This is a genomic window from Ureibacillus massiliensis 4400831 = CIP 108448 = CCUG 49529, assembly GCF_000772965.1.
Classification (GTDB): domain Bacteria; phylum Bacillota; class Bacilli; order Bacillales_A; family Planococcaceae; genus Ureibacillus; species Ureibacillus massiliensis.
In genome coordinates this window covers 57,672-101,405 of sequence record NZ_JPVQ01000012.1, presented here as the reverse complement: position 1 = coordinate 101,405, position 43,734 = coordinate 57,672, and the positions used below count along the sequence as shown (strand labels likewise).

At 34.0% G+C, this 43,734-nt stretch carries 39 protein-coding genes (1 of these 39 cut by a window edge); 15 read left to right on the top strand and 24 right to left on the bottom strand.

Annotated features, from left to right (window positions below; translation table 11 throughout):
- Positions 1 to 180: 180 nt before the first annotated feature.
- Both CD30_RS20090 and CD30_RS08635 read left to right on the top strand, forming a co-directional pair.
- Positions 181 to 321 carry a hypothetical protein gene (locus CD30_RS20090; protein ID WP_156962302.1) on the top strand — a complete coding sequence of 47 codons (141 nt, stop codon included), beginning with the start codon at positions 181 to 183 and terminating at the stop codon, positions 319 to 321.
- A gap of 141 nt (positions 322 to 462) precedes the next feature.
- On the top strand, positions 463 to 1,044 hold the full coding sequence (locus CD30_RS08635) for a beta-class carbonic anhydrase (protein ID WP_036175332.1): 582 nt from the start codon (positions 463 to 465) through the stop codon (positions 1,042 to 1,044).
- A 250-nt stretch (positions 1,045 to 1,294) separates the two neighbouring features.
- On the opposite strand, the gene CD30_RS08630 is transcribed toward CD30_RS08635, so the two are convergent.
- Both CD30_RS08630 and CD30_RS08625 read right to left on the bottom strand, forming a co-directional pair.
- A complete protein-coding gene (locus CD30_RS08630) occupies positions 1,295 to 1,891 on the bottom strand; it encodes a GNAT family N-acetyltransferase (protein ID WP_170933648.1) in 597 nt (198 codons plus the stop codon).
- An 87-nt stretch (positions 1,892 to 1,978) separates the two neighbouring features.
- Complete coding sequence (locus CD30_RS08625) at positions 1,979 to 2,761, bottom strand: polyphosphate kinase 2 family protein (protein ID WP_170933647.1); 783 nt, start codon at positions 2,759 to 2,761, stop codon at positions 1,979 to 1,981.
- Positions 2,762 to 2,874: 113 nt separating this feature from the next.
- Between CD30_RS08625 and CD30_RS08620 the strand changes: the two genes are divergently transcribed.
- Positions 2,875 to 3,609: a hypothetical protein gene (locus CD30_RS08620; RefSeq protein ID WP_036175327.1), complete on the top strand. Its 735-nt coding sequence runs from the start codon at positions 2,875 to 2,877 to the stop codon at positions 3,607 to 3,609.
- A gap of 75 nt (positions 3,610 to 3,684) precedes the next feature.
- On the opposite strand, the gene map is transcribed toward CD30_RS08620, so the two are convergent.
- On the bottom strand, positions 3,685 to 4,434 hold the full coding sequence (map, locus tag CD30_RS08615; RefSeq protein WP_036175324.1) for a type I methionyl aminopeptidase: 750 nt from the start codon (positions 4,432 to 4,434) through the stop codon (positions 3,685 to 3,687).
- Between the two features lie 186 nt (positions 4,435 to 4,620).
- Between map and CD30_RS08610 the strand changes: the two genes are divergently transcribed.
- Positions 4,621 to 4,974, top strand: coding sequence for a hypothetical protein (locus CD30_RS08610; RefSeq protein WP_036175321.1), 354 nt, complete (start codon positions 4,621 to 4,623; stop codon positions 4,972 to 4,974).
- A gap of 31 nt (positions 4,975 to 5,005) precedes the next feature.
- Here CD30_RS08610 and CD30_RS08605 read toward each other — a convergent pair whose 3' ends face one another.
- The 6 genes from CD30_RS08605 to CD30_RS08580 form a co-directional block, all read right to left on the bottom strand.
- On the bottom strand, positions 5,006 to 8,083 hold the full coding sequence (locus tag CD30_RS08605; RefSeq protein WP_036175319.1) for an AAA family ATPase: 3,078 nt from the start codon (positions 8,081 to 8,083) through the stop codon (positions 5,006 to 5,008).
- On the bottom strand, positions 8,080 to 9,255 hold the full coding sequence (locus CD30_RS08600; protein WP_036175317.1) for an exonuclease SbcCD subunit D: 1,176 nt from the start codon (positions 9,253 to 9,255) through the stop codon (positions 8,080 to 8,082). Before CD30_RS08600 ends, CD30_RS08605 begins: the two co-directional genes overlap by 4 nt.
- A gap of 185 nt (positions 9,256 to 9,440) precedes the next feature.
- Positions 9,441 to 10,670, bottom strand: a complete 1,230-nt coding sequence (locus CD30_RS08595; RefSeq protein WP_036175367.1) for an aminopeptidase — start codon at positions 10,668 to 10,670, stop codon at positions 9,441 to 9,443.
- Between the two features lie 4 nt (positions 10,671 to 10,674).
- Positions 10,675 to 11,817: a DEAD/DEAH box helicase gene (locus CD30_RS08590; protein ID WP_036175314.1), complete on the bottom strand. Its 1,143-nt coding sequence runs from the start codon at positions 11,815 to 11,817 to the stop codon at positions 10,675 to 10,677.
- 123 nt (positions 11,818 to 11,940) lie between these two features.
- Positions 11,941 to 12,669: a cysteate racemase gene (gene cuyB / locus CD30_RS08585; RefSeq protein WP_036175310.1), complete on the bottom strand. Its 729-nt coding sequence runs from the start codon at positions 12,667 to 12,669 to the stop codon at positions 11,941 to 11,943.
- Positions 12,670 to 13,890 carry a carboxylate--amine ligase gene (locus tag CD30_RS08580; protein WP_036175307.1) on the bottom strand — a complete coding sequence of 407 codons (1,221 nt, stop codon included), beginning with the start codon at positions 13,888 to 13,890 and terminating at the stop codon, positions 12,670 to 12,672.
- A 426-nt stretch (positions 13,891 to 14,316) separates the two neighbouring features.
- Between CD30_RS08580 and CD30_RS08575 the strand changes: the two genes are divergently transcribed.
- Complete coding sequence (locus CD30_RS08575) at positions 14,317 to 15,780, top strand: IS1182 family transposase (protein ID WP_036175304.1); 1,464 nt, start codon at positions 14,317 to 14,319, stop codon at positions 15,778 to 15,780.
- A 257-nt stretch (positions 15,781 to 16,037) separates the two neighbouring features.
- Here the strand turns inward: CD30_RS08575 and CD30_RS08570 are convergent, their stop codons facing one another.
- Entirely contained in the window at positions 16,038 to 16,271 is a 234-nt protein-coding gene (locus tag CD30_RS08570; RefSeq protein WP_036175301.1) for a hypothetical protein, read from the bottom strand.
- Positions 16,272 to 16,328: 57 nt separating this feature from the next.
- Positions 16,329 to 17,024 (bottom strand): hypothetical protein, encoded by a 696-nt coding sequence (locus CD30_RS08565; RefSeq protein ID WP_036175298.1) that lies wholly within the window; start codon positions 17,022 to 17,024, stop codon positions 16,329 to 16,331.
- A 161-nt stretch (positions 17,025 to 17,185) separates the two neighbouring features.
- Here CD30_RS08565 and CD30_RS08560 point away from each other — a divergent pair, with 161 nt between their 5' ends.
- Entirely contained in the window at positions 17,186 to 17,746 is a 561-nt protein-coding gene (locus CD30_RS08560; protein WP_036175295.1) for an FAD-dependent oxidoreductase, read from the top strand.
- A gap of 94 nt (positions 17,747 to 17,840) precedes the next feature.
- Here CD30_RS08560 and CD30_RS08555 read toward each other — a convergent pair whose 3' ends face one another.
- Both CD30_RS08555 and CD30_RS08550 read right to left on the bottom strand, forming a co-directional pair.
- Positions 17,841 to 19,019: a trans-sulfuration enzyme family protein gene (locus CD30_RS08555; RefSeq protein WP_235802027.1), complete on the bottom strand. Its 1,179-nt coding sequence runs from the start codon at positions 19,017 to 19,019 to the stop codon at positions 17,841 to 17,843.
- Positions 19,020 to 19,169: 150 nt separating this feature from the next.
- Positions 19,170 to 19,667 carry a gamma-type small acid-soluble spore protein gene (locus tag CD30_RS08550; RefSeq protein WP_052126107.1) on the bottom strand — a complete coding sequence of 166 codons (498 nt, stop codon included), beginning with the start codon at positions 19,665 to 19,667 and terminating at the stop codon, positions 19,170 to 19,172.
- A 353-nt stretch (positions 19,668 to 20,020) separates the two neighbouring features.
- Between CD30_RS08550 and CD30_RS19445 the strand changes: the two genes are divergently transcribed.
- The 3 genes from CD30_RS19445 (at position 20,021) to CD30_RS08540 (ending at position 23,731) form a co-directional block, all read left to right on the top strand.
- The gene (locus CD30_RS19445; protein WP_211254625.1) at positions 20,021 to 20,611 is read left to right on the top strand and encodes a zinc ribbon domain-containing protein; all 591 of its coding nucleotides are present in this window, start codon (positions 20,021 to 20,023) and stop codon (positions 20,609 to 20,611) included.
- 7 nt (positions 20,612 to 20,618) lie between these two features.
- Complete coding sequence (locus CD30_RS08545; RefSeq protein WP_052126105.1) at positions 20,619 to 21,767, top strand: S1C family serine protease; 1,149 nt, start codon at positions 20,619 to 20,621, stop codon at positions 21,765 to 21,767.
- Between the two features lie 356 nt (positions 21,768 to 22,123).
- On the top strand, positions 22,124 to 23,731 hold the full coding sequence (locus tag CD30_RS08540) for a trypsin-like peptidase domain-containing protein (RefSeq protein WP_052126104.1): 1,608 nt from the start codon (positions 22,124 to 22,126) through the stop codon (positions 23,729 to 23,731).
- A 71-nt stretch (positions 23,732 to 23,802) separates the two neighbouring features.
- Here CD30_RS08540 and CD30_RS08535 read toward each other — a convergent pair whose 3' ends face one another.
- From CD30_RS08535 to CD30_RS08525, 3 genes are all read right to left on the bottom strand, one after another.
- A complete protein-coding gene (locus CD30_RS08535) occupies positions 23,803 to 24,696 on the bottom strand; it encodes a DMT family transporter (RefSeq protein ID WP_036175289.1) in 894 nt (297 codons plus the stop codon).
- Between the two features lie 253 nt (positions 24,697 to 24,949).
- Positions 24,950 to 25,507: a TetR-like C-terminal domain-containing protein gene (locus tag CD30_RS08530; RefSeq protein WP_036175286.1), complete on the bottom strand. Its 558-nt coding sequence runs from the start codon at positions 25,505 to 25,507 to the stop codon at positions 24,950 to 24,952.
- A 10-nt stretch (positions 25,508 to 25,517) separates the two neighbouring features.
- Positions 25,518 to 26,231 carry an MBL fold metallo-hydrolase gene (locus tag CD30_RS08525; protein ID WP_036175281.1) on the bottom strand — a complete coding sequence of 238 codons (714 nt, stop codon included), beginning with the start codon at positions 26,229 to 26,231 and terminating at the stop codon, positions 25,518 to 25,520.
- Positions 26,232 to 26,513: 282 nt separating this feature from the next.
- On the opposite strand from CD30_RS08525, the gene CD30_RS08520 reads away from it, so the two are divergent.
- A complete protein-coding gene (locus CD30_RS08520; RefSeq protein WP_036175278.1) occupies positions 26,514 to 27,092 on the top strand; it encodes a YitT family protein in 579 nt (192 codons plus the stop codon).
- A gap of 62 nt (positions 27,093 to 27,154) precedes the next feature.
- On the opposite strand, the gene CD30_RS08515 is transcribed toward CD30_RS08520, so the two are convergent.
- From CD30_RS08515 to CD30_RS08495, 5 genes are all read right to left on the bottom strand, one after another.
- On the bottom strand, positions 27,155 to 27,997 hold the full coding sequence (locus tag CD30_RS08515; protein ID WP_036175276.1) for a DegV family protein: 843 nt from the start codon (positions 27,995 to 27,997) through the stop codon (positions 27,155 to 27,157).
- Positions 27,998 to 28,078: 81 nt separating this feature from the next.
- Positions 28,079 to 30,532, bottom strand: coding sequence for a bifunctional diguanylate cyclase/phosphodiesterase (locus CD30_RS19440; protein ID WP_052126103.1), 2,454 nt, complete (start codon positions 30,530 to 30,532; stop codon positions 28,079 to 28,081).
- A 25-nt stretch (positions 30,533 to 30,557) separates the two neighbouring features.
- A complete protein-coding gene (locus CD30_RS08505; RefSeq protein WP_036175273.1) occupies positions 30,558 to 31,445 on the bottom strand; it encodes a phosphate/phosphite/phosphonate ABC transporter substrate-binding protein in 888 nt (295 codons plus the stop codon).
- Positions 31,446 to 31,753: 308 nt separating this feature from the next.
- A complete protein-coding gene (locus CD30_RS08500) occupies positions 31,754 to 32,056 on the bottom strand; it encodes a YunC family protein (RefSeq protein WP_036175270.1) in 303 nt (100 codons plus the stop codon).
- Positions 32,057 to 32,128: 72 nt separating this feature from the next.
- Entirely contained in the window at positions 32,129 to 32,692 is a 564-nt protein-coding gene (locus CD30_RS08495; protein ID WP_170215817.1) for a hypothetical protein, read from the bottom strand.
- Between the two features lie 449 nt (positions 32,693 to 33,141).
- On the opposite strand from CD30_RS08495, the gene CD30_RS08490 reads away from it, so the two are divergent.
- Positions 33,142 to 34,740, top strand: a complete 1,599-nt coding sequence (locus tag CD30_RS08490; protein WP_408056749.1) for a ribonuclease J — start codon at positions 33,142 to 33,144, stop codon at positions 34,738 to 34,740.
- Positions 34,741 to 34,899: 159 nt separating this feature from the next.
- Positions 34,900 to 36,534, top strand: a complete 1,635-nt coding sequence (locus CD30_RS08485; protein WP_036175261.1) for a catalase — start codon at positions 34,900 to 34,902, stop codon at positions 36,532 to 36,534.
- 74 nt (positions 36,535 to 36,608) lie between these two features.
- On the opposite strand, the gene CD30_RS08480 is transcribed toward CD30_RS08485, so the two are convergent.
- From CD30_RS08480 to yhbH, 3 genes are all read right to left on the bottom strand, one after another.
- On the bottom strand, positions 36,609 to 37,538 hold the full coding sequence (locus tag CD30_RS08480; RefSeq protein ID WP_235802026.1) for an SDR family oxidoreductase: 930 nt from the start codon (positions 37,536 to 37,538) through the stop codon (positions 36,609 to 36,611).
- A 401-nt stretch (positions 37,539 to 37,939) separates the two neighbouring features.
- Positions 37,940 to 39,340, bottom strand: coding sequence for a SpoVR family protein (locus CD30_RS08475; protein ID WP_036175258.1), 1,401 nt, complete (start codon positions 39,338 to 39,340; stop codon positions 37,940 to 37,942).
- Between the two features lie 46 nt (positions 39,341 to 39,386).
- The gene (gene yhbH, locus CD30_RS08470) at positions 39,387 to 40,544 is read right to left on the bottom strand and encodes a sporulation protein YhbH (protein WP_036175255.1); all 1,158 of its coding nucleotides are present in this window, start codon (positions 40,542 to 40,544) and stop codon (positions 39,387 to 39,389) included.
- Between the two features lie 315 nt (positions 40,545 to 40,859).
- Between yhbH and CD30_RS08465 the strand changes: the two genes are divergently transcribed.
- From CD30_RS08465 to CD30_RS08455, 3 genes are all read left to right on the top strand, one after another.
- Complete coding sequence (locus CD30_RS08465; RefSeq protein WP_036175252.1) at positions 40,860 to 41,120, top strand: LysR family transcriptional regulator; 261 nt, start codon at positions 40,860 to 40,862, stop codon at positions 41,118 to 41,120.
- Between the two features lie 277 nt (positions 41,121 to 41,397).
- Positions 41,398 to 42,726, top strand: coding sequence for an LLM class flavin-dependent oxidoreductase (locus CD30_RS08460; RefSeq protein WP_036175249.1), 1,329 nt, complete (start codon positions 41,398 to 41,400; stop codon positions 42,724 to 42,726).
- 79 nt (positions 42,727 to 42,805) lie between these two features.
- Positions 42,806 to 43,734 carry the 5' portion of an LLM class flavin-dependent oxidoreductase gene (locus CD30_RS08455; protein WP_036175246.1) on the top strand. The gene runs 85 nt beyond the window's last position, so the window shows 929 of its 1,014 coding nt (coding positions 1-929); its start codon is at positions 42,806 to 42,808; its stop codon lies beyond the right edge, outside the window.

The window sequence follows — 43,734 nt, the reverse complement described above, 5'->3', positions numbered from 1 at the left end:
CTACCTTGAGAAGTTGAAAAGTCATTTACACAAAAATATTGACAGTACCTTAATTTTGTCCATTCCTATTCTCCCATGCTGAATATTGGAAAGAGTTTTTTCTGATTTACCTATCTTTTTCAAAGAAATTTATAGTATACTGTTCATAGACTACTTGCTTATTAGAAAGGGGTTTGAACAGTGGGCTTATTTATTTCAACTGTACTTGGATTCTTCACAGTTTTAATGATTAGCATGTGTATGTTCATTCACTATTTACGTGTTGGACTTGATTCACATTCTTCAGTAGTAATTGATCCAAAACCAACTGAAAGACTATAATTAATAAAGTCGACAAAATTCACAAACGAGTTTTGTCGACTTTTTTTAAGTTGAACTGGTATATTATATAAAATGAAACCTAGAGTACAGGTTTCATCCCTAAATATGCGGGATAAAAAATTTTTATGGGGTGTAATGCTAATGTCTTCACTAAATGAAATCCTGAATTTCAATGAATCATTTGTTAAATTCAAGCAGTATGAGCCATATATAACATCAAAGTTTCCAGACAAAAAAATTGTCATTTTAACATGCATGGACACTCGACTTGTAGAGCTTTTGCCAAAGGCTATGAATATGCGAAATGGGGATGTTAAGATTGTCAAAAGTGCTGGAGCGATCGTCAATCATCCTTTCGGCGCTGTTATCAGAAGTATATTAGTTGCTCTCTATGAGCTTAAAGCAGAGGAAGTTTATGTAATTGGTCATCATGATTGTGGTATGAGTGCGGTAGATCCTCATAAAATGATTGATAAAATGATTGATCGAGGTGTTAATAAAGATATTATTAACATCGTGAAGTATTCTGGAATTGATTTAGTAGAATGGTTAAGAGGTTTTGGAGATGTAACTACAAGTATTCAAAAAAGCGTAGACTTAATCCGCAACCACCCATTAATGCCAAACGGAATTCCTGTCCATGGTTTAGTAATGGATCCAAATACAGGTAAACTCGACTTAATCACAAACGGCGATGAGTATTTAAAAGAATTTGATAAGTAATTAAAATCTAAGAGGGTGGGACAAAAGAAAAATTTCTTAGAACTGCTCTAAGAAAAATGATATTTTTTCACTACCTAATCCTATTTAAATTCGGTGCAAAAAAGAGCTGTGACCAAGCCCAAGACCCCGCATGAGCGAAGCGAGGAGAAGGCTCAAGTCACGCCCTGGATGCACGGAGTCTGCAATGGAAACGAACGGTACTCTATCCCAAAATTACAATCTTTTTTTAATTTATGTCCTACCCACTTTTTTAAAAATTATAATCCTCTTGTAAAATAGAATACATGTAGTGATCTTCCCATACTCCATTAATATATAGCAGCTTTCTTAATAGCCCTTCTTTGACGAATTTTGCACGTTCTAATACTTTGATAGATCCAATATTTTTAGGTGATACATAAGCTTCAATGCGGTGTAGATTTAATTCATTAAATGCAAAATGTATAAGGTGATTCACAGCTTCCGTTGCTATTCCTTTTTTCGTAAAGCGTTCGTCAATAGAATAACCTATAAATGCACTTGAATATGGCAATCTTTTAATGGCATACAGAGAAATATGCCCAATTAGTTGATTTCGTCCTTTTGTGTAAATACCAAAGGAATATTCTCTGTTTACTCGCATTAACTGCATACTTTCTAATATTTTTCGTAATTGCGCATCCTCTGTATAAAAATAATCATCATGTAATGGTTCGTATTGTGCCCAATAATACTTATTGTTTGTTAATAACTCAGAAAGACTCCTCGCATCAGACTCTATGAATGTCCTTAAATAGCATCGATCACCTTCGATTCTAACCACTTGATCACCTTTTCTCTGAAGTAAATTAAGAAATTTCCTCACCATCGTATCACCCTATCCGTGCCTTTCTTTATGTTAGAGGTTTACATTCCCCATTACTATCCAAAATTTAACGGCATTAACACAGAGTCTCTATTCTTGCTCTTGGTTTTGATCCCCATCTAGGCTTATCATGTTCTCATCGATTGGTAACCCCCGACGATTTAGCTCTTCCTTAACGAATGTAATTGTTTCCCTTAATACTTTTATGCGTGCATATTGCTTATTATTTCCTGGTATCACAACCCATGGTGCGTGTTTATGATGAGTTTTTGCGAACATTTCGTTTGCACATTTAGTATAATCATCAAATTTATCGCGATTACGCCAATCTTCTTCTGTTAGTTTCCATTGTTTATATGGATCATTTAAACGATCATGAAATCTTTTTAATTGCTCATCTTTATCGATATGAATCCAAAATTTAAGAAGAATATAACTTTCATCAGTTAATGTTTTTTCAAATGAATTGATTTCCTCATAGGCTCTTTTCCATTCATCGGTTGTTGCAAACCCTTCAATTCTTTCGACTAATACTCTACCGTACCAAGAGCGATCGAATATACCTATTTGACCGTGTTGAGGAAGCTTTCTCCAAAATCGCTGTAAATAATGATATCTTTTTTCATGTTGTTGTGGTGCAGAAATCGGATGAACGATAAGTCCTCTGGGATCCAGTCTTTGTGTCAATCTTTTTATGGCCCCACCTTTTCCAGCAGCGTCCATTCCTTCAAAAGCTAAAATGAGTCCTATTTTATTTTTAAATAGAAATTGTTGAATATTTAGCATTTCATACTGTAATTGCTTTAACTCTTTTTTATATTCTTTTTTCTCCATCGACTTTGATAAATCCAGTTCTTCAATTCTTCCCAACACTCTCACCTCTGCATATAGTATGATTTTATTTTACAAAAATTTGTATGTTATTGGAATTTGTTGTTGAATAATATTTATATGTATATAATTTCTATAGAAAGGGGTGAACAACTATGGTTCGGTTAATCATCTTATCGCTATCCATCATTGTAGGTTTATTATTTACGATTAATGCATTTTGGCTACAATGGAATGGTGTTTCTACTGTAGAAATTCTTAATCGTTTACCTGTTTTATTCGCACCTTCTAATTACGTCTTTTTATTTTGGATTGTTCTTTTTGCCTTTCTTATCATCTGGGTATTTAAATATTTCCAATTCTATAAAGGAAATCAACACCCAATTACATCTATGCAAGTGTTTTTAACGGTCTTTATTGTACTATTTCAAATTTCGTCTATTATTTTTTGGCACAATGAACAATTCATAATTTCATTAATCCTAATGGGGTTACAGCTTATTTTGCTATTTTTACTTTATTTGACTTATCCATTAAAGAAAGAGGCAATTCAATTACGTTATCCTATTGCAATGTATTTTAGTTGGACTCTCTTTTTATTCATTTTATATTTTTGTTATCTATTAGTACATATAGAATGGAATGGTTTTGGTTTAAGCAAAGCTTTATGGGCTGTATTACTAATGACGTTAGGAGTCGCTATCATGATGCATCTACGCTATCATCATCATGATATTGTTTCTCCACTTGTATTTATTTGGTGTTATGTAGGAATTGCGATTTCAAATGGTTTTGATGAACTTTTAGTATCTACTGCAGCATTGTTTTTAAGTGGTGTTATGATCGCCGGTATCATATTTATTAAAAAAAATCCTGGCCCCTCGAAATAATTTGAACCGCACCCCAATTGTTAGACATAACTAACAATTGGGGGTGCAGTTCAAATCGAGGGACAGGATTTTTTATTAATCAATTTTCGTAATAAGGATTGGTTTATCTTTAGTCACAATAACTGTATGTTCAATTTGAGCAACAAGAGACTTATCTGGAGTGATAAACGTCCAACCATCACCTAACTCTACGATATGTTCAGCTTTTTCAGAAATGAAGGGCTCTACAGCTAATACCATGCCTTCCTTCATAATTGTGTTATCCCATGCATCAAAATAATTTAAAACGTGATCTGGTGCTTCGTGAAGGGATTTTCCTATACCATGACCTGTTAAGTTCATAATAACATGTAAGCCATTATCCTTCGCTTCACGTTCAACGGCCTTACCAATTTGATTTAATTTTGAACCAGCTTTAACCTTTGTCATTGCACGATCAAAGGCGGATTTAGCTACTTTACATAGCTTCTCTTTTTCTTCGTATCCTTCTCCCACTACAAAGGAAATTCCTGTATCAGCAAAATAGCCATCTTTTGATCCGGAGACATCAATATTAACAATATCGCCTTCTTTTATCACTTTACTACCAGGAATACCGTGTGCCACTTCATGATTAACACTGATACACGTATAGCCAGGGAAGTCATATTCGCCTTTTGGTCCTGAAATTGCTCCTGCTTCTTCAAACATGCGGCCTGCAATTTCATCTAGTTCCTTTGTTGTGATACCAGGCTTTGTAGCTTCTTTTAATGCATCTCTTATCTCAGCGCAAATTCGACCGATTTTTTTTAACGCTTCTAATTCTTCTTGTGTTCTAACAATCATGTTAATGTTCCTTCCTATTTACAATCTCTCTATATAATATACCACACATGGAGTAAAGAGATTAGGCGAGTCTGCTTCGTTTTAATCATTTAAATAATATTCGGAATAGAACTTAACAAATTAACCAATAAATGTATTATGAAATACTCATTAATAAATTTAAGCTTTTCTGATTGGAGGAGTTATATGTTTAATCCAAAGACCTTATCCGCCCTTAGTTATGTAAGTATTCTATTTGCACCTTTTTTACTTCCAATCATTTTGTTCTTTGTTTCCAAAGAGAAGGAAGTAAAATATCATGCTAAGCGTGCATCTATTTCTCATCTAATTCCAACCGTTTTAGGGGCTGCTATATCAATATTCGCATTAATGAGCTTATTTACATTTAATGGAGCTGTTAACGGTGCTGTCTATACCCCATCTTACTTTACAAACTTTATGATCTGGATGTTTATTTATTTCATCATATCCTCTGCAATTGTTGTTTGGAATTTAGTCCAAGCAGTTCGAGTTTTTCGTCAAAATACTTATGTACAATAAAACGAGTCCAGAAAAGTTGGACTCGTTTTACTTATTTTAAAATAATTGACGTTTTACTATAACCTTCTTTTAATTTCTCTACTTGAAGAATGGCTGGCATAGCTGCTTTTAATTCGGCAACGTGAGAAATTACACCAATCATTCTCCCTGATTTTTGTAAATCGATTAATGTATCGATAGCTTTCATCAGCGATTCCTCATCAAGAGATCCGAACCCTTCATCTATAAACATTGTATCTATTCTTACATTTCCCTGATAGCTTTGTATAACGTCTGCTAACCCTAAAGCAAGACATAATGAAGCATTAAACTTTTCTCCACCTGATAATGATTTCACGTCCCTAGATTGACCAGTATACGTATCATAAACATCCAAGCTTAATCCGCTTTGACGTCCGTGAGATTCCTGTCTATCTGAGCACTGGAGATAAAACTGACCATTTGATAGGTTTTTTAATCGTATGTTGGCAGCTTCAGTTATTTGCTCTAAATAGCCCATCTGAACATACCGTTCAAATGAAACTTTTTTGTTGTTTTGACCGCGTAATACATTATATAAATCAACGATTTGATTCGAAGTTTCTTCAAGGTCAACAATTTCTTGTCCGATGTGTTGAAGCTTGTTTAGATAATCTAAACAAATTTGTTCAATATTTTTTGATTCATTTAGTATTTGATGTGCTCTTTCATAATCCCTTTTTAATCCGTCTAGTTCCTCTTGCGCTTCTTTTAAATCTATTTTTTCCTTACCATCTAATTGTTCTTTTTCTATTTTTACTTGTTCAGTTAATGAATGAAGTACCTTCGTAAATTTTAAGTATTGATCATATAAATGTTTCTGTTCTAATTCAGTACGTTTTGATCGAATAAAGTCATCGATACTTTCAAATCTAGCACTGTTTAAAGCGTCCCTAAATTGTGATTCGTGTTTTTTTAGATTTTCGATAGCTTCCTCTACTCGCAGTGAAGTGAGCTTTAAGTTTTCTTCAGTAGTAGCGACCTCTGTTAGGGAAGATTGGTATTGCTTTTGAGCAATTTCCCACTGTTGCTCAAGCTCAGTTTTATTTTTTAAAGCTACATGTAATGCCCGCTGTAGTTCACTAAGCGTCTTCAATTCAACAGGAATCGATAATTGTTTTAGTTCTAATATCGTTTTTTGTTGTATGTGTTGATTATTTTTTTCGTTATACTGCTGCTCCCACAATTTAAATTGTGATTCAAGCGTCTGTTCCTCTTGTAAAACATCTTTTAATTGTTTTCGTTTTGTTGAAAGAAGTTCAATTTCTTTTTGTAGCCTCTTGAGTTTTAGGGTAACTTCATTATATTTTTCAAGTAATAAAGCTTGGTCTTCAATTTTCACATTATTACTTTGTAGAGTATGTTTTATATTTTCTAATTGTGTATTAGTGGCATGGATGGTTGCTTGATATTCAAATTTACTTTGTTCAACCTTTGACAATGTAGCTTTTAACTGTTTTAGTACTTTTTCGTCTACAATTTCCGCATGGTCACGATTTACGATTTGATGTTCTACACTTCCGCAAACTGGACATGGCTCTCCAGGTGATAATTTCGCCGCTAAAATAGAGGCTTGATTATTTAACCACTTCAGTTCTTCGATTTCATAATGTTCTTTTGCATTTTCGAAATTTTTTAGCACTTGTTCATATTGTTCATTTAGTAATGTTAATTTCTTTTGAAATTCACTATATTGATTAAATAGTTGAATAATTTCTTTTAGACTATTTTGCTCATCAACAATCTCTTGAATCTTCTCTGTGTTTAACTCTAGCTGTTCAATAGTCGCATTCAGTTGCCCGCGCAGACCTTTTTTATATTGAAGCTGATTTTCTAGTTGTGATATTTTCTCTTTATGTTGAACTGTTTCCTCTTCAATCGATGCAACAAGCTTTTGTAGTTTTTCAATTTCCTCAAAGGCAGGAATTAGCTTTTCTAAATCCAGAACTTTTTTTAATGCTGCCTCTCGTTTACTATGATTATTTTGTTCACTTTCATATTTTAACTTTGAATGTGCTAGCTTTTGTTTTGCAAGCTCTAATTGTCTTGTTACTTGTTCTAGCTTTTGTTGTTGGGTATCTCTCTCACTTTCAACTATTAAAAGCTGTTGATAGATTGGCTCAATTTGGCTTGCCCTTATTGCAGCGTCATATTCAAACTTCATTCTTTCATATAAGGGATTTTGCTGTTGAAGCTCTGTTAACTTTATTACATTTTTTTCGTAGTTATCGATTCGATCGTTTAATGATTTATTTGTAACAAATAAATCATACTTTTGTTTATGCAATTCAAATGCTTTCTCGTATAATCCATAATCCTCGATGATTTTTTCTTGATAATAGGAAAGTTCTTCCCTCAAAGCATCTTGTATTTGATAGATATTCGATTGTTTATCTAGAACAGAAAAAAGATGAGAATCCCGTCTTGGTAAAGCTCCTGATATTTGTTCTATATAACTATTCTTTATGACCTGCGCTTTATTTAATTGTTGTTCAGCTTGTTGTTTTTTCACTTCTAGTTTTTGTGCCATTTCACCATAACGATTTGTTTTAAATATTTTTCTGAGGATTTCCTCTTTATTTTCAGTTTGTGATGTTAATAGTTTTCGAAATTCCCCCTGTGGAAGCATTACAATTTGGCTAAATTGGTCATAGGTTAAGCCGATAATTTCAACAATCTTTTGGTTAATATCCGTTACTTTTTGTCTTTCAACAGCAGCTACTTCCAAACCATTTTCTTGAATTTCAAATAGCTCATATTTTTCGCCTGTTGCAGCTTTTCTCCCTTTTTTTACGTGGGGTAATTGACGTAGCACCCGATAGGTTTTATCGTGTATTTCAAACACTAGCTCAACAGCCGTATGGACATCGTCTTCTGCAAAGTCACTTCTTAGCATTTTAGTATCTTTTCGATCTGATCCACTACCTTGTCCATATAAAGCAAAACAAATACCATCAAAAATTGTTGTTTTTCCTGCGCCTGTTGTTCCAGAAATGACGAATAGTCGATTATCATGCAATCTCGTAAAATCAATAATTTCTTCTCTTTTGTAAGGTCCAAAAGCACGCATCGTTAATTTTATAGGCTTCATTTACTGATCACCATCTCTTTACTTTCACGTTCATCCCTTAACATTTCAGCTAGTACTTCACGGAATAGCTTTTCCGTACTTTCAGATGGCTCCGTTCCTACAATTTCATTGTAGAAGGCTTTAAACAAACTTAAATCATCTAGCTGTGCTCTTTGTTCCGTTACATTTTCTCCGATTATTATATTTTGTTGTATCGTTTTACGCTCAACGTGCATCGCATTCGGGTATACCGTTCGTATTTGTTCCATAGCCCCCACTACTGGCGTAATATCAAGTAAACGTACAAAAACATAATCTTCGCTTACTTCATGTTTTAATATATCTTGAAGGGTGCCTTCTACTATTCGTAGATCTCTTCGTGGTTGGAATGTTCTTTTTGAAACGAGTACTTGTCCCTTTTCATCTAAGTCTACAACTAGAAAACCCTTTTCATGATTTGCTTCGGATGAAGAATATTTTAAAGGCGAACCTGAATAACGAATAGTTTCGTTTAATACGTAATGAGCCTTATGCAAATGTCCTAACGCCGTATAATGAAATGGTTTGAAATGCTCTGCACTGACATATTCCGATCCACCAATTGATAATGGTCTTTCTGAATCACTCGTATTTTCTTCCATTTCTCCATGAGGTGTCACAAAAGCATGTCCAATAAATACATGACGTTTAGACTTGTCCATATTTTGTTCTATCCGCTCAATCACTTTTTGCATCGCTTCATTAAAATTAGATATAGAGTCATCCTGATATATATTTTTTACTGTTGATGGTTCTGTATAGGGAACTAAATAGAAATGAACTTCTCCAAATTCATCATGAAGAATAATCGGCTCTATATTTTCAGTTAGTTCACCAGAAATATATAGGCCACTCCCCTTAAGTATTTGATGGCCGAATCCAACTCGGGTTGGACTATCATGATTCCCTGCGATGCTAAGTACAGGAATTTTTCTTTTTAGTATAATCTCTGCTAGTACAGAATCGAGTAAATTTACTGCTTCTACAGGAGGAACAGCACGATCGTATAAATCCCCTGCAATAATCACGACATCTGGCTGTTCTTCATCAATGGCCTGTATAAATTGATTTAATACATATTCCTGCTCTTTGGTCATATAAACACCTTGAACAAGCTTCCCTAAATGCCAATCTGCGGTATGAAAGATTTTCATCGTTTGACCTCCTATTTTTCATATAAATATTCTATCATTTTTCACCATTAAAAAACTACAAATCACGTACAAACGTTCGCTAAAATCTATTGTAAAAATATTACCAATTAATATAGATTTTTTCCAGTAAAAAGAAAAAACTGTCTAATATTTTTTGTTAGACAGTTCTACATGCTCTTTTAATTTTAAAATGCCCAGTTCCCTTTTCTAAAAATCGGTAAAATAGTTCCATCAGGTAATATACCATCAATATCCATTTCACTACTGCCAATCATAAAATCTTCATGGGTAATAGACTTATTAATACCTAACTCATCAAATTGACTTTCGTCTATGTCGCGACCACCTTCATAGCAAGTCGGATAGGCTTCTCCAATTGCTAAATGGTTGGATGCATTTTCATCAAATAATGTATTGTAATATAAAATACCTGAAGTTGAAATCGGTGATTCGTGAGGAACTAAAGCTACTTCACCTAAATAGCATGAGTTTTCATCACTGTGAATAAGCTCCTGCAATAAATCATTCCCTATTTCTGCTTCCGCTTTTACAATTTTCCCGTCTTCAAAGGTTAACTTAAATTGATCGATGATGTTTCCTTGATAAGCTAATGGCTTTGTATTGCTAACAAACCCATTTACTCCATATTTGTGAGGTAATGTAAATACTTCTTCTGTTGGCATATTCGCTATAAAGGTAACCCCTTCTGGCGTTTTACTGCTTCCACATGACCAAATATGTTTTGTAGGTAACTCAATGGTTAAGTCTGTTCCCGGAGCTTTATAATGTAGTTTAGAGAACTTTAATTCATTCAACTTTGTGGCACGATTTTCTAAATTTTTAATATGCTCACGCCATTTATCAACGGCGCTTTCTTCACCTATTCGGACAGTATTGAAAATCGCTTCCCAAAGTGCAGAAACTTGTTCATCCTCAGGAAGGTTGGGAAATACTTTTTTTGCCCATGGTTTTGACGGTACAGCGATGATAGACCAAGCAATATCATCATTCATGATTGCTTTACGATAACGAACTAAAGCTTGACCAGATGCTTTTTGATACGCAGAAATTCTTGATACTGGTATACCTGAGAGCATATCAGGATCATCTGCATCAATCCATAATAGTGCGCCTTTTCGATCGATTACTTCATCTCGTTGAGCAGTAATCCATTTTGGAAAGTGGCTAAATTCTTCTTCCCTACCCATTTCATAAAAAGAACGGGTGAAATAAGGATCCGATAAATTTACTTGAACTCTTCCTGCACCAGCTTCATAGGCTTTTTTTACAACAATGCGTGCAAATTCTAATGCTTCAGTTGATGTATTAATTAATAGGTATTGACCTTTTTGAATATTAACTCCTACTTTTACAGCCAGCTCTGCATATTGTTCTAGTTTTTCGTTAAAATTCATGCCTTTACCCTCTCTTTTCAATCGTTTTTGAATTACCTTCCTCCAGTTTTCCTTTGTACCACATCTTTTGAACTGGTTTTACATTTAATTCTCTAGTTAACTTTTTATAAATTTTCTCATCTTTATAAGAGAGTAAAGTTAAAACCTCACCATCTGCTCCCGCACGTCCTGTACGACCTGATCGATGCAAATATTGTTCAATAGTATGTGGCACATCTACGTGAATAACATGAGTCAATCCTTCAATATCAAGCCCTCGTGCAGCCAAATCCGTTGCAATAAGAATCCTTGCCTCTCCCTTACGAAAAGAATCTAACGCTTTTTTTCTTTCTTCCTTTTTCATATCTGCATGCAATGTAACGACCTTCGCATCATGATATTTTAATTTTGATTCTTTCATAATCACTTGATCCACATTGTTACTAAATGCTAATCCTCGTAAGCCCTCTATATTTGCTAGCCTTCTTAGAATATCGGTTTTATCACGTTCATCTACTTTAATAAATGAATGAATCACCTTACCGACTTTCACCATATCTTCAGGCTTGATTTGAATATGAACGGGTTCAAACATCATACGACTTGCAACAAGTTTAATTTCATCTGTAATTGTTGCAGATACAACAACTACCTGTCGCCCGTAAGCTGCACCTTCAATAAAAGACTTTACCACTACTCGATAATCGCGACTTAACAACTGGTCACATTCATCAAGAACAATCGTCTCAACTTCTTTTAGTTTTAATTTATTGGCCTTGGCTAATTCGTTTAATCGACCTGGTGTTCCAACAACAATTGTTGGTTTTTTCTTTAATTTTTCAATTTGACGAGCAGAATTTGCACCACCAATAAGCTGTTGTACTGTGATATCTGTTCCACTAATCCATTCTCGAATTACCTCTACAATTTGCATTGCCAATTCTTGTGATGGTGCAACTATTAATGCTTGTGTCTGTTTTTTTCGCCCATCCACTTTATTTAAAATAGGTAACACATAGGCTAGTGTTTTTCCTGAGCCTGTTGGAGATTCTGCAACAATATCCTTTCCTTCAATCATTGCAGGAATCATTTCATCCTGTACCTTCATTGTCGTTTCAAATTTCCATTTACTTTGTAATGTTTCATCTAATAAATTAATAACCGACATGTTTTTCCCACCTTTACTTCTTCGTGTTTAGTGTACCATATTCGACATAAAATACACGAAGGCTAATCATATTAAAAAGGTTAATTCGAAAGTATTTATCTCTCGAATTAACCTTTTCGGTTCTTATACTCGAATAGTATTCATTTGTCCTTTTTTGTTTATTTCATACCCACATGTTAGTATTGCTCGTTCTGCAAGTACGAATAAAGAATCAATATAAAAATTGCTTAATTTCAACTCTTTATTAACGATCGACAGTTCTGTACAACCTAATATCACTTTTTCGCAACCTAACTGAATCATTGCATGTTCTATTTGACTCCATTTCTCTGGTTCTACATCTAAACCAGCTTTAACAAAATCATAAATTACAGACATGACTTCTTTTTGTGTAAATGAATCAGGAATAATTGGTTGTATATCTTCCTCGATTAAGGCACGCTGATAGACACCGGCTGCTAAAGTACCATCAGTAGCTAATATCCCCACTCTTTTTGCTCCTACTTCACCAGCTCTTTTTGCTGTTTCACGTATCATATGAATAACTGGTACTGGTGATGAAGCTTGCAACTCATCATAAAATGTATGAGCTGTATTACAAGGGATACAAATGACATCCGCACCATGAGATGCTAATTTTTTTGCATCATTCACTAAATATGGTACAGGATTTTCCTCTGACTTATTTAAGATATAGGCTGTTCGATCAGGAATTGTTGTATCGTTGTCAATAATTGTGTGTACATGTTCCTGATCCTTCGATGCTTTTGTCAAACGAACAATCATTTCACCTAAAAACATGGTCGCAAGCGGACCGACGCCACCAATAATTCCTAATGTTTTTCTTTTCATTTATTCTGCCAAACCTTTTTTATTAAAGTATTTCTTATATTTACGGTAATAATTTAAATTATTTAGCGTTAATTTTATCCAACGCTTGAAATTCATATCTTCTTTAAAGAAGAGCGAATTTGTCCATTTGCCATCTCGAATCAATTTTTTTGCTTCAAGTTTCAGCTTTTCATTTGAAGCATATTTAAAAAGTACACCTTTTGGGATGATCATCCATAAATGCTTATTGTTAGCATATGTTAGTTCTTGATTAATGTTCAACATATGATCATCTGCAACGTATTTCATTAAGTTATAGCCTGCAGCTGTTACGTAATAACTAGAACGACCGTTTCGCAAGTTAATCTCAAATAATTTGTATTCGCCATCTCGAGCGTCGAATTTCATATCAAAGTTCGCAAAGCCCGTATAACCAATATCTTCTAAGAAAAAACGAACTTTATCCATTAATTTTTCATCGAATGTTGTAATGATTGCCGCATAGCTTCCGATTCCTTCAGGAGAATGTTCTTCTAAAATAGGGTTACCAAGACACATTAATTTTACTTTTCCGTCTTTTCCTACATAAGCATTCATCACTCTCATGTAAGAGTCATCACCTGGGATAAATTCTTGAACAATCATTGTATCTTGATATGTTGAACTATAAATCGCCTTTAAAATTGCAGATTTTTCTTCTTCATCATGGGCAACAAATACTTTCTTTTTCCCTGGGAAACTGCATGCCCAATACGCTACCGAGTTAGAAGCCTTTAAAATAATTGGATATTCAAATGGTGGTGTGAAATCTTTATAGTTTTCAGCAGTCACTGTTGTAGTGCCTGGGTATTTGAACTCGTACTTCTCACACATTTTGTAAAAGTTTTCTTTTAATAAAATCTTGTCCATTAATGCTTCATCTATATATGGGACTGTAAAATATTGTTGTAATGCTGGTTTATTTTTAATAATTAGCTTTGCATAATCATCGCCACATGCAAGTAGCAATAATTTTTTATCACTATATTGTTTTGCAATTTTTTCAAGAGCAGGTACAAATACATCTTGTTGATTTAAATTGGCGATTTCTTTGAAATTTAAAATACTACTATCTTGAGTTGCAGTTAAATGAGAACGCCCTAATACAAGCGGTTTAATTCCATATGCTTCATAGAAGGCTCTCGCCATTCCATATGCGTTCATATCTGAACCTAGTAATATCGGTAAAAATGGTTGCTCCATTAAATCTCAGCTCACTTTAGTTAAATTTAGTATAGAAGTTAGTTTAACACATATTTTATACGATAATAAGTATACATACATATCTACTGTCATATCAAATTCCTTCCCCTAAAAACAAGTGGTTGATAATAATATTTTTACATTACAGAAATGAAAAATGAGGCTGAGACAAAAGTAAACTACGAACAAGTAGACACAAGAAAGAATAGTAAATATTTGTTCACCACTTTTTTGAAAGTCGTTCGTTGGAGAGGTAGGCGAAGACTCCTGCGGGATGTAAGAGCAGTGGTGAGACCCCGCAGAGCAAAGCTGAGGCCACTGAAAAAGTCTAACTTTTATAAGACAGTAGAAAGTTCAATTTTTCAAACTTTCTACTGCCTTTTTAAATTATAATTGAGGTATTAATTATGTGTAGGTGATAGCCAAATGATTTCGAACCAAGAATCTCTCAATCTTAGCCCATTTTTGGCAATATACGATATAGTTGTGCCAAAAGATAATATACTTCGTCAAATTAATGAGCTCGTAGATTTTACGTTTATACTCGAAGAATTAAAAATGAAATATTGTCTTGATAACGGACGGAACGCAGTTCCTCCAATTCGTATGTTTAAATATTTATTACTTAAGTCAATTTTTGATTTGTCAGATGTCGATGTAGTTGAACGTTCTAAATACGATATGTCATTTAAATATTTCCTTAACATGGCGCCGGAAGATTCAGTAATTAATCCAAGCTCTTTAACAAAGTTCCGCAAGCTACGTCTCCCTGATGAGGGCTTATTAGATTTGCTAATTGGAAAAACAGTTGAGATTGCCTTGGAAAAAGAAATCATTAAGAGTAAAACCATTATTGTGGATGCTACACATACCAAAGCGCGTTATAATGACAAATCACCAAAAGAATTTTTACAAGAAAAATCAAAAAATCTACGTAAAGCAGCCTATCAAATCGATGAATCGATAAAAGGAAAATTCCCACCAAAAACTACTTCTAACGAAGTAAAAGATGAATTAGATTATTGTCATCAGCTCATTAGTGTAATTGAAAAAGAGTCAAAATTTACTGTAATTCCATCAGTGACTGAAAAATTAAATATGTTAAAAGAAGTAGTTACAGATTTTACAGAACATCTTAGCTATTCAACGGATTTAGATGCACGTGTTGGACATAAAACAGAGGACTCATCATTTTTTGGCTATAAATCGCATATTGCAATGTGTGATGAACGAATTATCACAGCTGCAGTAATTACAACAGGAGAAAAAAGTGATGGAAAGTATCTTCAGGACTTAATCAGAAAGAGCGAACAAGCAGGAGTAGAAATTGATACAGTAATTGGTGATACAGCGTACTCGGAAAAAGATAATATTAAATATACAAAAAATAGAAATATAGTGTTAGTTTCTAAATTACACCCCGTTACTTCAAGAGGTACTAGAAAAAAAGAGGATGAATTCGAGTTTAATAAAGATGCAGGCATGTATATATGTCCTGCTGGACATATGGCAATCAAAAAGAAATTTGAAAATAGAACAGATAAAAACCCAAGAATGAAATATTTGTTTGATATAAATAAGTGTAAGATATGTCCGTTGCGTGATGGATGTTATAAAGAAGGGGCAAAAACAAAAACTTATCATGTGACAATTAAATCAACGGAACATAAGAATCAAGAAGCATTTCAAAATTCGGAGGAATTTAAAAAAATAGCAGCTACTCGCTATAAAATAGAAGCGAAAAATAGTGAATTAAAAAATAGACACGGGCATGATGTAGCAACATCCGCGGGTCTATTTGGCATGCAAATTCAAGCAGCAACAGCGATATTTGCAGTCAATCTCAAGAGAATTCTCAAGATTATTAGCGAAAAGAGTGAAAAAGAATAAGGTAATACACTAAGAAACAGGCATTTTTTATTCAATTTATAGAATAAAAAATGCCTGTTTTTTTAGAGTAATCAAAAATTATAGAAAAACGTAAGTTTTTCAGTGGCCTCGCAAAGCTCGAGGAGGCTCACCGCTCGCCCGCGGAAAGCGAAGCCTGCCTCGGAAACGAACGGTTCTATATCAAAAAAGTACAATCCGCATTTTAAAATGGATTGTACTTTTCTCTTTATGTCCCAGCCTCAAATAAGATATATTTCCTAAGAATGTTTCTTTTCATCTGGAGATTCTTTTCTCCATACTTCTTCCAATAGTTCATCGCCTTCTGTTTTCACTCGTTTATTTAGCTCTACAATAGGAATCGCATCTACCGTCTGCATATCCTCGTGTAAATCAAAAAGGCTAATATTTTCAGAGTCAACCATGTCGGGTTTTTCTTGTGGAGGTAAATCTGCAAAAACTTTTTTTGATTCAGGGATGGAATCTTTATTCATAAAACACACTCCTTTAAAAATAGTTTGTTCTATGAATTTGAGCTTATACGAAGAAAATCAGGCTAAAAGATACTGGATTTGATCAGCGAAATTTAAATTATTTGGTTTCCATCGCCGTACAGGACAATTTATAAATTGATATTCTAATCCTAAAGCATTTAAAAATTTTACGAAGTTTTGATCATACCATGGTGGTGTCCATGCTCCAGAACGACAAATATGAATAACTGCTGTGTTTACTTTATTATGTAAATCCTGAATTTCTAAGTACTTGATGTCAAATACTCTATTATAATGCTTAAAAAATTCAGGTTTTTCTTTTGTAAAAGGACTATAAATGATGTTTGCACTTTTCACTACTTGTTCTTTCAGAAGAAAACCGAGCCAATTTGCGCAATTTACATCTAGGGATAATGAACCTCCATAGCCTAAATCAGAATGAGCATCAAAAAGGTATACATCAGTACACTGGAATTTTTTAGCAATATCATAGGACAAAACATGCGAATCTGAAACGTAAACTTTCGTATTTTTATTAAAAATGAAAATTTGTTTTATCCTATTCCAAAAGGAATCAACTTCACTTGATAAGCGAAATGAGTTTTGAATGTTTTTCCCTTGTAATTTCAATTGAAAATATTTTTTATACCATTCATCTACTATTGTTCTTTCATTTTCTAAATTAGATATAATCTCTTGATTTTCTGTGGAAATAAAGTAGTCCCAATCTATTGATAATAAACTGTTTCCCATTATATCACCTCAAAAATTCATGATTCTATCAGTCTTATATAATAATAGTAGTACTTTTATCAAGGTTGTTCAAATGTGCCGCCAATCACTTTTTTTGGGAATTTAGGATATTTTTTGATAGAATTATATTGTTTCATTTTGATATAAGGAGGAATGTTTCAATGTATGATGTAGCTATTATTGGTGGAGGCCCTGCTGGAGGTAGTGCTGCAATTTATACAGCTAAAGCGGGCAAAAAAACTATCATCATCGATAGTAATCAAGGTGTAACAAAGCGTGCAATGTTAAATAACCATTATGGTGTGGCAGAAATTACTGGACCAGATTTAGTAGAAACAGGTCTTAATCAAGCAAAAAAATTTGGAGCTGAGCTTGTTGAGACAAAAGTGACAAATATTAGAAAGCTTGAACAAGGTTTTAAATTACAAACTGAAGATGGAGAATTTGAAGCAAAATATGTAATTTTGGCTACCGGCTTTTTAATGGATTTAGCTGAACAGGTAGGCATTAAAACAAAACCTGGCACTGAACCAAGAGTAAAAACAATTTTCGATGTAGATCTTTTGGGTAAAACAAATATCGAGGGTATTTGGGCAGCAGGTACTTGTGCCGGTGTCTGCGTTCATACTATTATTACTGCTGGAGATGGGGCGAAGGTAGCCATTAATATAATAAGCGAAATGAACGGCGAACGCTACGTTGATCATGATGTATTGAAATAATAATTTCTCCCAAAATTAAACGGGCAAATATTGTTTACTTTAACAATATTTGTCCGTTCCTAGTTTCATAAAACTTACTTCCAAAGTCAAAATTTTATATCGATTTCAATGCCTGTAGTACATCCGCTTTTAAATCCTCTATATGCTCTAAACCTACAGAAAAGCGAACAAAATTCACAGGAATTCCTGCTGTTTTCATTTGCTCTTCATTTAATGCACCTTCCCACATTGAAGCGGTATGTACAGCCAATGATTCAACTCCTCCAAGACTTACAGCATTTGTTGTTAATTTTAATGATGATACGAATCGTTGAGTTGCTGCATAGTCACCTTTTATAGCAAAGGCAATAACTGCTCCAAAGCCCTTCATTTGCTTTTTTGCAATGCCATGTTGTGGGTGGCTTTCTAAACCAGGATAATATACATTTTCAATTTGAGGTAATTGTTCTAAAAATTTCGCAAGTCTAAGAGCATTCTCATTAATACGCTCCATTCTAACCGGTAACGTTCTAAGTCCTCTAAGTAGTAGCCATGCATCCATTGGTGATAATACCGAACCAAGTGATGTATGGGTGTCCCAAATTTTTTCGGCTAACTCATTGCTCGTACAAATAACCCCTGCTGTAATATCATGATGACCACCTAGATATTTTGTTGCACTATGTACGATTACATCTACACCGAAATCATGTGGACGTTGATTTATTGGTGAAGCAAAAGTATTATCAGCTACAACTAGAATGCCATGTTTTTTTGCGAATTCTACCACGGCCTCTATATCAGTCACTACTAGCGTTGGATTCACTGGTGTCTCTATCATAATTAACTTTGTATTTGGTCGAATCGCTTCCTCAAAATTTTTAACATCCGCTTGTTCAACGACTGTTGTCTCCACTCCAAACCTTGGTAGCATCTCGTCCATTATTTTTGTAGTACTCATATAATGACGAGTTTGTGCAATAACATGATCGCCCGCAGAAACAAGTGACAACAATGTAGTTGCTATAGCACCCATACCAGAACTAGAGACAAGGGCTGTTTCAGTTCCTTCAAGTTCTGCCATAATGGATATTACTCGATCATGTACTGGATTTCCGTAGCGAGTATAATAATTTCCATGGCGTGGTGTACCTGCCATTTCTGCAAATTCGGTTGGATCATTAGCCGAAAATGTAGCTGTATAGTAAATAGCTGGTGCTACTGTTCCCTCTTTCTGTTTCCATTCCCCATCTGCATGTAGAACTACTGTTTCTTTGTTTATATTTTTATCCACCATTTCACTCCCCCTTTATTTTTTATAATATTTATTGGTAGAATAAATAAATTTTAATATGTAACATTACGTACTTCAATACAATATTTAGAAATTACAGAAAATTCTATCAAAAAAAGCGCCCCATTACGGAGCGCGAAAATTTAAAATTTATTGATTTTGATTTTGATTCGATTGTGCGTTTTGGCGTTTTACTTCTTCGATATCAGTACCAGCTACTGTTTGGTTACCGAATGATTGTTTTGCAGCTGGTTTACCGAATGGACCTGCTTCTTGGGCTATTTCTTCGCGCACTTTTTGAATATTGGTACCCGAAGCTGTTTGTCCTTGTGCACCAAACGAAGGTGAACTTGCAGCTGGTTTGCTAAATGGACCTGCTTCTTGAGCTATTTCCTCACGTACTTTTTGAATATTGGTACCTGAAGCTGTTTGTCCTTGTGCACCAAACGAAGGTTGATTTGCAGCTGGCTTACCAAATGGACCTGCTTCTTGAGCTATTTCCTCACGTACTTTTTGAATATCTGTACCTGAAGCTGTTGTTCCTCCTGAGAAGCTATTTGCCCCAGCATTAGACCCAGCATTTTGACGTTTTACCTCTTCAATATCTGTACCTGCTACTGTGCGATTATTATTGTTGTTGTTATTCATCAAAAGCACCTCCATTTTTTTTGGTACGGTTTTATCATGCCAAAATCAAATGACATTATGACTAATATTTATTTTTATTTTGTGTATAAAAAATGGACTTCTTTAATCACTGCACTTTTCTAACTTTCATTTTTTCAAAACCACATGTTCATGTTTTTTCTAAAAATTGTTATGCAAAATTTTTTATTTTTGTTGCAATCTATATTCGCTATTATAATTATTAATTTGATTTACATATTTTCCCCATAGTTAATATAACTTTCTATAAGAATACCAATGACAACCATACACTCCTAATAGTAAAATGTTAATAATTAATTGAATTAATTGTTATTTTTAGGGAGGTGGAAATGGTGTTTTGCACAAAATGTGGGGAAAATAATGAAAAAGAAGCGAAGTTCTGTTCTAATTGCGGACAACCAATGAATCAGATTATACAACCCCAAACTCCTCATAATGATCCATCTTTTTCTACAAACCAAGAGCAGGATGTACATTCATTTAATGAAGAGAATAAAATTCAACGATATGAAATGCCAAAAGGTTTTGACTATGATGATATAGAAAAAAATCCTTATAAAAGCGATCAACAACCAAATAACCAATCAGAAGTCAATGAACAACAGTTTGGTTCTCAGCAACCTAATCATTTTCAAAATCCTATTACTCCCCCACTTCAACAACAAGGGGCACAACGTTATCAACCAATTAAGAAAAATAGTAATGCGAAGGTTTGGATTATTTCTGGTGCATCTGTATTAATTGTACTTATCCTTGCTATTAGCTTTATTGTTTTAAATCATCAAAAGTCCACTACTTTTGATAGAGATCCAAAAACTGAACAAATTGCTTCACCTGTTGATACCGAAAAAGAAACTAATGAAGATGATGAAAACCAATCCGTGCAGGGTGAAGAAAAAGAGAAGACTCAAATTAATTATTAAGGAGTCAATGCCAAAAGTATTTACCATTCTTACAGAAGAGGGAATGGGTTCTGGTTTCCTATATAAAAAAGGTGGATATATCGTAACAAACGCCCACGTGGTTGCGGGATATTCAGATGTAATCGTTCGAAATAGCTCTGGACAAGAGTCGATTGGCAAAGTGATTGGTTTATCAGATTACTCAGATATCGCTTTAATATATTCAGAGGCTTATAAAGACACTGAACCATTACCATTAGAATTGTCTACTTCTGAAATAGGCATTGAAGTTATTGCTATCGGTAGCCCTCAAGGTTTTGAAAACACAGCTACATTTGGTTATTTGACTGGTAGTGACCGTGAAATGGCGATCGAAGGTTATAATTTTGTGTATGATCATCTTTATCAAATCGATGCTCAAATCGACCAAGGTAGTAGTGGTGGACCTTTATTTGATGCATCCTCTGGAAAAGTTATCGGTATTAACTCATTAATTTATACAAACAATGAAACATTCGGATTCTCGATTCCTTTACATACGGTTGCAGAACAATTTGATAATTGGATCAGTAACCCTATGAGTCCAAATGATGTCATAGCAGTCAATGTGTATGATGATTATGCCTACAACTCAAGTTATGATGATTATACTACGGAAGACTATTCGGGCTTTTGGGATTATTACGATCAGTATTTTGGAGATTACTCCAACGAAGATCCTTATACTGATGACTATTATTACGAAGACGATTCTTATACAGAAGACTATTATTACGAAGATAATTATTATGACAACTATTGGAATAACAATGGATATCTATTCGATGAATCATCATTAACCTACTTTATGGAATCTTACTTTGAATATTATAAATGGGCAATGGAAGATTCAGATTTTTATTGGATAGAAGATATGGTATCCCCTGATAGCTACATTTATAATGATTTACAAAACATCGTAGAAGGCAGTACAGGTGAAATTTTCGATGATGGATTATATGAAATTTCAAGCATTGATATTTACGATGATTATGCCTTAGTAACTACTTATGAAGAAGAATATTTCTACGATGAAAATGGTGATTATGTATATTATCAGTATGATGTAGAATATACAATTATATTAGATGAATATGGGAATTACCTAATTTCAGATATTTATTACTATCAATATTAGAATCAACTAAAACTGTCCTTTAAATCATCCGTTACACTGATTTAAAGGACAGTTTTTTTAAATTTTTTGTAAATAAAAAATTATAAGCACTCCATGAGCTCCTTTAGCATTTATGTATATAGAGCTGTATATAATAAAAATAGGTAATATTTATTATCGTAATTCCATATTCATAATCAATTCAACAATATCCCACAATTTTCTTATCCTTTTCAAATCCCCTTTTACGTTTTGCATTTACCTAGTTATCCTAAATTTCAAACCATTTAGTAAAAATTCTTTCTCCTTCTTCAAATTTTAAGGATTCAAAGTGAGCTTCTTTTTATTGGAAAACTTTTAAATTTAGGAGGTGGATTATGTTTTGTCCTAATTGTGGACTAACAAATGATGCTGGAGTTAAATTTTGTTCGAACTGTGGACATTCATTCTTTAACGAAGTCCCTAAATCTCCACAAAGTAATGAACCTCTTGATCCAGCGGTCGAACAACCAAAAAATACGTTTGTAGAGCAGCCTACAAATGAACAGTCACAACCATCTAATAATCAATTCTTCCAGCCACCTGGTAGCGAGCCCTTTCAACAGCCCAGTAACTCGCAATTCCAAATAACTAACAATTCATATACCAATCATTCACAAGAAGGGAAAAAGAATAGGAAATTATGGATTATCTCTATCGTTGTCGTATTACTATTAGTTGGTTTATTCGCTGGCGGTTACTTACTTTACAGTAATTTATTTGGTCTTAATGGTAATCTTGGTAATAACACAAATATTCAAGATGTTCTTTTAGACAAAAATCAAAAAGGATCTAAAGAGGAAAAAGAAAAAGAAGTTATTGAGGAAAAGGAAAAAACCCAAATTATTAAGGAATCCATGCCAAAGGTCTTCACTATATTAACTGAAGATTCACTTGGATCTGGTTTTCTCTACAAAGACGGTGGCTATATCGTAACAAATGCCCATGTTGTCGCAGGATATACTGATGTTCTTGTTCGTAATAGTGCAGGTCAAGAATATCCAGGTCGAGTAATTGGTATTTCAGATACTTCAGATATCGCATTGATTTATTGCGAAAATTATGAGGAAACTGAACCACTTCCAATGGAAATGAATACTTCAGATATTGGAATTGAAGTAATTGCTATTGGAAGCCCACAAGGTTTTGAAAACTCGGCTACTTTTGGATACCTAACTGGTACAAATCGAGTAATGCATATTGAAGGATTAAATTTTGTTTATGATGAGCTTTATCAAATTGATGCCCAAATCGATCAAGGAAGCAGTGGTGGACCATTATTTGATGCGACCACTGGTAAGGTTATTGGTATTAACTCGTTAATTTATACGGAAAATGAAACCTTTGGATTCGCCATTCCTTTATATTCTGTTTCAGCACAGTTTGATACATGGATTGACAATCCGATGACTCCAGAGGAAGTTATAGCTGTTAATGTTTATGTGGATTATGCAAACTCTAACTCACAAAATGATTTAGGTGAGGATTATTCCGAATTTTGGCAGTGGTACGAACAATATTATGGCACAAACAATTATGACGATTTCTACAATGATTATCAGAACACTTATAGCAATTATTTTGATGAAGAGTCATTATTAAGCTTTATTACATCATTCTTTGAGTATTATGAATGGTCCATTAATGATGGTGATTTTTACTGGATTCAGGATATGATTTCTACTGAAAGCAATGCTTATTATGAACTAGAAGACCAAATCAGCACATATTATGAAGCCAATATGACATTTGATTATTGGTATACAGAAATAACGGGTATTAACATATTTGATGGATACGCTATTGTCACTACTTATGAGGAATATGATTTATACGATGTAAGTGGTGAATATACAACTTATTTTGAAACTGTAGAGTATTATATAACCATCGATGACAACGGATATTATGTAATTTCAGACATTTATTATACTGAAGCTCAATAATAATAAAAACGGGTATCAACATTACATGTTTCGATGCCCGTTTCTATTTTGATTCAATTATCGAAATCTCATTAATTTTGAATGATATTCTTTTCTTTCAAAGTCTTCCTTTTTATAAAAGAAAGTTTTGTTTCTGAAAGAAGTATAGCAATTAATATAATAATCGCACCAATAATCATTCTATATGTTAAGACTTCATTTAACAGAATTACTGAGAATACCATTCCCCAGAATGCTTCAGTAGACAAAATGATTGCCGTCTTAGTTTCGTTTGTAAATTTTTGTGCAATTGTTTGTAAGCAATATGCCAATGTTGTTGAGAAAACTGCTAAATAAACAGTTGAAAGGACTCCTTCAATTTCAAACGAGAAATTCCATTCTCCTCTAAACAATACGACAATCCAAGCTAATAGTGCCGCAACACCCATTTGAACAACTGTAAGCAAAATGGGATCTTCCTCTTTAACATACTTTGCCGTATAAAAAATTTGGTATGCAAAGGCAAAAGCACAAGCAAGGGTTAACAAATCTCCTATATTCACCTCGGTAGTGAATTGTAGCGATAGAAAGGCTATACCGATAATAGCCAAAAAGGCTCCAGATAATTCAAACTTATCAATCCTTCTTTTATATGCAAAAAAGGCTATAAACGGAACGATAACAACATTTACTGCTGTTATAAACGCATTTTTTGAAGGCGTTGTAAATTGAAGTCCAATCGTTTGTAATAGAAAGGCTAAATATAAAAATATACCTAAAACAATTCCTTTTATAATTGTAGATTTTCGTATATTCTTTAGTCTCTTGTAAAATACAATGCATAATATGATAACACCAATAGAAAATCTAGCCGCTAATAGTTGATAAGGTGTTAAATAATCAAGTGATACTGCAGTAAAAACAAATCCGCTTCCCCAAATAACTGCTGTAATGATCAGCATAAATTCCCCTAGATATTTGCGCATAATTCCTCCGGTTATAATCCCTCTATTTATTCTTCATTCAAATATACATAATTATATAATATTTCTCTTCACTTTAGCAGAATAATTTTCCAATTACGATGGTTGTCTTTCATAAAATATCGACTAAGTTATTTTCATTTCGACATTATTTCCCGAGAAATGATAGATTTCAAATATTGTTAATAAGGTAGATTCTCCTACTAGTTAATTATGAAATGCTAGAGAAATTAAAGAAGTTTATACGATTCAACTTCTAATTATTAAGGGAATTTATATACGAACTTACTAAATGTTCAAAGCTTTCTTCTGTTTTAACCGGTAATCCAAAGGCACCCATTTGTTCCAATGATGCAAAGCCATGTAAAATACTCCTTAATCCACGAATCTTATGAATTATCATTTCTTCAGCTATATTGAACGTATATAAAACTTCAGAAATCAGTTGTAACAGCTTGTTACTAGCAATCTCCAATTCTTGATCATCCTTTTCAGGCGCCTGAATTGTAAACTGATATAGTCCTGGATGCTCCCTTGTAAACTCTAGGTAAGCAGTTGCCATTGAAAACAAAGCCTCGTCTTGTTGTTTTTCCATTACCGCATTATTAATTTTTTTATATAATAACGATAACCCATATAACGACAATGCCCTCTTTATACTCGGCAGTCCACTTGTATGATTAAATAAGGAAGGCGGTTTTACAGATAATTTTCTAGCAATGGTTGCTAATGTTATTGCTTCAACACCCTCATGATCTGCAATTTCGACCGCTGTCATCAATATTGTATTAAAATCTAGACCGACTCTTGGCATAGTAACCCTCCTATACGTTAACTAATTTTCTTTCTGCATTGATAATTGCTTCATTTATAAAATTGTTTGGATTTTCTATTATTTTTCCATGTCCCACTGCAAGAAGAGTTGGTTTTAATTCGTATATTTTTTTTACACTTTCCAATGAAATCTCTTTATTCCATGTTGCTAAAGCTGGGAATGGAAATAAAGGAACTAATTGTCCGCTTATCGCTATTTTCCCCTTTGTTTGCATTGCATCCCCAACAATAATGGTTAATTTTTTTGAATCCCATAATGAAATCGAACCTGGAGTATGCCCCGGTGTTTCAATTACTGTTAACGAACCAATCTGATCTCCTTCTTTTAATAGCTGATCCGCAGTTGTTTTTAACTTTTTGTTAAATCCGCCCTTAATTGGGGTTTGAGGTTCGTTCTTGTCTAATGACATATCACCTTGTAATAGACGATTGTCTCTTTCTGATATGGAAACAGTTGCTTTCGGAAAATGCTCTTTCAGTAAATCCAATGATCCGACATGATCACCATGAGGATGAGTAAGTATAATATTTGTCAAAGGTTTATCGAGTTTTCTCATCAAGTCTACAATGCCTTTAAAGCTAGCCGGTATTCCAGTATCTATCAATGTACACTCATGTTGTTCTTCATAGAGGTAACAATTTATCGGAAAAATACGTGGATATAGTGTCAGTTGATAAAGTTGATTATATTTAGAAATTTTCATTTATTGATTCTCCTCTTTAAGTTTTTGAAAAATTATAGGATAAATCTGTTCGTTCAACTTTACAGTAATAATTACAAACTAAATTCTAATAACCTTGCTCCTCCTCTTCACAAAACTAATAGTATTAGTTTTATTATAGCTAACATTATTAGTTTATCAATGGGCATATTGTAAATTTTTTGTATATTTAACTTCTTGCTCTATTTCCCTTCTTACCAACATTCATTTTTGTTTGACGGATTTCATAATATACATACATGTCCAAACCATTGGAGGCAATGTATGCGTTTTTTTACAAAGGGGCTTGTTATTATAATTGGTAGTATTCTAATATCCTTAGGAATTAATTTATTTTTGGTTCCTTATGAAATTTTAGATGGTGGCATTATAGGTATTGGTTTGATCTTGAATTATTTGTGGAATTTAAAAGCCGGTCTTATGATTATTTGTTTGAGTATACCTATTTTTATGATCGCTTGGTTTTATTACAGAGAGTATTTTTATAACAGCCTACATGGCATGATTATTTCCTCATTTTTTATCGATTTACTTCGACCATTACGTCATCTCTTACGAGTAGAACCATTGCTAGGCTCTATATTTGGTGGGATATTAGTAGGATTAGGAATAGGAATAATGCTCAAATTTAAGACAAGCACTGGTGGTACTGATTTACTTGCTCAATTTATATTTCATAGAACCGGCATAAATGTCGGTATCATAATTTTTATAATTGATTCTATTGTTATAGTTTTAGGTGGTCTTTTAATTTCAGCAAGCACTTTATTACTTTCTATCGTAACGATTTTATTTGTCGGCATTACAACAAGCTCCATTACTCGAAATGTCAAACATATATAAATTATATTAAATTCTACATATAAAAGGAGATGCCACAGCATACGTGTGTCATCTCCTGAACTTTAGTTTTTACGTTTATATAATATTCCTAATGTATTTGGACCGCAGTGTGTTGAAATCGTACATCCAGCAGTTGTCTCAATAATTTCATCAAAATCGGCATATTGGCGAATTGTCTGTTTTACTCTTTCGACAGTCTCAGGCGAGCAATGTGAATGGGTAATAAATAATCGGCTATAATCTACATTTTCATTATTTTCAAGACGATCTTTTACATACTGATCCAGACAACGTTCAAACTTGCCACGATATTTTTTTCCAACAGCCATTTTTCCGTTAACTACTTCAATAGAAGGCTTTATTTTTAATATCGTTGCTCCTAAAGCTTCCATACCTGAACAACGTCCACCTTTACGAAGATAGTCCATTTTATCAATAACAAAGCTTGCATCTACTTTCGGAATTAACTGTTCTAATTTACTACAAATGACTTCTACCGGATACCCTTCTTTCGCCAATATTGCAGCTTCGTAAACGATATGTCCACTTCCTGTTGATAAATTATTAGAATCAATTACGTATACATTGCTATAGTTTTCAGAAGCAATTTTTGCATTTTGGTAGCTCGATGAAAAGTCTGAGCCTAAGCAAATATGTATGACAGCCTCATATTTTGATGACATTTCCTTAAAAAAGGTATCATATTCAAAAGTATTTACCGCTGTTGTTTTACAAGACTTACCCTGTTCACCAACATATTTAAAAATGTCAGCGGGTGTAATATCAACACCATCTCGGAAATCCTGCTCATCAATTACAACATGTAATGGCATTAACGATATATTATAGTTAGTTAATATCTCTGGCGAAAGGTCACAAGTACTATCAGAAGTAACTTTTATCATATACTTCACTTCTTTCATTATTTTTTCATTATCTATTATATTATAACGAAATAACTAATTTTATAGTAACGTTTTAGTCCTTTAAGATATATCCTGCTCTATTAGCATCATAACAATTTTTTCAAAATTTAATGGTTTGCTAATATAGTACCCTTGGATCATTATACAATTATTTTGAACGAGCATCTCAAATTGCTCTTGTTTTTCAACACCTTCTGCAACGACCTGCAAACCAATATTATGGGCGAGATTCATAATGGTCTCGATAATTTTCCGTTCCTTTTCTGATTGCAGCATTACATCGACAAAACTTTTATCAATCTTTACTCGATCAATCGGTAAACTATTTAAATAGCTTAAAGATGAATAACCTGTTCCAAAATCATCTAAATGGATTGACATGCCCAGTGCTTTTAACTCTTCAAGCTTTTTCAGGTTCACATCAAAGGATTTCATCAAGGACGTTTCTGTAATTTCAATTTCAATCCATTCAGGAGGGATGCCTGCTTCTTCCACAATACTACTTACATTCTGAACAAAATCTTGTTGCATAATATGAATAGGTGATATGTTCACAGAAATATTGAGTGGCTTAGACATATGTTTATTAATCTTTTTTATTGCTAAACATGCATTTTCCAAAACCCACTTATCAATTTCTATAATTTGCCCCGTTACTTCTGCAGTTTGAATAATTTTTAAAGTACCAAATTCAGAAAGTTCTTCAGATTTCACACGTAGTAATGCCTCAATATTTGTAATTTTTCTTTCAACAGTATGATAGATTGGTTGAAAGTGTAATTCAAAACCATTTGTTTCAAGACTTTTTCTTATGCCTGCTTCAATTTCAGATTTTTCATCAATTTCACGCTTAATACTCAAATCAAATATTCGGAAACCATTCTTTCCCGTACCTTTTGCACGATACATTGCCATATCGGCAGTTTTTAGAAGTTCCTCAGAGGTTTTTGCATGTTGTGGATATATCGCTACACCGATACTAGCTGTAACATTTATAGTTTTTGAATCAATGACAAAGCTTGTATCAAATAACTTTACAATTTCCTTCGCAATATCCTCTGCCTGTCTCTCTGTCTTAATATCATGAATAACTAATATAAACTCATCACCACTAATACGTGCTACTTGTTTATTTAATGGAGAGATTGTTTTTAATAAATTGGCTACTTTGATTATTAATTTATCACCAAAGGAATGCCCTAACGTATCATTGATCATTTTAAAATTATCTAAATCGATAAAAACAATTGCTTTTTGTTCGTTTTTATACTGCTTTAAGGATTTGTCCAAAGACTCGATTAAACTTCTTCTATTTAATAGTCCAGTCAACGAATCATGGGAAGCTAAAAGATTTACCTTTTCTTCACTAGCTTTTAAAATTCTTTGTGATTCTTTTAGTTCATCATATTTAGTCCGTAATTGTTCCTCGGTTTGTTTCAGTTCTTTATTCGATATAATTAAGTCTCGGTCTCTTTTATTAATAGCATGAATCATACTGTTAAACCCTTTTGCTAGACGAGCTACTTCTTGATACTCTTTCACTTTTGCCCTTACGTTGTAGTTCCCATTTTCAACATGGTTCATTAATGTTCCTAATCGCTTTAATGGCTTCATCCAAATTAATGTCATGATGTAAGCTATCACACTAAAAACTAGTATACAAAAGATCCCAGCTATTAATATCGGTGTTAAACTTTGAAATAACTTATGATTAAGCTCTTCATCATTCACTGCTGTAACAATGCTCATACCATTTTGTTGAATTTTATCTGAATGAACTAAATATTGTATCTTATCAATTACATAAGGAACATGTTCTGCCCTTGATTTTTCTATCATCTGTTTACTCTGCTGTCCAAAGAGATTTTCTCCAATTAAATAGTTATCTTTGTTTGCAATAATCGTACCATTTTGATTTAGCAGCATAACTAAACCGTTTTCCCCAACATTCGTACTGCTAATGATATTGCTTAATTCAGACAATTTAAGATCAATGGCTATTATGCCTTCCATATTCGGACCGTTTACATAAAGGGAAGCAGAAATAACTATTTCTTGAGTACTGTAATCTAAGTATGGGTCAGTCCAATTTACTTCTCCCTTATTTACCAGTGCAACTTTATACCATACTCTTTCAGCAGGATTGTAGCTTTTTGCTACCTCTTTATTATCTCCACGATAAACCTTACCGTTAATCACCCCATAAACAAGGGTGCTACTAGGTGGTAAAATACTTTGGTATGTATTAAAAAATAGACTTATATTTTCATTATTAGAGGCAGATTGTATGTTTAACGTTCTACCTAATTGTATAAGAGAGTTTTCGATTGTCGAAAATGAATTTTCAAAGGATGTGACAGTTTGATTCAATACAGCTTCAGATTCCTGTTTATATTGTATATCTATACTTTGTTTTAGATTTTGCGAAGAAATGAAGCCAAATAATGTCATGGTCGTTAAGCACATGATTAATATAAAAAGAATGGCCCAAAATTTTACACTTTTTGTTCCCAAAAGGTTCACTCACCTTCACAATATATCATTCACCCTTTAAGAAATATTCGTACATATAATCTTTCCCAAGAATAGTGGCAATATTTCTAATTGAATGATAGATGTTATTATCTACTTCAACATATCTCTCGATAGATGCATCAAATTTATGTAATTCATTCGGTATTTCTTCATGTATATTTAACATTGATTCAATAAATCCTTCTTTTACTCCTCTATCCAAATCCGTTCTTGCTACATAAGGAGAGCCTGGAATATGATCTGAATGCCATATTATTTTAAAATCATCTTTTATTAATTTTCCATCAGCTTCTAATTTGTCAAATTGAATGCTGCTTATTGCACCTGCCTCAACTTTACCACTTAAAATATCTTCTGGTACTTGATCATGTGTTCCTGAATAGATGATGTTACTAAAATAACTTTCAATATCAATATTTCTACTTTTTAATAATGCATAAGGTAGAACAAAGCCTGATGTAGATCCTGGGTCTACAAATGCAAAGGATTTGTCTTCTAAATCTTCTAGTGTTTCGATGCTCGAATCATTCCTAGTGATGATGTAAGATTGATAGTAAAGTCCTGTTTCTCTTCTTTCCTGCACAACTAATGGGGTTAAATCTATCTGACTTTCTGCAGCAATAAATGAAAATGCGCCAAACCAACCAATATCAATAACGCCATCCTTCATACCTTCTACTAAACCAGCATAATTATCAGTTATGTATACTTCGATTTCTTTATCGAGATGTTTCTCTAAATAAAGTTCTATCGGTTCGAATTCCGATTTCATCTCCTCTGCATCTCTTACAGGTATCATACCGATTGTTAATTTTTCTGATTCAGTACTACAACCAACTAAAAAACTATTTAAAATTACTAAAATAACTACTAAAAAAGAACTTTTCCTCAATAATGTTCACCCCAGAACACAGCATTTGATAACATCATACTAAATTAATGTAAATATACTGTTAATTAGTTGCATATTATTCATTATTTCGACATACTTCGGTACTTTAGTAGTTGTTACACCTACTCTTAATTACTCGTTCTGAAGTTATAATTCGTATGCATCCCTAATATACACATATTATCAAATGTTATATTTTTCCTAATTATATCAAAATTCTACTAATTATGTCATCAACTTTCCAGTTTTTTTAAAATAAAAAATGGCGAATATGTTAATCCAACATGTTCGCCACCCAAAGGTAAAAATTAAATCATTTTTAATAATGCTTCTTCACCAATCATACCTTTTACAATCCCTAATTTCTCTGCTTCATAAGTGACTGACTCAAGTGGCGCTTTCAACAATTCATCAATTGTTTTCACACCAACTGCACGACCAGCAACAATTCTCCGATCTGCTAATCGACTATTAAGTAATCCAACATCCAAAGCACCACACATAATGTATCCAATGTCATTAGAAATCGTTAAAAGTGTAGTTTTTGGTAAGTACACCGTTACTGCTGTAAATATATGACCTTGAATATTTAATGTTTCTGTTGAAATCATCAATACAGCACCTCCATTTATAAAATATGGAGGTGCTAAGTAAGTTGTTCATGATTTTTTCGTTACAGACTTTTAAAACCAAGGACCAATTAACCGTTTTTCATGTTTATATTGATTAATAATAAGGCTGATCATTTGTGACCAGTTTGTGCATTCTTTATAAAGATCCTTGTACTCATCACTATCTTTGTCAATAGCATCTTCTTTTTCCAAAAACGTATATTCAATAGAATGATTTGAAATGTCATCTACTACAATCTTTAGTTTCAATTTTTTTATCTCTTCTAGATTTGTCTCTTCTTTATCCTCTGATTCTATATCTTCTTCATCCTTTAAATGTCGAACACTATCGCTAACATTCCCACCGATAGTGCCATCTTTCGGGAAAAGATACTTCACTTTACCGTTTTCTAAAATCGCGACTTCAAGAAGCTTCGAGAAATCGTATGCTTTATATATAAAACTCTCGTCGATATATTCTCTCTTTGCCACATAAAAGGTATTATTGTTTTCATCTATTAATAATGCATTCAATAAATCCTCAGAAACCGTTTTTTTTGTATGTGGAATTACATTTAAAAAGTCTTCTGTTTCTTCCAGGTCTTCTTCTTTTCTTCTATCACGCTCTTTTTTCAATTCTATACATCCCCAAGCAAACATCAATATTGCCATCAAAATATAGGAGCCGACCATTAGGGTGGAGCCTAGAAAAAAAGCTAATACAAAAAACGCAATTGCTAGAAGGAATATATATCCAATCATAAACATTTTCAATTCCATTCACCTCTATCTGTCATTTACAACAACATTAGTTATTTAAAACATATTCATAAAAATCGTTTTTCATACTTAAGTTTGATGATTTAATAGAAAAAATAAAGATGATGATAGATTACTATTTCAAAATTTGTCTCTTCTATATAACTCGTATAGGACTTTTCATGAATAGCTATACTATTAATTGTTGTAGCTTAAATACTTATCATTATTAAAGTTGTTATTGAAATGAGGGAGAGAATTTGTCGGAAAGAGGTAGTTTATTATCTGTATTTGCATTAGGCGGCATCAATGAAATTGGTAAGAATATGTACGTTATTGAATATGGAGATGATTTAGTTATTATCGACTGCGGCGCAAAGTTTGCAGATCAATCATTACTTGGTATTGATTTAATCATTCCTGATATTTCTTATTTACACGAGAACAAACATAAAATTAGAGGATTAGTAGTAACCCATGGCCATGAAGATCATATTGGAGGTATACCATATTTTTTGAAAAAATTAAATGTTCCAGTCTACGCAACACGCTTCACCCTCGGGTTGATTGAATTAAAACTAAAGGAACATAAGATTTTACGAGAATCTACTTTAATTGAAATTAATTCAAATTCAACATTAGATTTTGGAAATATTCAAGTAAGCTTCTTTCGAACAAGTCATAGTATTCCTGATTGCTTGGGAATTTTATTTGATACACCCGAAGGAAAGATCGTTCATACAGGCGATTTCAAATTTGATTTAACACCAGTAAATGATCAATATTCTGATATTCATAAAATGGCGAAAATCGGTGAAGATGGAATATTACTTTTAATATCTGAAAGTACAAACGCCGAAAGACCCGGTTCTACTCCATCAGAGAAAGAAGTCGGAAAGCACATCGAAGAAGCCTTTTATAGCGCTACAGGAAAGGTCATTATTTCGACATTCGCTTCCAATGTAAACCGAGTTCAGCAAATTGTCGAAGCTTGCAAAAAGACAAATCGAAAGTTAGCTTTATTAGGCCGAAGCATGGTAAATGTTGTATCTGTCGCAAGACAAAGGGGATATCTTGATATTCCTGATTGGATGCTTGTTGATGCTCGGGATGTGAGACAGCTTCCACCTGAAAGAGTTGTTGTCCTATGTACGGGAAGTCAAGGGGAACCGTTAGCCGCGCTTTCTAGGCTTTCTACAAATAGTAATCGAGATGTCAAAGTTCTACAAAATGATACTGTGATTTTTGCCGCATCACCAATTCCCGGAAATGAAAAAGATGTCTCTAAAATTGTCGATAACTTATTTCAACTTGGTGCAAATGTCATCTATGGTTCTTCGACAATAACTGGCATGCACGTATCTGGCCACGGTTATCAGGAAGATTTAAAATGGATGATTTCATTAATGAAGCCTAAATATTTCATTCCAATACATGGGGAATACCGTATGCTACATCTTCATAAGAAGCTTGCCGAAGCAGTAGGTGTTGAAAAAGGACACACTTTTATTATTCGTAATGGCGATGTTGTAGATGTTCAGCATGGGGAAGCGCGTCAAACAAGAAAAGTAACTGCTGGTGATACGTATGTTGATAATGCTGGTGCAGATGAAGTGGGCGATATTGTTTTACGAGATCGTAAACAATTGTCTGAGGAAGGAATGCTCGTTATCGTTGTCTCCATAAGTAAAGAAAATGGGAATCGAATATCCGATCCTGATAGCATTTCTCGTGGCTTTGTCTATGCAAAAAACTCTGAAGAACTTTTAACAAATATTAATGAGGTAGTAAAGAGAACAATCGACCCTTTCAAAGATGCAAATATTATGGGAATGAAACGCGCTATTAAAAAAGAAGTAGGTACCTTTGTTTTCGAACAAACGAATAAAAAACCAATGATATTACCGATTATCATTGCAATTTAAACTTAAAATTGCATAGTGAAGATTAAAAGTCATTCCTTTCAAATTGCCAGGCATATCGCGTGGCAATTTTTTATTAAACTTCCTTGCCTATGATTACGATTCGTTCAAATGGGAAAAGATTTTAAGGGAAGTGTTTAACTGAAAATAAGGAGGATTCCTATGACAACAAATGATCCATCAGGCCAAGGAAATTATGAAACAAATATTGAAAATGACAACACACTGACGAATAGACAGGGCCATCCTATTACGAACAATCAAAATATTCGTACCGTTGGAAACCGAGGTCCTGCCACATTAGAAAACTACGATTTTATTGAAAAAATTAGTCACTTTGATCGCGAAAAAGTTCCTGAAAGAATCGTTCATGCCCGTGGTGCAGGTGCTCATGGGTACTTTGAAGCATACGGTACAGTTGGAGATGAACCTGCATCAAAATATACTCGTGCAAAACTATTCCAAGAAAAGGGTAAACAAACACCTGTTTTTGTACGTTTCTCTACTGTTGTTCACGGCTTACATTCTCCAGAAACAGTACGTGATCCACGTGGCTTTGCAGTAAAGTTTTATACAGAAGATGGAAACTGGGACTTAGTTGGTAACAATTTAAAAATATTCTTCATCCGAGATGCGATGAAATTCCCCGATATGATTCATGCATTTAGACCAGATCCTGTAACAAACATTCAGGATGCCCGTCGTTTCTTTGACTTCTGTGCAAATTCTCCTGAATCATTCCATATGGTTACGCTCGTTTATTCTCCATGGGGAATCCCTGCAAACTATCGAATGATGCAAGGTTCTGGGGTTAACACATATAAATGGGTAAACCAAGAAGGTAAAGCCGTTCTTGTAAAGTACCATTGGGAGCCAAAGCAAGGAATTAAAAATTTAACAGTAAAAGAAGCTGAGGAAATTCAAGGGAAAAACTTTAACCATGCAACACAAGATTTGTACGAAGCAATTGAACGAGGAGATTATCCTGAGTGGGAGCTGTTTGTTCAAATCATGGAAGATGGACCTCATCCAGAGCTAGATTTTGACCCATTAGATGACACAAAGCTTTGGCCAAATGATAAATTCCCTTGGCTTCCTGTCGGACGAATGGTATTAAATAAAAACCCGGAAAATTATTTTAATGAAGTTGAACAATCTGCATTCGGTACAGGCGTTTTAGTAGATGGGTTAGACTTCTCCGATGATAAAATGCTACAAGGAAGAACATTCTCCTATTCGGATACACAACGTTATCGTGTAGGTGCAAACTATTTACAGCTTCCAATTAATGCTGCGAAAAAACGCGTCGCTACAAATCAAGAAGGTGGGCAGCTTCGTTATTATAACGATAAGGCACCAGGTCAAAATCTACACGTAAACTATGAACCATCTAGTATGGGAGGTTTAACAGAAGCAGAGCAAACTGGTAAAGAATACACGCCCCATATAGAAGGAAATTTAGTTCGCGCATCCATTGATCGTAATGATAATACGAAACAGGCTGGAGAAACATATCGCGGCTTTGAGCAATGGGAGAAAGATGAGCTTATTAACAACTTAGTAAACGACCTAGCAATTTGTCCAAAGGATATTCAAGATAAAATGATGGCTCTCGCTGATGAAGCCGATGAAGAATATGGTCGACGTCTAAGAGAGGGACTTGCTGAAAAAGCTAAATCCATGAACAATAAAGAAGAATTTGGCCAAGAATTCCATCCACATCCACTTGGTACAAAAAATCCATCTAAAGCTGTAGAAGATGCGATTAACAAATCTCAGGATGCAGATCCATATTAATTCGTGCTATACGTAAAAAGAGTACAATTCAACTCGAATTGTACTCTTTCCATTTTCACAAACTAGTCATTTTACTAGGTTGACATTACTTGCCCACCATTCACATGTAGTGTTTGCCCTGTTACAAAACGGGAGTCATCAGACGCTAGGTATACATATGTTGGCGCCAGTTCAAAGGGCTGCCCTTGACGTTCCATTGGGTTATCTGCAATTACTACTGCATCAGCTGAAAAGCTTGACGGTATTAGAGGCGTCCATATTCTTCCTGGTGCTACCGCATTTACCCTTATACCTTTACTTATTAAATTATTTGCTAAGGCACGATTAAATCCAACATTAGCAGCTTTTGTTGCCGTATAATCAATTAATTCCTTATTTCCTACATAGGCTACAACTGACGCAGTATTGATGATTGAGCTACCTACCTTCAAATGTGGAAGTGCAGCCCTTGTTGTATAAAAATGTGAATAAATATTAACTTTAAACGTATCATCAAATTGCTCATCCGTAATATCAAGTAGGCTTAGCTGCTGAAATTGGATCCCTACATGGTTACATAAAACATCTAACTTACCAAAAGCTTGTATTGTTTTTTCAACTATATTCTTGCAATGTTCCTTATTTCTTAAATCACCAGGTAACAATAAGCAGCGCTGACCGAGCTCTTCAATTCTACATTTTGTACGATTCGCATCCTCATGCTCATCTAAATAAGCAATGGATACATCTGCCCCCTCTTTCGCAAAGGCAATCGCAACCGCAGCGCCAATCCCACTATCTCCACCTGTTATTAAAGCTACTTTCCCTTTTAATTTCCCAGAACCTTTATAGTTTGGATTTTCTATAATCGGCCGTGGTACCATAAGCCCTTCTAATCCCGGTTGACGATATTGCCTTTGTTCGGGAACTGTAACTGGAACCTCTTCAAATCGAGTGATTTTTCCGTAATTCGGATATAGAGGATATTTTGACTCCTCCATTCCTTTCTCATGCTGAATATCCATGGAATCCTCCTAGTAACATTTCTAAACCATCTTATGTGTATTAGGCGTTTATGGTGAATCACTTGTTACGTTAAAGAAGATGTATGAATAGAATATGGTTAAATCTGTTTTAGGAGGAGTTAATATTCAAATTTATCAGCCATGTCCTGGTGTAAATATTTTGTTGATTCCCTACTCTAATGAAAAAGTAAACGTAAGATATGCAAATGATCAAAAGCCTTTCCAATTACCAAAAATAAGCACAAGACCCCCATACTATACGAATCCACAATGTCAGTTGAACTATCCAATCCTTTAAAAGTTTATCTTTTCTATTTCCTAATGCGCGCAATATAATATAAACTAACTAAAAAGAGCCCGTGAGTATTGCCTCACGGGCTGCTTTTGTTGTTTTAAAGTACTTACATAAACCTACGATAATTCTTTTTACCATCATAAGAATATAAGATTGGTTTTTCTTCAACATATGTTTCCATATGCACTGGTCGACCCCATAATTTATAAATATATTGTAGAACATGCTCTAAATAATCTGATTCTAACTCCATTCCCTCGTAGCCATGCTTCAAATACAATTCTCCGTTCCTCAAGTAATCTCCATTTTCTACAACGATATATGGAAAACCTCCATTTACTCTCATCGAAACTAGCTGATCACGTACATTTTGGTAATCCTTATCACTTATACGATATTCGAGCCCTTTCTTTTCAAATAAATATAAATCTTCTTGTTCTACTAATTCCTTTGTTAAATAGTTTCTAATAAAGGAAATGTCCGATTCAATCTCTCTAACCTCAAATATTTTCTCACGCCCTGAACCAGGTTTAACACCGAGTTTAAGCATTTCTTCTGTTGGATGGTCATAACGCTTTTCGATATCTTCAAATATCTTCAAGCCAAGGTAATATGGATTAATCGTTGTTTTTGATGGCTGTACGACACCTGCATTTAGCTTTGCATATTCAATCGTTTCTTCTGTTGTTAAATCTAATTCACGCATTATTCGTTGGTGCCAATAGGATGCCCAGCCTTCATTCATAATTTTTGTTTCAAGCTGAGGCCAGAAGTATAACATTTCCTCTCGCATCATTGTTAATATATCTCGTTGCCACTCCTCAAGCTCCCTGCTGTACTCTTCAATAAATAACAATAAATCCTTTTCAGGTTTCGGAGGGAATTTTTTCTTTCTCGGTAATACGGGTCTATCATCTTTTTCATTATTATCTAAACTCCATAAATCATCATAAGGTGACTTTGGTTTCATAATGATATCTTCATCTACATCGTAATCATTATACATAAGCTTTGGTCTTAATAACGATGGATCGATATGCTCTTGAATTGCAAGCACCGCATCTAAAAATTGCTCAACTTCATCTTTACCATACAAGGTTTCATAATGGGCGATTCGTTCTGCCGTTGAAGTCATGCTCTCCACCATGTCTCTTCTAGTATTAGAAAAACGAACATTATTTTTGAAGAAGTCACAATGAGCTAGCACATGAGCAATGATTAACTTATTTTGAGTTAATGTATTTGTATCTAATAAAAATGCATAGCACGGATTTGAATTAATAACCAACTCATAAATTTGACTAAGACCAAAATCATATTGCAGCTTCATTTTATGAAATTGTTTTCCGAAACTCCAATGAGTAAATCTCGTTGGCATTCCGTAAGCTCCAATCGTATAAATTACTTCTGCTGGGCATATTTCATAGCGCATTGGAAAGAAATCTAATCCAAAACCAGTAGCAATTTCTGTAATTTGATCAATGGACTTATGAAGCTCTTTTTCCATGTAATGAATCCCTCCAACTTTAGTTTATAGGGAATTTTCCACCTACTTAAGCTTCCACTTTATTTTGGAAAAATCTTTTTAACGCCTCATACACATCATTTTTTTCCTTCAATATATAGTATCTAAATTTAGGATCATCTATTTTTCTATAAACACTCATTAATGTTGAGTAACGATTATGAGCATTTACTTCACCGTAACCGAACATACTTGAAACCTTCATTAATTCTTTAACTAATTTCAAACATTTTTCGTTATCTGTTGAGAAATTATCACCATCTGAGAAGTGAACAGGATAGATGTTGTAGCGAGACGGATTGTACTTTCCTTGAACCAATTCTAGGGCTTTTGCATATGCTGAGGAGCAGGCAGTACCGCCACTTTCACCTTTTGTAAAAAATTCTTCTTCTGTTACGACTTTCGCTTCTGTATGATGGGCAATGAATTCAATATCAACATACTCATATTTAGTCCTTAGGAATCTTGTCATCCAAAAGAAGAAGCTTCTAGCACAGTACTTTTCAAATGTCCCCATTGAGCCACTTGTATCCATCATCGCTAACACAACAGCCTTAGATTCAGGTCGTATCACTTCATCCCATGTTTTAAATCGAAGGTCATCATTATGGATTGGAGTAATTTTCGCCTCTCCATTCATGGCATTTCTTTTTATCGCCGAAAGGATCGTACGCTTTTTGTCAATATTGCCAATAAGTCCTTTTTTACGAATATCATTAAATTCAATTTTCTCAATAGTAATATTTTCTTTTTCTTTTTCCTGTAAATTTGGAAGCTCAAGCTCATTAAATAAAATGCTTTGTACTTCTTCTAAGCTAACCTCAGCTTCATAGTAATCTTCACCAGCAGAGTCCCCGGCTTTATTCCCCTTACCTGGACCCTTTTCACTTTGACCTCGCTCCCTAGCAACAACATCCCCAACCTTGCTGTCACCTTTTCCTTGACCTACATGCTTGGATTTATCGTAGTTATATCTGATTTTGTATTCATCCAATGAACGAATTGGAATCTTGATGACTTCTCGGCCGTTCGACATGATAATACTCTCTTCACTAACAATGTCTGGCAGATTGTTTTTAATCGCCTCTCTTACCTTTTCCATGTGACGCTGTTGATCCTGGTGCCCTTTACGATGGAGGGACCAATTTTCCTTCGAGATGACAAACTGTTTCTGATTTTCGCTCATTATATCCTCACCCATCTATTTTTTAATTTCATTAAGCGGACAACTCGTCAAAAAGTGCCTAATTTTGTAAATATCAAATGAAAAGCACTTTTTTTATAATATGAGAGTTTTCAGACATATTTCACATAATTTCAAAAAAATATAAAAGTGTAATAGAAAAAGTGCTCTGGAAAGATGGAGTGATGTAAAAAATATATTGAAATGTTAATACAATTGCTCTTCATCTTCGAAGTGTTGATTTACTTTGAAAATTCATATATTATAAACCTTATAGGATAAGTCGGAATTTAACAGTATTGGAATCGAGGGGTAGAAATGAATATTGAACATATCGAGTCGTTTCTTTATGTTGTTAAGTATAAAAGCATTCATAAAGCAGCAAACGCATTATACTTAACACAGCCTACTGTTTCAGCTCGGATTAAATCTTTAGAAGAGTCACTTGGTACAACACTTTTTAATCGAGAAGGTAGAAGTTTAAGTCTAACGGAGAGTGGCAAAGAGTTCATTCCTTTTGCTACTTATATTGTAGAGTCGTTCTATGAAAGTAAAAAATATCTTCATAGAAATGACTGATTTTATTGGGATGTCACACATTGGTGTGGCATTTTTTTTGTTATTGCAAACTGTTTAATTCAAAATTATTATCACTTTACTAATAGAAGTTTTTTATCAATCATTTCAACCTACATTTTCTCTTGCTTTATGGACTGATAGTTTTTTTCTATCATTATCTGTATTGCAATAATTATCTGATAAATGTTACTATTCATAACAATTCCTAGTAAGATAAGTGGTTTTGTATTTATTAAAGCATTTTCCGGTATTACTCAACATTTAAGGAGGAGATCTCATGGTTAAGCAAATTCATTTTGGTGCCATTGTTCACGGTGTCGGAGGTAATATTTCGGGATGGCGTCATCCTGATGTTAAAAAAAATCAAAGTGTAAGCCTTGAGTTTTACACACAGCAAACGCAAAAAGCGGAAGAGGGAAAATTTGATTTAGTATTTATTGCAGATGGTTTATTCATAAATGAAAAATCAATTCCTCATTTTTTAAATCGTTTTGAACCAATTACAATTTTATCTGCACTTAGTGCACGAACAAAAAACATTGGACTTGTGGGAACAATTTCTACCTCGTATAGTGAACCATTCAACGTTGCTCGTCAGTTAGGTTCGCTCGATTTAATTAGTGATGGTCGCGCTGGATGGAATGTTGTCACAACACCGTTAGAGAGCACAGCACTTAATTTTAATAAAACAATCGAAGAGCACCCTAGCCATCCCGTTCGTTACGAAATTGCCGAAGAATACTTAGAAGTAGTAAAAGGTTTGTGGGATTCTTGGGAAAATGATGCATTTACCTTTGATGTTGAAAATGACCAATTCTTTGACCCTTCAAAATTACACGTTCTTAATCATAAAGGAAAATACTTCTCTGTTCGAGGTCCTTTAAATGTTGCTCGTTCAAGACAAGGTCAACCAGTTATTTTCCAAGCCGGTTCATCTGATGCAGGTATTCAGCTTGCAGCTAAAACAGCCGATGCTGTATTCTCAGGTCCAAATTCATTAGAGGATGCTCAAAATTATTATAAGAAGATCAAAACAGCTACCCTTAAAGAAGGACGCAACCCCGATCAACTTCTAAGTTTCCCTGGTATCTCGCCCATTATTGGTGATACAGAAGAAGAAGCTGAACGTAAATATTGGGAAATCGCAAATCTAGTTTCAATCGATAAAGCACTTGCTTATTTAGGTCGTTACTTTGATCACCATGATTTCACTCAATATGATGTAGATGCACCTTTCCCAGAGCTTGGGGATATCGGAGCCAATAGCTTTAGAAGTACGACTGATAACATAAAAAAATACGCCAAAGAAGAAAATTTAACATTGCGTGAAGTGGCATTAAGAGAAGCAACACCTCGTTCATCCTTTATCGGTACACCTGAAAAGATTGCAAATGAAATAATTCGCTGGGTAGATGCAGAAGGGGCAGATGGATTTATTATTGCAACAACAGTCCCAAATACTCTTGATGACTTTGTTGATAAAGTTGTACCAATACTTCAGGCAAAAGGACGTTATCGCAAGGATTATCCAGCAGATACATTACGTGGCAACTTAGGAATTCCATTTGTAGAAAATCGTTATACAAAAGCGAAACAAACCGTTTAATTCTGACCTTAAAACCCAGTATTTTTATCGGAGTACAAGAATAATTGTTAAAAATAAAATTTGGAAGGAAGTAAACCGATTGAACTATCAAATTTCCATATTGGATCAAAGCCCTCTCATTAACGAAGAATCTTATGAATCTGCATTAAAGAATACCGTTGAACTTGCTCAGGAAGCGGAAAAACTTGGCTACCACCGTTTTTTAGTTTCAGAGCATCATAATACTTTGGAAGTGGCAGGCTCCTCACCGGAAGTACTTGTTTCTTATCTACTAGCAAAAACAAAGAGAATTCGAGTTGGTTCCGGTGGTGTTATGCTTCAGCATTACAGTCCATATAAAGTAGCTGAAAACTTCCACGTGCTTGCTAGTTTAGCTGGTGATCGGGTGGACTTAGGAATTGGGAAGGCTCCAGGTGGCCTCCCCCTTTCTACAAAAGCCTTACAATACAAAAAAAATTCAACTGAAAATGATTTTTATGAACGACTTGCCCTAGTGAATCAATTTATAAACAATACTATCCCTAAAGATCATGAATTCGCTGAACTAAAGGCAACTCCACTTCCAAAAGCAAAACCGGAAGTTATATTACTTGGGGCAAGTCAAGGTAGTGCAACTGAAGCTGGCAAACTTGGTATTTCTTTTGCCTATGCTCAATTTTTCAATAGTAATGATAGTGAATTAGTTGAAGCTGTAAAAGCTTATCGTGAATACTCCCCTAATGGACGTTTTATACTCGGTGTAAATGTCATTGCGTCAACAGATGAACAAAAAGCTAAAAATTTCGCCGCAGGTCAAACACTATTTAAAGTAAAGCTTGCAAGTGGGAAAAGACTGACATTAATAACTGAGGAACAAGCAGAGAAATTAGGAAGAGAATCTGGAGAAAGCTACACTATCGAAAGACATGAACCAACTGTAATTAGCGGTACCCCCGCCCAAATTAAAGAGAAGCTTGATGAACTTTATACAACATTTGGAGTAGATGAGTTCATTTATCATACGCCAGT

What these genes read in the sequence shown, in the direction of transcription:
- CD30_RS08635 (WP_036175332.1), top strand. Translation starts at nt 463, where the DNA reads ATGTCTTCACTAAATGAAATCCTGAATTTCAATGAATCATTTGTTAAA.
- CD30_RS08630 (WP_170933648.1), bottom strand. Translation starts at nt 1,891, where the DNA reads ATGGTGAGGAAATTTCTTAATTTACTTCAGAGAAAAGGTGATCAAGTG.
- CD30_RS08620 (WP_036175327.1), top strand. Translation starts at nt 2,875, where the DNA reads ATGGTTCGGTTAATCATCTTATCGCTATCCATCATTGTAGGTTTATTA.
- map (WP_036175324.1), bottom strand. Translation starts at nt 4,434, where the DNA reads ATGATTGTTAGAACACAAGAAGAATTAGAAGCGTTAAAAAAAATCGGT.
- CD30_RS08610 (WP_036175321.1), top strand. Translation starts at nt 4,621, where the DNA reads ATGTTTAATCCAAAGACCTTATCCGCCCTTAGTTATGTAAGTATTCTA.
- CD30_RS08605 (WP_036175319.1), bottom strand. Translation starts at nt 8,083, where the DNA reads ATGAAGCCTATAAAATTAACGATGCGTGCTTTTGGACCTTACAAAAGA.
- CD30_RS08600 (WP_036175317.1), bottom strand. Translation starts at nt 9,255, where the DNA reads ATGAAAATCTTTCATACCGCAGATTGGCATTTAGGGAAGCTTGTTCAA.
- CD30_RS08595 (WP_036175367.1), bottom strand. Translation starts at nt 10,670, where the DNA reads ATGAATTTTAACGAAAAACTAGAACAATATGCAGAGCTGGCTGTAAAA.
- CD30_RS08590 (WP_036175314.1), bottom strand. Translation starts at nt 11,817, where the DNA reads ATGTCGGTTATTAATTTATTAGATGAAACATTACAAAGTAAATGGAAA.
- cuyB (WP_036175310.1), bottom strand. Translation starts at nt 12,669, where the DNA reads ATGAAAAGAAAAACATTAGGAATTATTGGTGGCGTCGGTCCGCTTGCG.
- CD30_RS08580 (WP_036175307.1), bottom strand. Translation starts at nt 13,890, where the DNA reads ATGGAGCAACCATTTTTACCGATATTACTAGGTTCAGATATGAACGCA.
- CD30_RS08575 (WP_036175304.1), top strand. Translation starts at nt 14,317, where the DNA reads ATGATTTCGAACCAAGAATCTCTCAATCTTAGCCCATTTTTGGCAATA.
- CD30_RS08570 (WP_036175301.1), bottom strand. Translation starts at nt 16,271, where the DNA reads ATGAATAAAGATTCCATCCCTGAATCAAAAAAAGTTTTTGCAGATTTA.
- CD30_RS08565 (WP_036175298.1), bottom strand. Translation starts at nt 17,024, where the DNA reads ATGGGAAACAGTTTATTATCAATAGATTGGGACTACTTTATTTCCACA.
- CD30_RS08560 (WP_036175295.1), top strand. Translation starts at nt 17,186, where the DNA reads ATGTATGATGTAGCTATTATTGGTGGAGGCCCTGCTGGAGGTAGTGCT.
- CD30_RS08550 (WP_052126107.1), bottom strand. Translation starts at nt 19,667, where the DNA reads ATGAATAACAACAACAATAATAATCGCACAGTAGCAGGTACAGATATT.
- CD30_RS08545 (WP_052126105.1), top strand. Translation starts at nt 20,619, where the DNA reads ATGCCAAAAGTATTTACCATTCTTACAGAAGAGGGAATGGGTTCTGGT.
- CD30_RS08540 (WP_052126104.1), top strand. Translation starts at nt 22,124, where the DNA reads ATGTTTTGTCCTAATTGTGGACTAACAAATGATGCTGGAGTTAAATTT.
- CD30_RS08535 (WP_036175289.1), bottom strand. Translation starts at nt 24,696, where the DNA reads ATGCGCAAATATCTAGGGGAATTTATGCTGATCATTACAGCAGTTATT.
- CD30_RS08530 (WP_036175286.1), bottom strand. Translation starts at nt 25,507, where the DNA reads ATGCCAAGAGTCGGTCTAGATTTTAATACAATATTGATGACAGCGGTC.
- CD30_RS08525 (WP_036175281.1), bottom strand. Translation starts at nt 26,231, where the DNA reads ATGAAAATTTCTAAATATAATCAACTTTATCAACTGACACTATATCCA.
- CD30_RS08520 (WP_036175278.1), top strand. Translation starts at nt 26,514, where the DNA reads ATGCGTTTTTTTACAAAGGGGCTTGTTATTATAATTGGTAGTATTCTA.
- CD30_RS08515 (WP_036175276.1), bottom strand. Translation starts at nt 27,997, where the DNA reads ATGATAAAAGTTACTTCTGATAGTACTTGTGACCTTTCGCCAGAGATA.
- CD30_RS08500 (WP_036175270.1), bottom strand. Translation starts at nt 32,056, where the DNA reads ATGATTTCAACAGAAACATTAAATATTCAAGGTCATATATTTACAGCA.
- CD30_RS08490 (WP_408056749.1), top strand. Translation starts at nt 33,142, where the DNA reads ATGTACGTTATTGAATATGGAGATGATTTAGTTATTATCGACTGCGGC.
- CD30_RS08485 (WP_036175261.1), top strand. Translation starts at nt 34,900, where the DNA reads ATGACAACAAATGATCCATCAGGCCAAGGAAATTATGAAACAAATATT.
- CD30_RS08480 (WP_235802026.1), bottom strand. Translation starts at nt 37,538, where the DNA reads ATGGATATTCAGCATGAGAAAGGAATGGAGGAGTCAAAATATCCTCTA.
- CD30_RS08475 (WP_036175258.1), bottom strand. Translation starts at nt 39,340, where the DNA reads ATGGAAAAAGAGCTTCATAAGTCCATTGATCAAATTACAGAAATTGCT.
- yhbH (WP_036175255.1), bottom strand. Translation starts at nt 40,544, where the DNA reads ATGAGCGAAAATCAGAAACAGTTTGTCATCTCGAAGGAAAATTGGTCC.
- CD30_RS08465 (WP_036175252.1), top strand. Translation starts at nt 40,860, where the DNA reads ATGAATATTGAACATATCGAGTCGTTTCTTTATGTTGTTAAGTATAAA.
- CD30_RS08460 (WP_036175249.1), top strand. Translation starts at nt 41,398, where the DNA reads ATGGTTAAGCAAATTCATTTTGGTGCCATTGTTCACGGTGTCGGAGGT.